Source organism: Micromonospora sp. NPDC001898 (assembly GCF_042891255.1).
GTDB lineage: Bacteria > Actinomycetota > Actinomycetes > Mycobacteriales > Micromonosporaceae > Micromonospora.
This window is the reverse complement of sequence record NZ_JBIATC010000023.1, coordinates 1-55,793: the sequence shown is the minus strand read 5'-3', so window position 1 is coordinate 55,793 and position 55,793 is coordinate 1. Positions and strand designations below refer to the sequence as shown.

Below are 55,793 nucleotides of genomic sequence, written 5' to 3'. Positions count from 1 at the left end.
CCCGGCCGGCGCCGCGACGCGGGCCCGGCGCCGGCCCGCCCGGCCCGGGGCGGTCGCGGCGCGGGCGGTGTGGCGGCCGTTGCTCACCGGTGCCGACGCGGCCTGGGCCCGGTCGCTCGCCCTGGCCCTCCCGCCGGCCGCCCGGGCCGCCGGCGACCTGCCCCCCGGAGACCTGGTCGCCGACGCCCTCGACGCGCTGACCGACGCCGCAGCCCGGGCCGCCCTCACCCGCACCACGCCGACCCGGGGCGGCCGGCCGGCCGGCGCGGTGCCGGCCTGGCTGGCCGCGTTGACGGGGCCGGCCGGGGAGTTCACCGCCGAGCCGGGGGCCCTCGCGGCGTTGCGCGCCGAGCTGGACGACTGGCAGCGGGACGCGGCCGGCGGCGCGGTCCGGGCCAGCTTCCGCCTGGTGGAGCCGGCAGCCGACCCGATCGGTGATGCCTTGACCGACCCGCTCGGCGACGTGCCGGCCGGGGCCCATGACCTGCGGGAGGCGGTGGCCGACCAGGCCGGGACGCTCCCCGACGCCGCCCGCTGGCGGGTCGAGTTCGGGCTCCAGGCCGCCGACGAGCCGAGCCTGATCGTCGACGCCGGGCAGGTCTGGCGGTCCCCGCACACCGTGCCCGCCCTCGCCGGCCGGCTGGACTCCCCGCAGGAGATCCTGCTCGCCGAGCTGGGCCGGGCCAGCCGGCTCTGGCCGGAGCTGGACACCGCGCTGCGGACGGCCACCCCGGAGGCCCTGGAGCTGGACGTCGAGGGCGCGCACCGGTTCCTGCGCGACGGCGCTCCGGTGCTGCACGCCGCCGGCTTCGGGGTGCTGCTGCCGTCCTGGTGGCGGCGGCCCTCGTCCCGGCTGGGGGCCCGGTTGCAGGCCCGCAGCCGCACCGCGCCGGGCACCGTGGTGGCAGCCGACGGCGGGTTCGGCCTGGACGCGCTGGTCGACTACCGGTGGGAGGTGGCCCTCGGCGACGAGCCGCTCACCGCCGAGGAGCTGGCCGCGTTGGCGGAGCTGAAGACGCCGCTGGTCCGGCTGCGGGGGCGCTGGGTGGAGCTGGACCCGGGGCGGCTCGCCGCCGGGCTGCGGATGCTCCGCTCGGCCGGTGAGCTGACCGTGGCCGACCTGCTCCGGCTCGGCCTCGCCGACGCGGACTCCGACGACGCGCTCCCGGTGCTGGAGGTGACCGCCGACGGGGCGCTCGGCGAGCTGCTCTCCGGGCAGGCCGAGCGGCGGCTCACCCCGCTGGACCCGCCGCCGACGTTCACCGGGACGCTCCGGCCGTACCAGCGGCGAGGCCTGGCCTGGCTGGCGTTCCTCCAGTCGCTCGGCCTCGGCGGGGTGCTCGCCGACGACATGGGGCTGGGCAAGACGGTGCAGCTGCTGGCCCTGATCGCCGGGGACCCGCCGACCGCCGGGCCGACCCTGCTGGTCTGCCCGATGTCGCTGGTCGGCAACTGGCAGCGGGAGGCCGCCCGGTTCGCCCCGACGCTGCGCGTACACGTGCACCACGGTGCCGACCGGGCGCGCCGGGAGGGGTTCGCCGCGGTCGTGCACGCGGCGGACCTGGTCCTCACCACCTACTCGGTGGCCACCCGCGACGCGGTCGAGCTGGCCGGGATCGACTGGCACCGGTTGGTGGTGGACGAGGCGCAGGCCATCAAGAACGCCGCCACCCGGCAGGCGGAGGCGGTCCGGTCGCTGCCAGCCCGGCACCGGGTGGCGGTCACCGGCACGCCGGTGGAGAACCGGCTCGCCGACCTGTGGTCCATCATGCAGTTCGCCAACCCCGGCCTGCTCGGCCCGGCCGCCAGCTTCAAGAAGGCGTACGCCGAGCCGATCGAGCGGCACGGCGACGCCGAGGCCGCCGAGCGGCTGCGCCGGATGACCGGCCCCTTCGTGCTGCGCCGACTCAAGACCGACTCGTCGATCATCTCCGATCTGCCCGAGAAGCTGGAGATGGAGGTGCTGTGCAACCTCACCGCCGAACAGGCGTCGCTCTACCGGGCGGTGGTCGATGACATGCTGGCCCGCATCGAGTCCAGCGACGGCATCGAGCGGCGCGGCCTGGTGCTGTCGGCGATGACCCGGCTCAAGCAGGTCTGCAACCACCCCGCCCAGCTCCTGCGTGACGGGTCCGCGCTGGCCGGCCGGTCCGGCAAGCTGGCCCGGCTGGAGGAGATCCTCGACGAGGTGCTCGCGGCGGGGGAGCGGGCCCTGCTGTTCACCCAGTACGCCGAGTTCGGCGGGATGCTGCGTGGGCACCTCTCCGCCCGGTTCGGCCGGGAGGTGCTCTTCCTGCACGGCGGGGTGGGCAAGGCCGACCGGGACGCGATGGTGACCCGGTTCCAGTCCGCCGACGGGCCGCCGCTGTTCGTGCTCAGCCTCAAGGCCGGCGGCACCGGGCTGACCCTCACCGCGGCCAACCACGTGGTCCACGTCGACCGGTGGTGGAACCCCGCCGTCGAGGACCAGGCCACCGACCGGGCGTTCCGGATCGGCCAGCGCCGGAGGGTGCAGGTCCGCAAGTTCGTCTGCGCCGGCACGGTGGAGGAGAAGGTGGCCGCGATGATCGCCGAGAAGCGGAGCCTCGCCGCGTCCGTGGTGGGCTCCGGGGAGCAGTGGGTGACCGAGCTGTCCACCGAGCGGCTGCGCGAGCTGTTCGCGCTGGAGGCCGGGGCGGTGGCCGAGTGACCGGGCCGCCGCCGGACGGGTCGGCGTCGACCGGCCGGTTCGCCGACTACGGCCGGCCGCGCCGGGTGGACGGCGGACTGCGCGCCCGCAGCACCCGGGGCGCGATCGGCCGGTCCTGGTGGTCCCGCCGGTTCCTGGAGGTGCTGGAGTCGTTCGCGTTGGGCACCCGGCTCACCCGGGGCCGGTCGTACGCGCGGGCTGGCCAGGTGCTCAGCCTCGACGTCGCCCCCGGCGTGGTGACCGCGCGGGTGCAGGGCTCCCGGCCCGGGCCGTACCGGGTGCGGATCGCGTTGGAGCCGTTCCCGGCGGCGCTGTGGGACCGGATCGAGGCGGAGCTGGCGGCGCAGGCGTTCTTCAGCGCCCGACTGCTCGCCGGCGACCTCCCCGCCGAGTTGGAGGAGCTGTGCGCCGGCGTCGGGGCGCCGCTGTTCCCCGCCGGGGTCGATGAGCTGGCCCAGCGGTGCGACTGCCCCGACTTCGCCGTCCCGTGCAAGCACCTCGCGGCGGCGTTCTACCTGCTCGCGGAGGCGTTCGACGCGGACCCGTTCGAGCTGCTGCACTGGCGGGGACGGCGTCGGGCGGAGCTGCTGGACCGGCTGCGCGACCTGCGCGCCGCCGCCACGGCTGGCGACCGCGCGGAGCCGGCCGCCGGCGCTGCCGGTGCCACGGCGGGCGATCGGCGCGCTCCGAGGGCAGGCCGGGTGCCCGCGCGATCCACCCCGGACGGCCCCGGTCGGGTGCCCGCTTGGTCCACCCCGGACGGCTCCGGTCGGGTGCCCGCTTGGTCCACCCCGGACGGCCCCGGTCGGGAACCCACGTCGTCCACCCCGGCGGTTGCCGGCGGCGGGCCCGGATCGCCGTCCACGAGGGACGATGGTGGCCGGGTCGCGCCGGCCGTCGGCGCGGCTCGGGCACTCGCCGCGCTGCCCCCGGCACCGCTGGACGAGGCCGTCGACCGGTTCTGGGTGCCTCCGGTGCCGCTGCCGGACCGGCCACCGACCCTGTCGACCGGCCCGGACCTGCTGCTGCGGCAGCTCGGCGCGCCCGCGCCCGCGCTCGGCGGGCCGGGCCTGCTGGAACGGCTGCGCCGGGCGTACCGGGAGTTCGGCCAAGCCCGCCCGGAGGCGGGCCGGGCACCGGCGTCGGGGGCCCGTCCGACGACGCGATGACGGATCCCGGCCGGCGGCGGACCATCCGGCGGGGAGGGTCCGGGCCGCGGTCCACGTCGGACCGGCGGCCGGGCCGGCGTCACAGCCAGCGGCGGCGGAACCGCCACATGAGCCCGGCGTTGGCCAGCAGTACCACCGCGAAGATCGCCCCGGCCAGCCCGCCGGCCAGCACGGTCGCCGCCGGCAGCGAGGCCCACAGCACGATGGTCAACAGCATCAGGTACCGGCCGCGGTGGGCCCGGGCCCGGTGTTCCAGGCGGGCGAAGAACTCCGGATCGCTCTCCCGGAGCTGACGGGTGATCTGTTCGAACCTGCGCTGATCCTCTTTGCTGAGCATGGCGGTGCCTTCCCCTCACGCGTTCAGCGGTTCGGCGGCATACCCGCTGCGGCGGCGGCTCACGCGCTCCTCCTGCTGCTACTTTCGACAGGCCGCCGGGCGGGAGCGGCCGTCGACGTCCCGCCGGTGGTCCGTCCACCGCTGCCGGAGCGCGGTTCCCCGGGTCGTGGCCGCCTGAGCGCAGCCTTGCTCCCGGCTCAAGTTTCCCTGTGCCGTGTGGAACAGCGCACCTCGCGCCGGGACGGTGCGAAACGGCACGTCCGGGCCCGCCCGGTGCGTGTTCGTCCTGCTCCGGACGTCGCCCCCGGCAGCAGTCGAAACGGACCCTCCGCCGATGGTGTTGAGCGCCGCCTCAAATGCCTCCACCGGGCTGGTTCGGCGTGTCTTGAAGGCCCTTCCCCCCGGTCACCTTCCGTGGCAACTCCGCCAGCGGTAACCGCCGCACCCCGCCGCACCCCCGGGCGCAGCCGCGCCGGCGTTCGACGAAAACGGAATTGGCACATGGGGGTCGCCGACGCGTACGCCACGGCGGCGGTGGCGATGGGGTGGCCGGCATCGGCTGGCTCGACCGCCTCCCGGGCCACCTGCACGCGGTCATCACGGACGACGCCCGCTGCCTGCACTCCCTCCCCCGCCTCCGCCTCCTCCCCGACCCCTCTCCCTCTCCCCGACTGACGGACCTGCACCCCGCCGCTCGCCGTGATCATGCACTCGCGGCCCCCGGGATGGGGCTTTCGTCCCGGTGTGACCGGGCCCGAACTGCAAGATCGCGGAGGGCGGGGTGGTCGGGGGTGGGGGCGGGGCGGGGTGGTCAGGGGTGGGGGGTCGGGGGGGGTCAGCCGGCGGGGCGGCGGGTGCCGGCCGGGTGGGCGCCTCCGGGGCGGGGGCGGCCGGGGCGAGAGCCGGCCGGGCGGGTCGGCGGCCAGCGGTGCCCGCGTCGGTGGTGCGGCGGCGGTTCCGCGCCGTCTGGCCGGCGTGCCGCGTCATCCCTGCTGGACATCACACCCCCGCTCGGGGCGCTGTCGCCCCCTCGTCCGGGTCAACGACGTCCCGGGGCGCGGGGACGCTGCCCGGTGCGCGTCGGCTCCCTGACAGGCGCGCCCGCCCGCGTCGGGCCGGTGGCGGACGGTCCACAGCGGCGTCGGCCGCGGCAGGGGTGTGGCGGGACCGGTCGCAACGGCCACGGCGTGTGACTACCTGACGGTGTCCGCCGCGCCGAGGGTGTGGCGGGGCGGGTTCACCAGCCGCGTCGTGGCAGTGGCAGGTGGCCGGGGAGCAACTCGGGGGTGAGCGTCACGCCGGTGGCCCGCAGCGCGTCGACCAGCACGTTCTGCACCAGGTAGGAGTCCGGGAGCTGCCAGCGCGCCTGTTCCGGGGCGACCGCCCAGCGGACCGTGCCCTCCGGCAGCCGGGTCGGTGGCGCCGGGATCCACGAGCCGACGCCGTGCCGGACCACGTGGAAGCAGTGCTCCAGCTCCGGGCGTAGCGGGTCGCCGGGACGGACCAGGAACATCCAACGCCCGGTCGGCGTCACCATCACCGGGCCGCGGACCCCGACGCCGGCCGGATGGTTCCCGACCACGTCGAGCACTTCCCGCCCGAGGTGGGCCGGCACCTCCAGGACGTCGAACGCCCGCCCGGTGGGCAGCAGTACGCCGTACGGGCGGCTGCGCCACCAGGTCGCGACCCGCGCCGCGTCGGTGCTGGCCGCCCGATCCCAGTCCTCCAGGGCGGGATGACAGCCGACGGTGGGACAGCCGGCCCGACCGCACACGAAGCGGCTGCGGGCCAGGCACGCGCCGGGCGTCACCTCCCAGCCGTGGACGGCGTAGCGGACGGCGACCCGGCGCAGCCGGACCCGTTCCAGCGGCGACAGCTGCGCGACCCGCGGCCCGACGTTCCCCCACATGCCTACGAACTCCTCTCGCCCGGACCGGTAGGTGCCAGGTCGCTTGTCGAGCGCCGTCACTGCCGTAACCCGCGTTCGTTGACTTGACGGAACGGCTGATGCAACTTGCACGAAAGCTAAGAGCGCTGACCACACGGCCGACGTACAGGCTGTGCGACCAGCGAAAACTTGAAAACGAACGGACCATCGATCCGTCCGTACGGTCGCCGCCGAGGCCAACCGGCCCGGCCAGGGGAGGAATGGACATGGACGAGTTACCCATAGGTCGGCGGGTGGCGTACTGGCGCGGCCGGCGCAAGATGTCCCAGCAGGTCTTCGCCGACCGGCTCGGCAAGTCCAAGAGCTGGGTGGACAAGGTCGAGCGCGGGGTGCGCCGGCTGGACAAGTTCTCCGTCCTCTACGAGATCGCCTACATTCTCGAGGTCGACGTTCAGTTGCTGCTCGGCAAGGACCCGGAGCGGCGTACCGACGTGCTCAACTGCATCGACCCGGTCGAGGTCCAGGAGATCCGGGCGGCCCTGGAGCGGTACGACTCGATGAGCGCCTACTTCGACGCCGCCCCGTTCCCGCCGCCGCTGACGGACATGCGCAAGGCGGTCAACCACGCCTGGCTGACCTACCAGTACGGCCGCTACGGGATGCTCATCCGGGCGCTGCCGAAGCTGCTGCGCGACGCCCAGGCCGCGGACGCCGGCCACGACGGCGACCAGGCCCGCGATGCCGCCCACCTGCTCGGCCAGGTGTACCAGATCGCCTCCTCGGTGCTGCGCAAGCTCGGCGAGTGCGACCTGGCCTGGCTGGCCGCCGACCGGTCGATGGCGGTCGCCCAGCGGGCCGACGACCAACTCCTCGCCGGGATCGCCACCACCCGGGTCTGCAACGCGATGGTCGCCATGGGGCGGGCCCGTTCCGCGCTGGAGCTCAACGTCAACATCGCCAACCGGCTGGCCCCCGGCGGCGGCAACGACGCCACCCCGGACCGGCTCTCCGTCTACGGGATACTGCTGCTCCAAGGCGCGATGGCCGCTGCCCGGCTCGGCGACTCGGCGACCGTGGACGACCTGATCAACGGCGCCCAGGAGGCGGCCGTCCTGCTCGGCGGCGACCAGAACCACTACTGGACCTCCTTCGGCCCGACGAACGTCGAGCTGCACCGGGCCGCCGCCGCGGTGGAGCTGGGCGACGGGGGGCGGGCGGTGGAGGTGCACCACCAGCGCATCCCCGAGTCGTCCTTCAACGGCCTGCTCCCCGAGCGCCGGGCCCACCATCTGCTCGACATCGCCCGGGGCATGGCCCAGATCGGCGACGTGGCCACCGCCGGGGAGATGCTGCTGCGCGGCGACCGGCTCGCGCCCTCGGAGATCCGCTGCCGCCCCATCGCCCACGAAGTGATGTCGGACGTCCTGCGTCGCACACGGGGTGCGCCGCCTCCGCCGATTGCGGAGTTGGCTGAGCACATGGGAGTGGGAGTATGAGTGCGGCGGGGGTCGGTATGCACGGCCCGCACCGCGGCAGCGAGCGCCAAGGGGTGCTCTACGTCATCGCCTGCGGGTCGCCGCTGGCCGGTCACGTCGGCCGGCTGGTCGAGCTGGCCCAGCAGGACGGCCGGGAGGTCTGCGTTGTCGTCACGCCGGACGGCGGGAAGTTCGTCGACCGGCCGGCGCTGGCCCGGCAGACCGGCCATCCGGTCCGCAGCCGGTACAAGGACCCGGGTGACCCGGACGTGCTGCCGCCGGCCGACGCGATGATCGTCTGCCCGGCCACGGTCAATACGGTCAACAAGTGGGCGGCCGGGATCACCGACACCCTCGCCCTGGGCCTGCTGGTCGAGGCGCAGGGCAAGGGGGTGCCGATCGTGGCGGTGCCGTTCACCAACGCCGCGATGGCCGGGCACCCGGCCTTCCGGGCCAGCCTGGCCCGGCTCGCCGAGTGGGGGGTGGACGTGATCTTCGGCGAGCACGTCGTGCCGCTGCATCCACCCGGTGCAGGCGAGCGCCACCTGCACGCGTTCCCGTGGGGCGCCGGCCTGGCGGCGCTCCGCGACCGGCGCTGCCCGGTCACCCCAGCCGCCTGATCGAGGAGCAGGGCCCCCTTGCCGACGGATTCCGTTGCACCCGGGGGCCCTGTCCACCGCCGCGACCCTGACCTACGGCGCGCGCCGGTAGAGTGGCCCGCCGTGAGCACAACCCCGACACCGCCGACGGTGGCCGACGTGGTGGCGACGCTGCACCGGCACTACCCGCCGGCCTGGGCCGAGGACTGGGACCGGGTCGGGCTGGTGCTCGGCGAGCCGACCGCCGAGGTCCGCCGGGTGGCCTGCGTCGTCGACGTCGTCCCCGAGACCGTCGCCGAGGCCCTCGCCGCCGGGGCGGACATGATCGTCGCCCACCACCCGCTGCTGCTGCGCGGGGTCTCCTCCGTCGCCCCGACGACGTACAAGGGGCGGATCGTCCACCAACTGATCAAAGCCGATGTGGCGCTCCTCGTCGCGCACACCAACGCCGACGTGGCCGATCCCGGCGTCTCCGACGCGCTGGCGGCCCGCTTCGGGCTGACCGGGCTGCGCCCGCTGCACCCCCCGGCCCCGGGCACCCCGGCCGCCGGCGCGGGCCGGGGGATCGGCCGGATCGGCGAGCTGCCCCGGCCGATGAGCCTCGCCGAGCTGACCCGGTACGCCGCCGCCGTGCTGCCCGCCACCGCCTGGGGCGTCCGCGCCGCCGGCGACCCGGCGCGGACGGTGCGTACCCTTGCGGTCAGCGGCGGCTCGGGGGACGCCTTCCTCGGCGCGGCCACCGCGGCCGGCGTCGACGCCTACCTCACCGCCGACCTGCGCCACCACCCCGCCGGCGAGCACCTCGCCGCCGGCGGCCCGGCTCTGCTCGACGCCGCCCACTGGGCGACCGAACGACCCTGGCTGGACGCCCTGGCCGCCCTCCTTCGGGCAGAGCTGGGCGTCGAGACCATGGTGTCCGACCTGGACACCGACCCGTGGACGGTGCACGCCGCCGCGCCCGGCGTCGGCTCGGCACCCGCCGACCCCGCCACCACCGACCCCGCGCCCGGCGGCGCCGCCCCGGTATCCGCCGCCGACCCCGATTCCGACCCCGCCCCCGCCGCGGACGACAAGGAGCCCAGACCGTGAAGGCTGACCCCAAGGTCCAGCGCCGCCTGCTCGACCTCCAGGCGATCGACACCTCCCTCGCCCAGCTCGCCCACCGCCGCCGTTCCCTGCCCGAGCGGGCGGAGCTGGAGGGCCTCGCGCGGGAGCTGTCCGCGCTGGAGGACGAGCGGGTCCGCGCCCAGGTCGCCGTCGACGACCTGGACCGGGACATCGCCCGGCTGGAGAAGGATGTCGAGCAGGTCCGGGCCCGCAAGAGCAAGGACGAGGTGCGGCTCGCCGCCGGCACCGGACCGGCCCGGGAACTGGAGGCGCTCCAGCACGAGCTGGTCTCGCTGAACCGCCGGCAGGGCGACCTGGAGGACGCCGAGCTGGAGCTGATGGAGCAGCGGGAGACCGCGCAGGGGGTGCTCGACGACATCGAGCGGCGGGCGGCCGAGGCGCGGGAGCGGCGGGCCGCGGCCGAGCAGCGTCGCGACGAGGCCCTCGCCGAGATCGCCAAGGAGGAGGAGTTCAAGCGGACCGCCCGCCAGCCCCTCGCCGGCGACCTGCCGGGCGAACTGGTCACCCTCTACGACAAGATCCGCGAGGACAGCGGCCTAGGCGCGGCCCTGCTCACCGGTGCCCGCTGCGGCGGCTGCCGGCTGGACCTCTCCGGCGCCGACATTGCCCGCATCCGCAAGGCCGCCCCGGACGAGGTGGTCCGCTGCGAGGAGTGCCGCCGGATCATGGTCCGCACCAACGAGTCCGGGCTGTAGGCGCGTGGCGGTGCGCGCGGTTGTCATCGAGGCCGACGGCGGGTCCCGGGGCAACCCCGGCCCGGCCGGCTACGGCGCGGTGGTCCGGGACCCGGCCAGCGGCGAGGTGCTGGCCGAGCGGTCCGAGGCGATCGGCACCGCCACCAACAACGTCGCCGAGTACCGCGGGCTGATCGCCGGCCTGGAGGCCGCCGCCGAACTGGGCGCGGCCGAGGTCGACGCCCGGATGGACTCCAAACTGGTGGTCGAGCAGATGTGCGGGCGCTGGCAGATCAAGCACCCGGGGCTGCGTCCGCTCGCCGCGCAGGCGGCGGCCCTGGTCGGCCGGTTCGCCGCGGTGCGCTTCCAGTGGATCCCGCGGGAACGCAACCGGCACGCCGACGCCCTCGCCAACGCGGCGATGGACGCCGCTGCCGGCAAGCCGGCCCGCACCGCCGCGGCGGCGGCGATCGTCGAGCCGCCGCGCGAGGTGGCCGCCCCGGACTCGCCCGGCCGGGCCCGTGCCCGCGAGGCAGCCGCCCGCGCCGCCACCCGGGGGGCCGGCTCCGACCCGGCCACCATCCCCGCGTCCTGGGAACCGCAGCCCAGCGACACCGCCACCCGGCTGATCCTGGTCCGGCACGGCGAGACCGAGTTCACCGAGCAGCGCCGCTACTCCGGCCGGGGCGATGTGCCGCTGTCCGCGCGGGGCCGGGCCCAGGTGCGGGCCACGGCCGCCCGGGTGGCCGCCCTCGCCCCGTCCGTCGCGGCCGTGGTCAGCTCGCCCCTGTCCCGGTGTACGGCGACCGCCGAGGCGATCGCCGGGGCGCTCGGTGACGTCCCGGTACGCACGGCCGGCGACCTGATCGAGTGCGACTTCGGCGCATGGGAGGGGCGCACCTTCGCCGAGGTACGCGCCGGCTGGCCGGGGGAGCTGGACGCCTGGCTCGCCTCCACCCGCGTCGCCCCACCGGACGGCGAGTCGTTCACCGAGGTCGCCGCACGGACGACCCGGATCACGGACGCGCTGATCGAGGCGTACCCCGGGGAGACCGTGGTGGTGGTCTCGCACGTCTCGCCGATCAAGCTGGTGCTGCGCGACGCCCTCAGCGCCGACGACGCGTTCCTGCACCGGCTCTACCTCGACGCGGCCGGCATCTCCGTCCTGGACCGCTGGCCCGACGGCGGCCTGGCGGTCCGCTCGATCAACGACACCGCCCACCTCCCCACCCCCTAACCCCACCCCGCGCACTTTCACGGAAAGAGTGGCCATTTCTCGGCGAATGGCCACTCTTTCTCAGTTTTCGCGCGGGGTTTCCAGGTCGACCTGGGGCCCTTCCGTGTGCCCGCCCGGCCGGGATCAGCGGCGGGTGTGGTTCTCCAGGGCCTCGTTGAGCCGGGCGAGCATGTCGGCGAGGGTGCCCCGGTCCCCGGGCGTCCAGTCGGCGAGGATGTCCCCGTAGAGCCGGGTGCGGGCCGCCCGCACGGCGTCCATCCGGTGCAGCCCGGCCGGGGTGGGAGAGATGACCGTGCCCCGGCCGTCGGTCGGGTCGGGGGACCGGGAGATCAGGGCATCCCGCTGCATCGCCGAGACCTGCCGGGTGACCGTGGAGCCGTCGAGGTTGAGCCGGGCGGCCAGCGCCGATACGTTCTGCGGCCCGGCCACGGCCAGGTGCCGCAGGATCACGTACGCCGCCCGGTCCAGCACCCGGTGCTCGGCGGTGCCGGTGGCCCGTCGGGTCGCCTCACCGAGGCGCATCAGCATCGCCACCTCGGTCTCGATCCGCGCGAGGGCGGTCTCGTCCGGCCCGCTTCCCGTGGGGTGGTCGTCGCTCATGATTGTATGATACAACCGAATTATTTGCATGATGCAGCTATCTGGGGGCGGAGTGGATCGGCGGTCTACCTGGCCTTCGCCCGGGTGATGGCCGCCGGCTCCGGCAAGCCCCCCGGTCGCGGGCTCACCACGGCGCGCCCCGTTCCCCGGGCGGCACCGGGGAGCGGGCTCAGCTTCCCCGGGGGGCGGGCTCAGCGCAGTGCGCGCCAGAGCAGGTACAGGCCGATGCCGGTGCCGAACACCACGATCAGGGTCTTCAGCACCACGGGCGGCAGCCGGCGGACCAGCCGCGCGCCCGCGTACCCGCCGGCCAGGGTCGCCGGGGCGACCACCGCGACGGCGGCCCAGTTGATCGGGCCGAACAGCGCGAAGACCACCAGCGTGGTCAGCCCCACCGTGGCGGACAGCAGGTTCTTGACCGCCGACACCCGGGCCAGCGTCGCGTCCAGCACCAGGGCCAGGCCGGCCACCAGCATCACCCCCAGCGCCGCGCCGAAGTAGCCGCCGTACACCGCGCCGACCGCGACCATGGCCTGCACCGTCACGGTACGACGGCGCGGCGTCAGGTCGGCCGGGTGCCCGACGAGGCGGCGCAGCGGATCCTGGAACGCGAGCACGGCGGTGGCCCCGAGCACCAGGAACGGCACCGTCAGCTCGAACGCCCGTGCCGGGGTGGCCAGCAGCAGCAGGCAGCCGACGATCGCGCCGACGACGGCGGTCGGCAGCAGCAGCCACAGCGACCGCCCGCGCGGCAGGTCCGTCCGGCTGCCCGCCACGCTGGCCACGTAACCGGGGAAGACCGACACGGAGTTGCTCACGTTCGCCGGAATCGGCGGCAGGCCGATCGCGATCAGGGCCGGGAAGGTGATCAGCGAACCGCCCCCGGCCACCGCGTTCACCGTGCCCGCGGCGAGACCGGCGGTGACCAGGAGCGCGGCGTTGGAGAGATCCACGATCCCCGAGGCTAGTCGTACGGCCACCCCGGCCCGCGCCGACCGTCGTGCCGGCGGGCTCCTGACTCACTCTCCGAAGGCGTACGCCGGGCCGGGCATCGTGACGGATCGGCACCCCCTGAGTGAAGGCGGAAGCTCACCGACGGGTGCGCAATAGACGCGGACGCCACGTCGTTAGGATGGGTGAGCGACGGACGAGTCGACCGGGCGGTCGCGTCGACGGGCTCCGGCCCGTCGCCGAGGAACGTCCGGACTCCACAGGGCAGGGTGGTTGTTAACGGCAACCCGGGGCGACCCGCGGGACAGTGCCACAGAAAACAGACCGCCGACCCCAACGGGGACGGTAAGGGTGAAACGGTGGGGTAAGAGCCCACCAGCATCCCGGGTGACCGGGATGGCTCGGTAAACCCCACCCGGAGCAAGGCCAAAATGGGCCATCACCGCAAGGTGACGGCCCAGCGCAGACGCTTGAGGGCTGCCCGCCCGATGTCTGTGGGTAGGCCGCACGAGCCTGCCGGCGACGGTAGGCCTAGATGGATGACCGCCGCTGGCGCGGACCCCGCGAGGGGTACGCGCCGGGCACAGAATCCGGCGTACAGGTCGACTCGTCCGTCGCCCACCAGCTCAGAGCCCTGATCAAGGCTCTGAGCTGGTTCTTTGTCTGGTGCCGTTGGTTGACTTTGGTCATCGTTGGGCGGCATTTGACGGCCCGGTGACGGCCCAGACGGCCCAGAGACGGCCCAGGATTCCTTGACTCCCCAATCAGTTGATCTCATCTGCGGTGGCATCCTGGGGCTCTGTGGCGGCCTGGTCCTCGTTGACGGCGGGAGACATGGGCGAGAGGGCCGGGCACGTCCTGACGGTGGAGTTGCTGCCGCAACCCGGTGACCCGGTGGCAAGCCAGTCCCGGGGTTGGACTGGTGCGGCAGCCGGAAGCCCCAACCACTCGACCAGGCCGACCCGCTGGCTTCCGTCACGGCCTCGCTGGGACTGGTCCTGCCCGTGGTGGGGGGCGGTGTCCCGGCGGCTGTCGGTGGCTCACCGCCCCGGCGCCGTAGGCGGCCGGGGCGGCTTGCCGCCGGCCGGGCTTGCCGCCCCGCACCGCGCGGAGCGCGGTGCCTTGATCCAAAAGAGAGAAATTCGGCAAGTCGATCAATGTGAGCCGACGTGCTCCGCCAGATGCCCACACTCGACTCCGACCTGATGGGTGACATGTTCTGGCTGGCGCGACCCAGGCATCGACGCCAGGGGCTGTCACTCCACTCCAAGGATGAGAGACAGATGCCATCTGTGGGCGAGGCCTTCGAGATCTTGAGGCCTAGAAGACGTCCTGAACACTGGCAACCCTCGCCCCTCCTTGGGGCTCCACACCGTCATTCATGCCGCATACTCCCTGCTCAGCACCCCGAGCGTTGACTACACAAAGATCCTGGCCCTTGCCCTGCACCCGGCCGCCGCTACCTTAAGATGCAAGATTTCGCCAGCGTCAAATAGTTCGTAAAAGGGCCGTATGTATCGGGGTGCAAGAACGGATTGGTGGTAGACACGTAGCGCAACTAGGCCCTAGCGTCCTGTAGGTGCATGAGGAGACCGCGCCGCTGCTTGGCCCCGGTTTGTCCGAGAAGCCGACGGAGGACCGAGGCCACGAGACGGCGAAATGGTACGCGTACCAGTACGCGTGCACGGCTCGGGAGTGCTTCGCGATGCTCACGAAGCCACGCCCATGGGTACTGTGCGAGTGGCATACAGACTACGTCTGTGCTGGCCCAGACGGTGCGCAGCCGCACGTTCTCGTTTCGGTTAAGCATCGAAACCAGGACCAAGGAGCTTGGTCGCTGGCCGACTTGCCGACCAGAGGCGGCTTTAAAGTTCTTTACGAACGTTGGATTGCGAGCGAAAAATCTAACACATGCCTCTGGGTGACAAATAACGGGTTCAAGGTTGGCGAGAATCAAGCGCGGGAGCTATCCAGGATTTTGTCTGCAAAGTCAGATTCTCGCGACGTTGAAGCATTGATGTGGTACGCCAGACACCTGCATTCTGCGATCGGATCTAGCAGCGTTGGCGAGGCTCTTGAATTTCTCTCAGCGTTGACGATGTATAGCACTGGCGGGGATGAGCACAGCATGCGAGCGCTCGTCATCGAAGATACGGTACGCCCCACATTAGCTAGGTTGGGCGTACGCTCCGGATTCGCCAGAGCAGCCTACGACGCGGCTTTCAGCCTTGTGGACGAAGCTGTCCGTGGACTTGACCCTCGTGAGCCGGATATTGATTGGATGGTGGGCAATGACCTTGCTAACCATTCAAAGGGTGTCAGAATGATCACTAAAGCCCGCTTTTTGCGTAGACTTCAGGATAGCGGAATCCCCATAACCAGCGACGCTGTTGATGATCAAAACGCAAGCGGAACAGCGATGTCTCGCAAACTTCGTGCCGGAATGCTTGGGCCGACTGTAGTTTCGGCTGCCCCTCGCCTGCGTCGGCGCTGGTATGAAATTGAGGCCAGCTTCCGTCCTGATGTACCGAGCCCAATTGCCGACGAGGTGGGAAGGGTTCGGGCAGAAATCCTGCACTACGCTTTAACCGCGGAGACACGCACAAGGCGGTCGGAAACTGCATATGGCCCTCAGATGCATTTGGAGCTAAGTCAGTTGATTTCCGCTGCCGACCTAAATCCGAGGATTCCTGTAGGGCTGCCAGAGCTTATGGGCTGCGTCTACCAGTTGACTGATGAATGCCAGATTTGGTGGTCTGACGAGTTCGATCCACAACACGAGGCTCCTTGGACTGCTGAGATTAGGCGCCGGGACCAGCATACGCAGTTATCATTCCCTGTATTTCAAGGCGATAGCTATGCCTGATCTTGAAACGGATTCTGGGATTCACCCTTCGCGTAACTATGGCTTAGATTATCACGCGGCGCGGATTTTGCTCTTAGTGTCGGCGTTTGGTCGCAGTAGGCGCAATGGTGTTGACGGATTGACCAAATTAGCAAAGCTAGACTTCCTTCTCAGGTATCCGGCTATGCTCGAAAGGCTTTCGCTCACTGAAACAAATGAATTTCCTCCTGCGCATCTGCGGGCAAGCGATGATGAGCGACTGGCGGTAGAAAGCCGCATGATTCGGTACAAATATGGACCATGGGATGATAGGTATTACCCTATCCTCGGAATTCTTCTTGGTACTGGTCTCGTGAAAAGCTCAGGGGGAAAGGGAAGGTTGCGGATGTCCGTCACAGGGGACGGAAAACGAGTCGCATCCCAGCTCGCAGCCTTGTCGACCTGGCGACTCACCGCCGAACGTTGTGAATTCATTGCAGCGAATTTCGACACGACCGGAAATCGGCTTAAGGACTTGATCTACGAAAACCTGCCTGATGTAGTTGATCGCCCTCACCGCACCTACATCTGAGTCGGCAAGAGATTGAGGATCGGATAATGGCAGTCCACCTGCAGTTCCATCGCTTAGCCCTTAAGACCGCCCAAGCGACCAGTCGATATGAGTTCAAGTCTGGGCTGAACGTTCTGACTGGAAGCTATAAAACCGGCAAGAGCAGTATGTTGGAGCTCATTAAATTTGCGCTAGGCGCTAAGAATGCCAAGCTGATGACGAAAATCGAAGAAAATCTTCAGAATGTTTCGTTGGACGTGACCATCGGGATGGACCGACTGAACTTTAGTCGCGCAATCGGACAGAACCAGATTACTGTCACTCGCGCGGACGGCTCTACCGATCGATGGACCGCTACGTCGGGTAAAATACCGCGTTCTGGCATTGAGATCCTCAAGCTCCTTAAATTTCCTATCGCACGCCTAAGTAAAAACAGCGAAACAGGTAGCGAGCCTCTAACTTTTTTTGACCTTTTCCGATACGTTTATCTCCCGCAAGATGACGTCAACTCATCGGTTGCCGGGCACGCTGATCCATTTCTGAACAGAAAAAGACGCGCTATCTTTGAGTTGGCTTATGGCCTGTCTGACGAACGTATTCGAGAACTAGAGGTTGATGCTGCAGCTTTGGGTCGGGCGCAAGGAGAGGCGAAGTTGGAGGCGGAAACTGTTCGCCGCTTCCTGTTCAATGTTGGTGCCCCCCACGAGGCTGATTTGGCAGTCGAAGAAGCGGAAGCACGATCCGACCTCGTCGAAGCTGAGAGGCGACTCGAAGAAGCGAAGCGGATGGCCGGCGCAGAAATAAGCGCTGATCAGGAGGGCCTCAGAAAGAGAATCTCGACCCTTAGGACCGCGACGGCAGACGCTGAGGCTGAGCGCACGTTAGCTCAGGTAGCAGTCGACCGAGGTCGCGCCTTGCTCGCGCAGCTTGAGCTTGACGCACTAAGGGCACAACGCGAGGCGGAGGCCCACAATTCAATCTCAGGTCTCGAGTTCGCTGTTTGTCCGCGTTGCCTACAATCCGTGTCGGGTCGTGACCTAGATCCAGGTTTGTGCCTTCTCTGTGTCCAACCGCAGCCCTCTCGCTCTGGATCTAAGCGGCGAAGCGACCACGAAGCATCAGTGAATCGCCTCCTGGCGCAGAAAGAAGAAGCCCGAATCCTACTAAAACAAGATGAGGACTATCTCACGGAGTGGGGGAATCAAGTAAATAGGCTCCGCGAACAGCTTACTGAAGCTGCGGGCGACTTGGAGAGGCAAGCCGACCCTCGGCAGATCTTTCCCAGTATTGACCAAGCAAGCGAAGCTGCGGCTGACCGTGAACGCGCTCGTGCTCGCCTACGTGATATTGAGCGGTTTCGAGATCAGTGGGAACAATATGAAGGGCTTGAGTCTAGAGTGCGCCGCTTTGTCCAGCAATTGGAGGCTAATCGTTCGCAACAGGTATACGAGCGGCGACGGCTTGAGGAGAACAAGTACAGGATTGTCGAGTTGGGCGAGATTTTTGACGAAGAGATTCGAGAGTTGCGGTTCACTGGCTATCAGGAAGCAGGGCTAGACCCTCAAACCTATCTTCCTGTAATCAATGGAGACTCTTTTGATCGCTTAAGTGTCAGCGGAGCCAGCAAGACTCTCGCGAACGACGCCTATTACCTCGCGAATCTGGCATACTCGCTGAGTAGTAGCGAGTACCTCATGCCTGACGTGCTTCTGCTTGACAGCCCTCGTACCAGCCTCGGAAACACTCCGGATGACATAGCTGCCGGACAACGACTATACGAGAGGATGTATCGCCTGTCGCTAGCGTACCCAAGGTGCCAAATTATTGTGGCGGACAACGGGCTCCCTCCACTAGAGCGAGAACTGTCAAAGTCTATGAATCTTATAACTTTGACCTACTCTAAGCCGCTGCTGCAAGATGTCCCCCACCCAGGTCGGGAGGCGGTCATGGAAATGGAGCAAAGTGAGGCGGGGAGGCGGCGGCGATAATTTCCCCTGCTATTCGCGCTTATGCCTTAATCACCTCGATGTGCGCGGGTGGCCGCAGGCGCGATGAGTATACGAATAGTTCTGGCGAAGTATCTGAGCCGGGTCGAAGGTGTCATGTCCTGTTGGCTCGCATCGTTCGTATTCCCGTTCTCTGTACGAATAGGGTCCGTCGTTCAGCGGCGTCTCCCTTGCGGTCGAGTTGGTAGCCGTCGAGCCATACCCAGTGGTCGTAGGTGGGCCAGTCGAGGACACGGATGACGCGGAACATGATGGGGTGGATGAACTGGACGCTTGCGGCTCGGGTGAGGTGGATGACGTCCCCGGCCTTCGGTAGGGTCACAGCCATCGTCCGTTGAGTGCGCGGTATCTGCGCCAGGCCCAGATGCGGGAGCGGGCTGCGACGACCATGGGGCAGAACCCGGTTGATGTGCATTTCCAGCACTTGTTGTGCCGGTGGTAGGCGAGCCAGTAGGCGGCGGACTGGACGAGGAACGGCACCTCTCGGCTGGTCACAGTGGCCTCCGCTCCGGCGAAGAGCGCCACTCGGCACCGAGGGTCGGTGTCGGGTCAATGCTCGTGTGCTGGCTGGTGGGTTCGTTCCAGCCGGGTTGGCGTGCCTGCTGCGGTGGGGGAGCGGCGCCGGCTCGGTCGGGGTAGATGGTGGCGGGGCCGGTCTGGTCGAGCGGGGGCATCGGGGTGGGTAGCCCGAGCCATTTCCTGAGCCGGATGAACATCAGGGCCTCCCTGGTGGGGTCCCCAACCCAGAACCTCAAACGTCTAGAACGTCCAGGACGTACCGTACGACCAAGGCATTTAGGCTGTTTCTAGGTTGGGGGTGTGATTAATCCGCTGTCGCCGACGCCGTTGTATGTGCAGCTCGCCGACCTGCTGACGAAGCGGATCGAGGGCGGCAACCTGGCGTCGGGTCAGACCCTGCCGAGCGAGACGCAGCTTCGGCAGGAGTTCGGTGTCAGTCGGGGCACGGTCCGCGCTGCGGTGGCGCTACTGCGGGAACGGGGGTTGGTCGTGACCATGCCTCAACGCGGTACCTACGTCTCGGCCCAGGATGTGACCGGGGCCGGTTCGTAGCGTCGTCCTGCTTCTACAGCTCGTTGACGGCGAAGGCGGTCACCAGGTCGGCCATGCTGTCGATGACCACGTCTGCGGCGGCCAGTCGTTCGCGTTTTCCGGGCTTGTTGGCGTACCCGATGGCGGCGACCCCGGCGGCGTGGGCGGCTTCGATGTCGCTGGGGGAGTCTCCGACCAGGACGCAGCCGGCCGGGTCGGCACGAAGTTCCCGGATGGCTTCCAAGACTGAGGCCGGGTCGGGCTTCATCCGTTGCGGGTCGGCGGTGGGGCGGCCGATGACCGGGTGTACGTAGCTCGTCAGCCGGCGCACGTTCAGGTAGGTGTGCACCGAGGCGGCGGAGTTGTTGGACACCACCGCTACCCGTCGGCCGGTCTGCTGGGCGGCGACGATGACCTCACGCCCGTACGGGGTGGGCTCGGCGGTGCGTGCCGCAGTGACCTCTTCGCGGGACAGCGCTTCGTCGACCAGGCGGACGACGGCGGGCCGGCCCAGTGTGGCGGTGAACCGTAGGACAGCGAGCGGGTCACGTTCGGCCAGGATGTCCGGCGGCAGGGTGACGGCCTGGTCGACGAGCAGCCGGCGCAGCTCGTGGGCGACGGTCGATGCGGAGTGCTGGGCAAAGACCCTGCACACCGGGCCGTCGAAGTCGAGCAGCACGACGCGGGCGCGGCCGATGACCTCGGTCAGGTTGGTGGGGCTCACGAGGCGTACTCGCGGGAGATGGTGCCCCACATGCTGTCGAACCAGGAGCGGGCCTGCTCGACGTAGAGGGCGTCGTTGGAGTTGTCGTCGTCGCTGGGCGTGAACGGGAACAGGATCGCGTCCTTGCCCATCGCGTCGTAGATCGCCACCGGCTTGCCCTCGATCGAGACGGTGTGCTCAACCACCGGGTAGAAGCCAAAAAACGCTTCCTCTTCGTTGATGATGAACAGCTTGAACAGGGGTGCGGCGCCGTGGACGCGTACCTCTGCGGTGGCGGTCTTGACCAGGCCCAGGTCGGCGAGTTCCTGGACGGCGTCGGTGACGGCGTGGATGGAGCGGTCGGTGATCCGGCGGGCACGGGCGCGGATGGCGGGGTCGTCGGCCTGGTCCTCGGCGCGGCAGGGGATCGCCATCGGCGCGTTCATGTCGGAGATCAGCACCCGCAGCCGGATCGACTCCGGGGTGAGTCGGCCGATGCGGACCTTGTCCAACGTCTCCTGGATCGCGTTGTAGAGCGTCTCCCCGGAGAAGCCGGCGAAGTCGATCGTGACGTTGGGTGCCTCGAAGGCGCGTTCGACGTGGGGGCGTAGTCCGACGGGGCGTTCAGTGTTGGCGCGGACGAAGGTGCCGCTGCCCTGGCGGGTGACGATCAGGCGTTCCTCTTGCAGCTTCCGCAGCGCTGCCTTGATCGTCTCGCGGGCGACGCTGAAGCGTTCGACCAGGTCGTGTTGTGAGGGCAGTTTCTCGCCGGGGGCGAACTTGCCCGTCTTGATCTCAGCCCGGAGTGCGGCGGCGATCTGTTGTGACGGGGTGCGGGGGTCGTCGGGGTCAAGACTCATGCACGCAGAGTACCGCTGACTAGCCAGGCTAGGAAAGCTGCCCAGATTGTGTTGCCATGACTAGCCAAGTTGGTCTACCTTTGATCCACACCGCCTGGCTAGTCAGGATGGTCAGGTGAGATCAGGAGGTTGAGCAATGGCTCTGCGTGGCGGTACGAGGTTCGCCGTGCGTTGTGAGGACGTGTTCCCGGCGGGGTGCGCGTTGGTGCCCGAGTCTCTGGGCGAGGTGGAGGACTACGACGAGAAGACGGGCCGGCGCACCCCGGCGAAGGACAAGCTGACCGGCCAGCGCGTGTGGCAGGTGCGGGTGATGGACCTTGACCCCGAGCTGGGGAAGCGGTCCCGCGAGACGACGGTGAAGATCTCGGCGGACTACCAGCCGGTCCCGCCGACGGGTGCCCCGTTCGAGGGCGTCGAGTTCGACGGCATGACGGTCACGCCGTACGTGGCGAGCAACGGCCGGATGGCGTACTCCCTGCGGGCGATCGCACTGCGTGCCCCGGCGGGCGTGGCCGGCAAGCAAAAGGCGGCTGCGTAACCGCTTTGAGTGTGGGCGGGGCTGTTCGATCTTGGCGGACGGCAGCCCCGCCCTTCTCTGTCTCTTCCCCCTGCTCTGTCGAGAGAGGTAGTGACGTGTCCAAGGGTATGCGTCCGGCTGGCCGTGGCTGGCCTCGGTGTGGTGTGTGTCAGTCCCGATTCGATCCGACCACGGGTGCCGATGGTCGCTGTGACGGCTGCGTCGGGCAGCTCGTCCTTCCGTTCCCTCCGGTCCGGGACGCGTCCGGCCGGTTCGTGTCGCTGCGGGGTGCCAAGTGATCGGGCGGCCTCGCGGCGAAGTGCTGATGACCACGGCCGGGGACCTGATGGTGATCCGGCCCAAGCGTTTCGAGCTGCCGATCTGGGCGGCCGTGCTCGGCCTGGTGTTGCGCTGGTCCTGGCGGGCGCTCTGGTGGTGCCTGCGTCACCCGGTGGCCACGGCCTCGGCGGTTCTGGCGCTCACGCTCTACGTCGAGTTCGGCTGGCCCGGCCTGGTGGTTCCGCTCGTGCTGATGTCGGCGGCCTCGGCGCTGTGGCGTTGGCGGGACGAGTCGTCCTGGTGGGCCTGGCTGGCGGGTCCGCTGCTCGGCTCGTTCCGGCGGGTGTTCGTCTACCGGCGGGTCTGGCGTGAGGCCATGACGCTCTGCGGGCTCGCCGAGACGTACGACCATCGGGGCGTCCTGCCGGAACTGCTGCGGGTCCGCTCGGACCAGGCGCTCGACGTGCTGACGGTCCGCATGGTCCGGGGCCAGACGCCGGAACAGTTCCAGAAGGTCAGTGCCAACCTCGCCTACGCCTTCGGCCGGCGGCACGCCCGGGTCTACTCGGAACGTCTGGGCGACCCGCCGACCCGTACCGGGCGGGGTGCCTGGCTGCTGCGGCTCGTCGACCGGGTGCGGTACCGGGATCGGCCGACGCTGGTCTACCTGGCGCTGGTGCGTACCGATGCGCTGCGGACCGTGGTCCCGCCGTTCCCGGTGCCGGCGGTGCCGGACTTCACCGCGCTGCCGCTGGCTCGGCGTGAGGACCTGCGTACCTGGTCGCTTCACCTGCTCGCCACTCACGTCCTGGTCGGCGGGGCCACCCGTTCCGGTAAGGGCTCGGTGCTCTGGTCGCTCGTCCGGGTCCTCGGCGGCGGGATCGCCTCCGGGCTGGTGCGGCTGTGGGTGATCGACCCCAAGGGCGGAATGGAGTTCGCGCTTGGCAGGCCGATGTTCGCCCGCTTCGCCTGCAAGTCGTTCGAGGCCATGGCGGACCTGCTCGACGAGGCCGTGACCGTCCTGCGCGAGCGTCAGACCCGGCTCGCCGGCACCGTCCGGGTGCACACGCCGACCGAAGCTGACCCCCTGGTCGTGGTCGTCGTCGACGAGATGGCGGCGCTGACGGCGTACCTCCAGGATGTCGACCTGCGGAAGCGCATCGCGGGCTCGCTCGGGCTGCTGCTGTCCCAGGGTGCCGGCGTCGGCGTCCTGGTCGTGGCCGCGCTACAGGACCCGCGCAAGGAAGTGCTGCCGTTCCGGGACCTCTTTCCGACCCGCATCGCGCTCGGGCTGACTGAGGCGTCGCAAGTTGACCTGGTGCTCGGTGAGGGTGCCCGCAACCGGGGTGCCCTGGCCGACCAGATGCCCCGCTGGGCGAAGGGCGTCGGGTACGTCATCCTCGACGGTACCCCCGACCCGATGCGGGTCCGCTTCTCGTACGTCGGCGACGACGACATCCGCGACATGGCGCGGGAGTACCCGGCACCTGTCGATGCAGCGGACATCCTCGCCCAGGTTGGTCGGGAAACCGCCATCGAACCGGTACGCCTTCCGTTGCCGCGCAAGCCGTCCGGGCCGCTGCTGCCCGATGCGCTGCGCAACCTCCTCGACCGGGACGGCGGGGGTGAATCGCGGTGACCATCACCCCGAACGGTCGCCGCTTCTACCGGCTCCGCACTCCCGAACCCGTCACCGCCGTCTCCGTCCGGGTCGACCCCGAACGGCCCGACCCGTACCCGGTCTATTTGGCGGTCGGTGCGGGCCGGCGGCGGATGTCCCTGACCCCCGATGAGGCGTGGGCGCTGTGGCGCTGCCTCTCCGAAGCCGTCGCCGCGCTCGGCACCCCTCCCGACTACATCCGCACCGACATCCGACCGGCCCGGAGGTAACCGTCATGAACCCCCTCACCCGCTTCATCAACCGGCTTCGGCGTCCGCTGCGCATCCGGCTCGTCGGCCCCGCCGACCAGACCGCCGCCGCCCTGCACGGGCTCGCCCACTTCATCCACCGGCGCCGCGACATGGACGGCCGGCGCGTGTGTATCGACCTGACCATCCGCGAGAAGCCGAAGGGGGAGCAGCGATGAGCCAGCGGACCGAATCCGCCGTACGCCTGGTGATCCTGCTCGCGATCGGCACGATGGCCGGCGCGGCTGCCTTCACCCACGTTCACGACCTGTCCGTAGCCCACGGTCAACCGAACTGGATCGGCTGGGCCAACGCCGTTGCCGTCGAACTGATGGCGATCTACCTCGGCCTGGAACTCCGTTCCCGGCGGCGTGCCCGTCGCCCGGTCGGCCTGGTCGCCTCGCTGCTCGTCGCGTTCGCGCTGCTGTCGCTCGCCGCCCAGGTCGCCGAAGCGGAACCCTCGGTGTGGGGATGGACCGTGGCGGCCGTGCCTTCCCTGGCGTTCCTCGCCCTGGTGAAGGTCGTCCTGTCCAACACCCCGGCCACCCCGCCGGCTCACGAACCTGACCAACCCCCGGCCGACCGGTACGAGGTGCCCGAGCAGGCCGCCACCGACCCCGAACCCGAGCGGCCGGCCGACCCCGTGCCGCCGGCTGTCCCGGCTCCTGCGGTCGTCTCCGCCCCGGCGGCCGTGCTGCCCCCGCGTGGCGTCGTCCAGCCCAACCGGCCGCACGTCGTCGGGATCATCCGATGACCGCTGCAACCCTGCCCGGCCTCGAACCCGCCCCGACCCCGGCTGCCGCTCCTCGGCCGGGGTCGCGGGCGGCCCGCATGGCGCTCCCTCGCTCGGTCGACGTGCTCAAGGAGATTGCCGCCGAGTACGGCGTCTGCGTGCGCCCGCTCCCGATGCGCCGCACCGACCTCGACACCGGCCTGACTGAAGTCATCGATCTTCCCTGTGGGGCGACCCGCGAAGACAAGTGCGCCCCGTGCGCCAAGAAGAACCGCCGGCTGCGGCAGGCCCAGATTCGGGAGGGCTGGCACCGCGACGACGAACCGCTACCGCCCCCGGAACCGGCGACGGAGGAACAGAAGGCGCTGATCCTGCTGCGGGGGCACCTTGAGTTCTCCCGTGACGAGGCGTCCCGGGCGTGCCAGTGGGACCAGGTCGCCGACCTCGACGAGGCAATCCAGGAGGTGGAAGAGGCGATTGCCGCCGAAGGGCTCCGGGGACGGGTCGCGCCCCCGCACTCGACCGGCGACGCGGACCAGGACGACGACACCGGCCGGCGCCGCAAGCGGTCGACCAAGCGGCGGCAGGATGCCCCGGAGCTTCCTCGGCGCAAGGTCGAGCGGCGCACTGTCGGCAAGACGTACACCGCCTCGGACGGCTCGACCTACCGGCCGTCGATGTGGCTCACGCTGACGCTCGACTCGTACGGGCCGGTCCGTCCCGACGGCACCCCGGTCAACCCTGACCGGTACGACTACCGGCGTGCGGCCTGGGACGCGGTCCACTTTCCCCGGCTGCTCGATCGGTTCTGGCAGAACCTGCGGCGGTGTGAGGGCTGGAACGTCCAGTACGCCGGCTGCGTCGAGCCGCAACGGCGTCTCGCTCCGCACGCGCACTTCGCCATCCGGGGCACGATTCCCCGCGACACGCTGCGCACCGTGGCGGCGGCGACGTATCACCAGGTGTGGTGGCCGGCGGTCGACGTCCAGCGGTACACCGCCGACCGACCCCCGGTGTGGGACGAGGACGCTTCGGCGTGGGTCGACCCGGACACCCGGTGCCCGTTGACCACCTGGGGCGAAGCGCTCGACGCCATCGACGAGGACCCGGACGCCGAACCGGTACACGTCGCCCGCTTCGGCGCCCAGGTCGACGCGCGCGGCGTCATGCCCGGGACCGCCGACGCGGAACGGACCATCCGGTACGTCACGAAGTACATCACCAAGCACACCGGCGACTGCCACAAGATCACGAGCGGCCGGCAACGGGCACACCTTGACCGGCTGTGGCAGGAACTCCGGGTCACGCCGTGCACTGACCGGTGTGCGAACTGGCTGCTCTACGGCGTCCAGCCGAAGAAGGCGAACGCGAAGCTCAAGCCGGGCCGGTGCAGGGGCAAGGTTCACCAGCGGGACACGCTCGGCATCGGCGGCCGGCGCATCCTCATCTCGCGGGACTGGTCGGGCAAGACGCTCTCCGATCACAAGCACGACGTACGAGCCTGGGTGCGGGCGCTGCTCGGCGTGACGGTCGGCCTTGATGGCGTCGACGACCAGGGCGCCAACGTCGAACCGGTCCGCCACGCCTGGGAGCTGGCCCGACCGGATGACGCCGACGTGCCATCCCTGACACACCGACTCCTCCGCTCGATCGGCGAACGTGCCCGGTGGCGCTCCGAACTCCTCACCGCGAAGGACCGAGCCGCACAGCCACCCGAGAGCGCACCGACGACAGACACAGGCGGCACGACGGGGGAGGGGCTGTAATGGCGAACGAAGGGCTCTGGACGGTTCGGGACGTGTCGGCGTACCTCCGGGTACCGCAGGAGACGCTGTACCGCTGGCGCAAGGTCAAGTACGGTCCGCCGGCGGCTCGGGTCGGTCGACACCTGCGGTACGAGCCGGAAGCGGTCCGGGCGTGGTTCCGTGAGCAGGCAGCAGCGGCCTGATGGCACACGTAGAAGACCGCTGGTACAACGTCGTCCGGCATCCTGGTGGCCGAGCGGAGCGGGTGAAGTCCGAGCGGTTCGGTAAGGGCCTGCGGTACCGCGTCCGCTACATCGGCCCGGACGGCCGGGAACGTAGCCAGTCCTTCCCGGACCGGGCCAAACGAGACGCTGAGGCGTTCCTTGTATCGACCGAGACGGACAAGCTCCGGGGCTCCTACGTCGACCCGGTCGCCGGCCGGCTCACCTTCGGCGAGTACGCCGAGAGCTGGTTACGTACGCGCTCGTTCGACGAGTCGACCCGGGAGAGCGCGGAGTTCCGGGTACGGAAGCACCTGCTGCCGTTCTTCGGCTCTCGGCAACTGGCCTCGATCAAGCCGGGGCACATCCGGGAGTGGGACGCTGGGATGGTCGGCAAGCTGGCTCCGGCGACTCGGGCGGTCGTCTTCGCGCACCTGCGGACAATCCTCGGCGCGGCGGTCGACGACGAACGGATTGCCAAGAATCCGTGTTCGGCAAAGTCGGTCAAGCCTCCGCGACCGGTTCAACGCCGGGTGGTGCCGTGGCGGTACGAACAGGTTTCGGCAATCCGCGGTGGCCTCGCCCAGCGGTACCGCGCGATGGTCGACCTAGGCGCCGGCTGCGGGATGCGACAGGGGGAGATCCTTGGGCTCGGCGTCGACGACATCGACCTTGACGTCGGGTGGGTCCACGTCTCGCGTCAGGTCAAGCTCGTCCGTTCCCGGCTGGTGTTCGGGCTGCCCAAGAATGACCGTGACCGCCGGGTGCCGTTGCCTGACTCCGTCGCCCTGGTGCTGCGGCAGCACATCGACGACTTTGCCCCGGTGTCGCTCACCCTGCCGTGGGAAAACCCGGCCAACGCCGACCGGGTCACGGTGCCGCTGCTGTTCACCACCACCCGGCGCGGTGCGATCAACCGGCGCACCTTCGACGGCAAGAGTTGGCGACCGGCTGTCGTGGCGGCCGGCATCATGCCGACCCGGGCGACCGGCATGCACGCGCTGCGCCACTTCTACGCCTCGTCGCTGCTCGATGCGGGGGAGAGCATCAAGGCCCTGGCGTCGTACCTCGGGCACTCCGACCCGGGCTTCACGCTGCGGGTCTATACCCACCTGATGCCGGCCAGTGAGGAACGTACCCGCCGCGCAATCGATGATCTTTTCCAAGAACCCTCGTCCACAGACTGATCTACGACCTAGTCGAGTAGCGCCGTGCCAGTGGTTTCTCACGTCGCGGATGTCGCTTTCCGCGCGTCAACCGAGGGCACGTATCAGTGCCGGGGCGGCCGGAGCGATCGGTTGCGAAATTCGCTATCCGGTCGTCGGAGCACAGTGGTAGAAAGCCGGGTGCATAAAATTCTCACGTTCTCTGATCATCTGCGGCTGATCAACGAACGGTCGACCGCCTTCCGCGCCGCGGTCGCCGCGGCGCCCCGCCTCGACATGCAGGTTCCGACCCATCCCGAGCGGACGCTGTTCGATCTTGTGCAACACGTGGGCATGGCCCGCCGCAAATCAGCCGCCATCGTCGCCGCAGGGCCGGCAGACGCGCCCCCAGAGAAGTCGGCTTGGGACGACGGCATGGGTGCGCCTCGGGAACGCGAGGCACTGCTGGTCTGGTGGACCGAGTCCATCGAGCAACTGACGAGCGCGCTGCGTGAGGCCGGCCCGGATCGCAGTTGTTGGACGTGGTGGGATGACTCGCCGTCACCGCAAACCTCTGGTGCCTGGGCGCGGCGACAGGTCCCCGAGATCGCGGTGTACACCTACGACGCCCAGCTCACCCTGGGTGCCCCGCAGCCGCTACCAGACGAGGTCGCCCTCGACGGTTTCGACGACTGCCAGTTCACCGTCTGCGCAACCACGGTCGCCTGGCCACACGACCCCGCCATCGTCGATTACCACGCCACCGAGGGCCACTCCTGGCGCCTTCGGCTTTCCCACGACGGGGCACAGGTCGCCCGCTTCACGCCCGCTGCCGGCGAGGATCCCGAAACGGCCGACGCCTCCGCCCGGGGGACGGCAAGCGACCTGGTCCTGTTTTTCTACGGCCGCATACCGCTGGAGTCGCTGAAGTTCGAAGGCGACCGTCGTATCTTCGATCAGCTCGCCGCCTGGGACCCGTCCGTGTGACAACCGACGACATGCGATCTTCGCACCTGCGACGCCTGACGGCCTGGCGACGGCCTACAGCGGCTGTCGCCAGGCTCCGCCCCAGGTCAGCGCGGGTGCGATGTTCATAATCCGGCGTACAGGTCGACTCGTCCGTCGCCCACCAGCTCAGAGCCGTGATCAAGGCTCTGAGCTGTTTCGTGTCCGGGTGTCGGTGACTTCCCGGTGCGAGGCGGTGACGGGGGCATCGTGTTCGAAGCGCGGCGGCGCTCACTCGACGGATTCCTGGAGGGGTGCGACTCCACACGGGCCCACTGCAATTCTGGCAATCCGGATATTGGGGCCACGCGATGCGCTGTCGCGCGGCGCCAGGGCGGGCGTCAGGATGGTGCCCCGCCAGCTTGCAGTTAGTTGCAAAACCCCAGCTCAGAGGCTGCTGACTGTGAATTTTCCGGTCGGGGTGTCAGGTGGGACATTGACTGTTCGTGTTGGGTGGAGAACTCTGCGGCGAAGAAGCCGGGGTGGGTGAGGGGCCGGGGTGCGGATGCGGGGGGCTCGTTCGGGCCGGGGGCCAGGGACACGATCCTGGCGGTCTCGGCGTCTCCTGGTACGGTCGCGAGGTGAACGTCGAGGAGCATTGGTGGAACGGGGAGGCGACGCCGCGGGGACGTCGCGACATCTACATCCGTACTGATGGTCAGCGCTGGGAAGTTCAGGCGCAGATCGGTGGCGCGCAGGGCCGTTCGAAGGTGCTGGAGTGTTCCAGCCGCAGCTCGGCGAGCATCCTCGCTGGGGCTTGGCGCGGGAGCAGCCCGACCTGGCGCGAGCTGCCTCACTGAGTGTCATTTACGTCAAACTGACAGTAGCGGCTGTGGTCGGAGGCCGCACGCGGGGCGGCAGTCCGCAGGCGTGCGGCTGGCCAACTGTGCGGGCACCGGAGCCGGGATCGTTGGCACACCCGAACGGCCGAGGTCGCTATCTGCCGTCTCCGTGAGCCACCGGCAGCGGGCAAACCGGCCCGGGTAGCCCGGGCACAGCCGGATGCGTGAGGGCTATCCCGGCCCAGCAGGTCGGCATGGTGGGTCGGGTGCCGTTGCCGTCCGTGGACGGCGGGCCAGCAGGTCCTCGTGTCCGGTCTCGATGGGGGAGTGGAGGAGCCGAGCCCGTCGCAGAAACCGGATCGGCAGCCGGTATCGGGACTCGTAGTCTCACCAGAATGGGCGACGACGAGCGGGACCTGGTCCGACGAGGTTACGACGTGCTCTCCTACCACTACCGCGCGGACGATGCCGACGACGGCCAGTACGCGCCCTGGCTCGTCGACCTGCACCAGCGCCTGCCGGCCTCGGCGGCGGTCCTCGACCTCGGCTGCGGCTGCGGCGTGCCGGTCGCCCGCTTCCTTGCCCACGCCGGGCACCAGGTCACGGGAGTCGACATCAGCGACGTGCAGGTCGAACGGGCCCGCCGCCTGGTGCCCGCCGCCACCTTCCTGCGCGCGGACGCCACCCAGCTCGACCTGGCACCGGAGTCGTTCGACGCCGTGGTCTGTCTCTACGCCCTCATCCACATGCCCCTGCTCGACCAGCCGCGTCTGGCCGAGCGGATCGCGACGTGGCTACGCCCCGGCGGCTGGCTGCTGGCCACCGTCGGCCACGACGCGTGGACCGGCACCGAGGACGCCTGGCTCGGCGGTCCCGCCGCCATGTGGTGGAGCCAGGCGGACGCTTCCACCTACCGGTCCTGGCTGCGGCGGGCTGGGCTGACGATCACCGCGGAGGAATTCGTCCCCGAGGGCACCAGCGGACACACCCTGTTCTGGGCGCGGCGACCGGTGATCTGATCCGGTGGGCCGGGCGTTCCGCGACCCGGGGCGTCCGCTGCGCGCCCCGCCGGCCTCGGCACGTGACGCGTGATCTCCATCGTGACCTTGGCTGGCGGCAGGGTGGGTGTCGAGTGGTTGTTACGATCTTGCTGTGCCCCACCACCCCACCCCACCAGGCCGAATGCAGTCTGGCCCCTGGCAACCAGTCGACGGGCGAGCCGACCGGCCGGGGCCGGCCGGACACAACCCGTATCCGTACGGATTCCCTCACGCCGGAGCGCCCCCGACCGGTCCCGTTCCGGCGGCGGGCGCCTGGTCGGTCGGCAGGTCGGTCCGGCGGACCATGCTGGTGGTGCTGCTCGGCCCGGCCGTCGTCGGGCTGAGTACCGCCGTCGCGTACGCCACGGTCGGCTGGCCGAAGGCGGTGCCGATCGTCATCGGCCTCGCCCTCTGCGTCGTCTTCGCGTCGGTCGTAGGTGTGCTGCACCGGGCGGCGTGGCTGGCTTTCCTCGCGATGGTTCCCGGCCTGTTCGTCCTCGTGGGGTCGGTGCAGCTCGCCCCCGAGGCGGTGCTGGAGGCGCGCGGCGTCCGTCAGCAGGTGACCATCGTCAACGTCGAGGTCGCCGGTAAGCGACACGCGTTCACCCTCCGGGGCGAGGACGGGCCGCTCGACGAGCCGATGATCTATCGGGGCAGCAACCCGGGCTACCGGACCGGCGACAGCCTGGTCGTGCTCACCGATCCGGACGGGGTGGTCCCGCTCCGGGCCGCCGATCGAGTCGACTCCCATGGGAGGCTGGTGGCGCTGGTCTCCGGTGCAGCGGGCTGGATCGTCATCGCACTGCTCGCTGGCTGGCGCGGGCACGTCCGCCGCCGCAAGGGCCGGTTCGACACCCTGCTCATCTAGCCTGTGCCGGCCACCCACGCCAACCGGTACGCCGGTGAACAGCGATCGCGTCAGCTCTTGCTGATCGCCAGCTCGGCCAACTGGTCGAAGGTGCGTACGAGGACCTCGCGCCGCTGTGCCCGGTACTCCGGGCCGGGCTCCAGGCCGTCGATCGTCTCGTCCCAGACGGCCAGGAACCGGGTCTTCCAGGCGGCGATGGTGGCCGGGTCGGGCAGGATGGCCCCGACGTAGTTCTGCCGCGCGACGAGGTGCAGCAGCTCCAGGTTGCAGGGCACCGCGACGCCCCAGTAGTCGTCCGGCTCGATCCCGGTCGGGTCGCCGGACATCGCCTCGGTGACCTCGGCGATCAGCCGGTTGGTCAGGTCCGTGAGATGGTCGGCCGCCGTGTCGTCGTCGAAGTTCCCGCTGCCCCAGGTTCCCATGCTGTCCGCACCCTCTTCGTTCTCGAATCCGACCGGTATTGAAGCAGGTTGCACCGACGGTTCTCCCGGACGCCGGTTGTCCCGTGCGGCCCGGGCGACTCGCATAGGGTCGTGACGTCGGGGCCCGGCCGTCGTCCCGAACCTTCGGTACGCCGGGGGCGGGCCGGACGACCGGCGGCCGAGCGACGGCGCCTCGGGCAGCGACCGGGCTTGCCGACGAGGTCCGTCCCGAGGAGGATGGCACGATGCCGGACAGCGAACTCGAGGCCGAACTGCTCGACGCCGAGCGCCGGCTTCAGGCCGCCCAACGGGCGGGGGACGTGGCCGCCTTCGACGGGCTGCTCGACGAGCGCCTGATCGCCTTCGGCCCGGACGGGAACAGGTTCACCAAGCAGGACGACCTCAACGCCCACCGTGACCGGACCTCCGTCATCGACGAACTGGTGGAGGAGGAACTGGACCTGATCGTCGAGGGGACGACCGGGGTGACGTTCTTCCTGGGCCGGGTGACGGGGACCTTCGGTGGCGTCCCGGTCACGGCGAGGCTCCGGTACACCAGGACGTGGACGTACGGCGATCGCGGCTGGCGGATCCTGGCGGCCCACATCAGCCCGGCCTGAACGGGCCCGGCCGGCGGGACGGGTCACTCGGTGGCGTCGACCGTCCGGGGCCGGTCGTCCTCGGCCGGGCGCGGCGCGACGATCTGCACGGACACCCCCGCGTTGCCGTTGTGCGTCTCGATCCAGGAGTCCAGCGCCGACCGGCAGGCGAGGTCCACGTGCCGCAGGCCGCGCAGGTCCAGCCGTACGGTCCGGTCGGACGGCAGCCCGTTCAGCGTGGTGAGGATGGTGGGCAGCCGCAGGAACGTCGCGTTCCCGGAGATCGTCACGTTGATCGGCCCAGCCGTGCCGTCCCGCACGGTGACCCGCACGTGGGACGTCTCCCACGCCGTCTTGACGATGGCCAGGCCGAGGCCGACGAGCACGCCGGTGAACATGTCCATGGTGAGGATGGCCGTGGCGGTCACCGCCAGCACCACCACCTCGCCCTGGTGCTGCCCCCGCCACAGCTGCGGCGCTGCCCGCAGCGGCAGTAGCTTCACCCCGGCGTGAACGAGCACGGCCGCGAGCGCGGGCAGCGGGATCAGCCCGAGCAGGCCGGGCGCGGCGGCGGCGAACAGCAACAGCCACACCCCGTGCAGTACCCGGGACGCCTTCGTCCGCGCGCCGGCCCGCACGTTCGCGGAGCTGCGTACGATGACCGCCGTCATCGGCAGCGCGCCCAGCAGGCCGCAGACGGTGTTGCCGGCGCCCTGCGCCACGAGTTCCCTGTCGAAGTCGGTGCGCGGGCCCTGGTGCAGCCGATCGACCGCCGCCGCGCTGAACAGGCTCTCCGCCGAGGCGACCAGGGTGAACGTCGCGATGGTGGCGAGCACGCCGACGTCCGCCAACGTGCCCCAGTGCCCGAGTGAGGGCCGTACCGCCTCGATCAGGCCCTCGACGCTGATCGTGTCCACCGGCAGCCCGAGCACGGCGGTGGCCCCGGCCGTCCCGGCCACGGCGACCAGCGTGCCGGGGACCGTCCCCAGCCGGCCGGGCAGGGCGTCCCAGAGCACCATGACCACGATGGTGGCGACGCCGACGCAGAGCGAGACCTGCGCCGTGGTGGACGTGACGAGGTCGCCCACCAGGCCGGGCAGGCCGGTGAACTTGCCCGGCCCGGTGTGCGGCGTGGCGGCGCCGGCCAGGACGTAGAGCTGCCCGACGATGAGCAGCAGGCCGATGCCGGCGAGCATGCCCTGCACCACGGCCACGGAGATGGCCCGGAACCAGCGGCCGAGCCGCAGCAGCCCGAGGCCGACCTGGAGCAGCCCGGCGACCAGCACGATGGTGCCGAGGCCGGTCAGGCCGTAGCGGTCCACGGCCTCGGCGACCAGCACGGTCAGCCCGGCCGCCGGGCCGCTGACCTGCATGCTGCTGCCGGGCATGAACCCCACGACCAGGCCGCCGACCACGCCGGTGACCAGGCCCAGTTCGGCGGGTACGCCGGAGGCGACGGCGATGCCCACGCAGAGCGGCAACGCGACGAGGAAGACGACGATGGAGGCGGGCAGGTCGGCACGGAGAGTGCGCCAGGGCTGGGCGGGAAACGGCATGGTCCACTCCGGGAGTCGGTGGGCGAGCAACGGAGGCGCGCCACCGTCGGCGTGAGGCCGGGCGCACCGCGGCTTCGGGCGGCGGTGCGGGTCGGTGGGGCGCGCGTGGTCGACGGGGGTGCGGGGGTCGCCCCGGCCGGTCGGGTCTGCGCCGCTGCCGCTCGCCCGCCCGGCAGCGGCTCGGGTAGGCGGTGGGTGGGCGGGTGCGGCCGGGACTCGCGGCGCGCGGCGGTCAGCAGCGCAGGACGCTCGACCGGATCGGGTCGGGGCCCGTGACCGTGCTCAGCGGACGCCCGTCGGCGATGTTGGCCCGGCGCCGTGGCGCGTGGGGTGGCGCGCACGCCTCCTGGCCCACCGGGTCGCGGCGGTCGGTCGTCGGGTTGCTGCGCCCGGAGCGGGTGACCGAGCCGCACGCCTTACCGTCGAAGTCCGCCACCACGGTCCGCTTCGGCGACTGCCCAGCCGGCGCGGCGAGGGTGGTCACGGGGAGGTGTGCTTCGAGCCGTACCGGATCGGCCCGCGAGGCGACGCCGTCCCGGGCCGGCGGATCGGTGCGGTGCGGCGCAGCGCCCGACACCCGGGCGTGGGTCGTGGCGGGTCCGGGGAGCGCCGTGGCGAAGGCGAAGCCGAGATGCAACAGGAGTACGCAGGTGAGCAGCGGGGCGAGGGAGAGAAGTCTGCGCTGCACCGCTCACCCCCAGGCCGTGACGCGTGCCCGCGGGCATTCACCCACGTCATGGGGATCAACCCGCCGTCGGGGGCGTCGGTTACGCCCGTTTCAGCAGGTGAACCGGGGTGCTACGGGGTCGGCGGGTGGACCGGGCTCCCGGGCCGGACCGGGCTCGGCCCAGCACAGACCGCCCCGGTACTCGACCCCGGGCACCGACCGCGCCCGTCCCGGCCTGAGGCCGGACGCGGTGCGGCCCCGGAGCGATCGTGCGCTCCGGGGCCGTACCAGGGGGGTGGGAGGATCAGCTGGTGGGGGAGACGTACAGCAGGCGGTTCGGGGAGCCGGTGCCCGGGCTGGTCACCACGTTCGGGGTGGCGGTGGAGATCAGGTAAGACGCCACCTGGGCCGGGGACCAGGTCGGGTTGTTCTGCAGGACGCGGGCGGCGGCGCCGGCCACGTGCGGCGAGGCCATCGAGGTGCCGCTGATGGTGTTGGTCGCCGTGTTGCTGGTGTACCAGGCGGACAGCACGCCGGTGCCCGGCGCGAAGATGTCCACGCAGGTGCCGTAGTTCGAGTACGACGCGCGGGCGTCGTTGTTCTGCGTCGCGCCGACGGTGATGGCGCTGGCCACGGAGGCCGGCGAGTAGTTGCAGGCGTTGGCGTTGGAGTTACCGGCGGCCACCGCGTAGGTGACGCCGTCGGCGACGGAGTTCGCCACGGCGGTGTTGAGCGACGTGTTGAGGCCGCCGCCGAGGCTCATGTTCGCCACCGCCGGCTGGCCGGCCTGGTGGTTGGAGGTCACCCAGTTGACCCCGGCGATGACGCCGGCGGTGGTGCCGCTGCCGGCGCAGTCGAGCACCCGCACGGCCACCAGCCGGACGTTCTTGGCGACGCCGTAGGTCGAGCCGCCGACGGTGCCGGCGACGTGGGTGCCGTGGCCGTTGCAGTCGGCGGCCGGCAGGGCGTTGTCGACCGCGTCGTAGCCGTCGACGGCCCGCCCGCCGAAGTTGGTGTGGGTGGTCCGGATGCCGGTGTCGACGATGTACGCGGTGACGCCCGACCCGGTGCTGGTGTAGCTGTAGGCGCTGTTCAGCGGCAGGTTGGTCTGGTCGATCCGGTCCAGACCCCACGGCGGGTTGGCCTGGGTGGTCTGGAGGGCGACCTCGTGGTTCTGCTCGACCCAGGCGACCGCCGGGTCGGCGGCCAGCCGCTTGGCGGCGGCCTCGGACAGCCGCGCCTCGAAGCCGTTGAGCGCCTCGCCGTACACCTGGGCGACGTCGCCGCCGTAGCGCTTCGCGAGCTTGTCCGCCGAGCTGGTGACGGCGGCGACCCGGGTGCCGGCCTTGCCGCCGACGGCGGTGTCGTTCAGCACGATGATGTAGCTGGAGGGGACGGCGGTGGCGCCACCGGCGGAGCGGATCTCACCGGTCGTCGGTGCCGCGGTAGCCGGGCCGCCGATCATGGCCGTGGCCATCGCCGATACGGTCAGCACGCCGAGGGCAGCGACCTTGCGGGGGAGCGTCATGTGTCGGTCTCCTCTGTCGTCGACCGCGTCGGAGCTGGTCGTACGCGGTCCGAGATCGTGATGACAGGCTATCGACATATCCACGACTAGCTATATATCAGTAGGGTCATAGCATCGCGCGCAGCTCGTCGAGGACGGCCCGCTGGAAGGCCCGCGCGGTCTGGCCACCCGGCGGCGGGCCGCCGTGCCGGGCGGCGATCGCCCGCTCGACCAGCGCCGCCCCGGGGTGCCCCCGCTCCACCAGCCGCCGTCCGGCCGCGACCTTGGGCAGCCACACCCCGTCGCGGCAGCGCACCAGCGAGCGGCAGGCGCCGAGCACGGCGTCCTCGGCGCCGGCCGCCGGCGCGTCGCCGGGCGGCGTCGGCAGCGCGAGCCACCAGGTCAGCGCGTCCACCAGCAGCCGGCGCAGGTCGGCCGGCGTCAGGTCGGCGAACGTCTCCGCCGCCGGGGGCCCGGCCAGGGCCAGCCCGCCGGAGTGCAGGATGCTGCGGTCCAGCCCGTACCAGAACCGGCCGTCCGCCGCCGGCCGTCCGTCGCCGGACCAGGTCACCCGGAACGGCATCCGGGCGCCGCTGTTCAGCTCGACCTCGAAGCCCGGCTCCGGGGTGCCGGAGCGGGCCACCTCCCGCCGGTAGACGACCAGTTCCAAGCCGCGCGCGGGGCAGGGCAGCGCCTCGTGCCGCAGCCGGGCCACCAGCTCCCGCTTGCGCCCGCCGGTCAGGGCGTGCGCGCAGACCAGCGCCACGTCGATGTCGCTGCGCCCCGCCTGGTACGCGCCGAGGGCGACCGAGCCGGCCGCGTACGCACCCACCAGGTCGGCGCCGAGCACGTCGCGGGTCGCCCCGACCAGGTCAGTCAGGTACCGCCGTACGTCCGGGTCCATGCCGCATTGTGGCGCGCCGGCCCGGGGCGGGTGGCCCCGGGCCGGCACGAGCGGTTGCGGCGTCGGCACGGACGGACCGTGGCGGTGTCCCGCCCGCGTGTCCCGGTCCGGTCAGCGCGGCGGCGGGTGCCCGGGTCACCGCTTCCGGTCGATCAGTTCGGCGGCGGGTGCCCGGGTCACCGCTTCCGGTCGGTCAGTTCGGCGGTGGGGCGCCGGGTCACCGCCGCTGGGAGGCCGGCGTCACGCCGTCGAGCAGGGCGGCGAGCCGCCCGGCCACCGGCGGGGCGTGCAGGTGCAGCCGGGCCACGTTGATGGTGTCGCTCCCGACCACGGCGAGCAGCGCCTGCGCGCTGACCGCGTAGACGCTCAGGTAGCCGAGCGCGTTGCGGACCGTGGACTGTTGAAAGTCGCCCTGGCCCAGCCGCAGGCCGACCTGACGACCCAGGCCGTACGTGGTCGCCGCGAGCGCCGCCAGGTCGCTCGGGTCGACGTCGGTCTGCATGTTGTGGGTGATCATCAGACCGTCCACCCCGCCCAGCACGCAGCCGTGCACCCCGGGGATCTCCAACCGCAGCTCGGCCAGCGCCTGACCGATCTGCGGGTACGGCAGCGTCGGGTTCCCTGCGAGTGACGGCGGGAGCGACCGGGGCGACGGCATCCCCTCGGGCGGCCGGGCGGTGCGGCGGGGGAGAGCCGTCCCGGTGTTGTCCAGTCCGCTCACAACTCCAGGCTCTCCTCGATCGTGCGCAGCTGGTGGCGGGCCATCGCCAGGTTGGCCCGGCTCTTGCTCACCATCAGGTAGAAGAAGAGCCCCTTGCCGGTGCGGCTGGTCACCGGCCGGATCAGGTGGTACTGGCCGCCGAGCGTGATGAGGATGTCCTCGATCTCATCGTCGAGCTTCAGCATCTCGATGGTGCGCATCTTGGCGCGCACCACGTCGGTGTTGCCGGCGGCGGCGACGGTCAGGTCGATCTCCCCGGTGCCGCCGGCCACGCCGAGCGTCATGCCGCTGTTGTAGTCGACGAGCGCCGCCCCGATCGCCCCATCGATACTCATCGCGCTCTTCAGCGCGATGTCAAGATTCGCCACAGTTCTTCTCCCCAGCTATGGCTGGCCGGCGCCACCGTCTCCGTGCCGAGGGTGACCCGGCGGTGACAGGTGGCGCGACGCAGTGAAAATGCTCCGACGAGGCTCGCACACGGGCGGTCCCGGCGCATACGGAGGTCGTCTCATCGACCTGAGCGGCCCAAGCTACCGGTCTCGCCAGTCCCGTAAGTGGGACGCTCCGACGGATGGTTGATCTCGGGTCCAGCTGATATGAAGTACCCCAGGTCAAGCGGTTCCCCCGACGTCACCGGCAGGCCGATCAGCTGAGGGCGGCCCGCCAGCATCCGGTGCCGCCGCCCCGTCGCGGCGAGCGGCCGACCAGCCGGCCGAACTGCCCGCAGGCCAGCCGGAAGGTGAGCCGGTACGTCCGGCGGGCACGGCAGACGCACCCGGTCCGGCGGGTTTCGCGGTTCCGGCCCGGCCGCTGACCAGCACGTCTACTGTGGAAGCCGCTACCGGTTCTGGTTGAACCGGTGGCGGTCGGGCGGTTCGCGGTGCACAGTGATCCCATGAGCGACAGCGGAAGTGGTGGGCACTACTACTGGTGCACCCGACACCACCGGGTCGAGACCGATGCCGACGTCTGCGCGGCGCGGCACGTGCTCGGGCCGTACGCCTCGGCATCCGACGCGGAGAACGCCCTGCAGCAGGTGCGGGAGCGTAACGACGCGTGGGACGCCGCGGACGCCCGTTGGGCCGGGGAGGACAGATAAGCGGCGCGGGACCGCCCGCGTCGAGGAACTCCGTGCCCCGTGAGGAGGCACGCGAGCGCAAGTCCCCAAGGAGGGAACCCAGATGGCCGAAGCACAGAAGGCCACCACCCGCCCGGCCGCCAAACGTACGCCCGCGAAGAAGACCGCCACGGCCGGGCGGGCCGCAGGCGGGACCAGTGCCACGGCCGCGCGCCCCTCGGGGACGGCCGGCGCGGCGGCCCGGGGGTCGACCGTGACCAAGGCGTCCCCCAACGCGTCCGGCGCCGGGGCGGGCCGGGTGCCGGCGAAGACGGCGGTCGCGAGGAAGGCCGCCACGACGAAGATCGTCACACGTAAGGCCCCGGCCTCGAAGACCGCCGCGAAGAAGGCCCCGGCCACCAGGACCACGGTGAAGAAGGCCCCGGCCGCCCGGAGCACGGCGAAGAAGACGACCGCCGCCGCGGGCACGGCGGCGAAGCGGACCACCACAGCCGCAGGCGCCGCGACGAAGGCCGCGGCGAGGAAGACCGCGGCGGCGAAGGCCACCGCGACGACGAAGGCCACCGCGAAGAAGGCGCCGGCGGCGAAGAAGACGGGCACGGCGGCGAAGAAGACGACCACCGCGGCCAGGAAGGCCCCGGCGAAGAAGACCACCGCCGCGACGAAGACCGCCTCGACCCGGCCCACCGGGGGCGCCCGCAAGGCCGCCGCGAAGAAGGCCCCGGCGAAGAAGGCCACCGCCACCTCGTCGAGCACCACCCGCAAGGCGGCGGCGAAGAAGGCCCCGGCGAAGAAGACCACGGCGAAGAAGGCGGCGCCCCGGACGGCGGCGGCCCGCGCGAGCGCGCCGCGCGGTACCCGGGCGACGGCCCGCAAGGCCACCGGCTGAGCATCGCCGCCCGCCGCTGACCGTCCGTCGCCGGCCCGCCACCCGCACCGGTACGCGGCCCGGGCGGCGGGTCCGCGAGGGTGCCGGGGAGCGGATCACCCGTGTCAGGATTGACCCCGTGGTGATCCGACGCGTACTGGCACCCCGCATCGACTTCGGCGCGCTGCGCCGCGAGCTGGGCTTGCCCGAGCAGTTCCCGCCCGTGGCGCAGCGCGAGGCCGAGGCGGCGGCAGCCGCGCCGCCCCGCGCCGCCGCCGACCGCACCGACATCCCGTTCGTCACCGTCGACCCGGCGACCTCGCGGGACCTCGACCAGGCGATGCACCTCGCCCGCCGTCCCGGCGGTGGCTTCCGGGTCCGGTACGCGATCGCGGACGTCGCCGCGCACGTGCGCCCCGGCGGCGCGCTGGAGGAGGAGACCTGGCGGCGGGGGCAGACCGTGTACCTGCCCGACGGCAACGTGCCCCTGCACCCGCACACCCTGAGCGAGGGCGCGGCCAGCCTGCTGCCGGGCCAGGACCGGGCGGCCGTGGTGTGGACCGTCGACCTCGACCCCGACGGCGGCACGGTCGCCGTCACGCTGGAACGCGCCCTGGTGCGCAGCCGCGCCAAGCTGGACTACGCGGGCGTCCAGGCCGACGCCGACGCCGGGCGGCTGCCCGAGCCGATCGCCCTGCTGCCCGAGATCGGCGCCCTGCTCACCACGCGCGGACTGCGCCGGGGCGCGGTGAACCTGCCGCTGCCGGAGCAGGACGTCGAGGCGGACGGCGACGGCTGGCGGCTGGTGCTGCGCGGGCCGGTGCCGATGGAGGACCACAACGCCCAGATCTCCCTGCTCACCGGGATGGCCGCCGCCGACCTCATGCTGGCCGGCGGGATCGGGCTGCTGCGCACCATGCCGGCGCCGAAGCCGGAGGCTGTGGCCCGGCTGCGCACCGCAGCCGCCGCGCTCGGCGTCGACTGGCCGGCCGGTGTGGGCGTGGGCGAGGTGCTCGCCGGGCTGGACGCCTCGAAGCCCCGGGCGGCGGCGTTCGTCGACCAGGCGGCCGAGCTGATGCGCGGCGCCGCGTACACGGCGTTCGACGGCGCGCCGCCCGACCGGCCGGAGCACGGCGGGGTCGCCGCCGCGTACGCCCACGTCACCGCGCCGCTGCGCCGGCTGGCCGACCGGTACGCCACCGAGGTGTGCCTGGCCCTGCACGAGGGACGGGCGGTGCCCGACTGGGCCCGGGCCGCGCTGCCGAAGCTGCCGGAGGCGATGGCCGCGACCGACCGGACCGCCGGTGCGGCCACCCGGGGCGCGGTCGAGCTGGCCGAGGCGGTGCTGCTGGAGCACCGGATAGGTGAGACGTTCGACGCGGCGGTGCTCGACGTGGACACCCCGCCGAACGGCCAGTCGAAGCCGGGCCGTCAGCCCGGCGGCACGGTGGCCCTGGACTCCCCGCCGGTGCGGGCCCGCTGCACGGGCGAGCTGCCGCTGGGGGGGCGGGTCCGGGTCCGGCTGGTCACCGCCGACCCGGTCGCCCGGAAGGTCCTGTTCGCGCTGGCCTGAGCGCGCCACCGGCCCGGAGATCGACAAGCGCTACGGTCGCACGCCGGCGCCCGAGCCGGTAGCCGGAGATGCCGAAGTCGAACATCCCCCGGTTGTGGACGCGGTGGCCGTGCGGTGGGCACCCGCCGGGGCACCCACCGCAACCCCGCGTACCGGTCAGAAGGTGTGCTCGGCGGCGGGGAACTCGCCGCCGCGGACCTCGTCGGCGAACCGGCGGGTGGCGTCGGTCAGCGCGCCGGCCAGGTCGGCGTAGCGCTTCACGAAGCGCGGGGCCCTCCCGGTACGCAGCCCGGCCATGTCCTGCCAGACCAGCACCTGCGCGTCGGTGTCCGGGCCGGCCCCGATGCCGACGGTCGGGATCGGCAGCTCCGCGGTGATCCGTCCGGCCACCTCGCCCGGCACCATCTCCAGCACCACCGCGAACGCGCCCGCCTCGGTCACCGCCCGCGCGTCGGCGAGCACGTCGTCGGCCGCGTCGCCCCGCCCCTGCACCCGGTACCCGCCGAGGGTGTGCTCGCGCTGCGGGGTGAAGCCGATGTGCGCCATCACCGGGATGCCGGCGTCGACGATCGCGGCGATCTGCGCCGCGCAGCGCCGGCCGCCCTCCAGCTTCACCGCGTGACAGCCGCCCTCCTTCATGAACCGCACCGCGGTGCGCAGCGCCTGCGTCGGCCCCTCCTCGTACGAGCCGAACGGCAGGTCGCCGACGATCAGCGCCTGCCGGGTGGCCCGCACCACCGCGCGGACCAGCGGCAGCAGCTCGTCGACGGTCACCGGCAGCGTCGTCTCGTAGCCGAAGACGTTGTTCGCCGCCGAGTCGCCGACCAGCAGCGCCGGGATGCCGGCGGCGTCGAAGATCGACGCCGTGTACTGGTCGTACGAGGTCAGCATCGACCACCGCTCGCCGCGCTCCTTGGCGGCGAGCAGGTCGCGGGTGCGGACCCGCCGGGTGGCCGGGCCGCCGTACAGCGCCGTCACCTCGGTCGGGGTGGACTCCACCATGACTGTCTCCTTCCTCGAGGCCGCCTTCGCGGTCCCCGGGTTCCGCCGCGATCGTCGCACCGGGCGGGCGGTGGCGGGAGGAGACAGTGCAGGATCTCACTCCCCGGCGGCGGCGTGGGCCGGCCGCCGGGCGTACCCCCGCCGGATCAGCCGTCCTCGCGCCAGCGGTTGGTGATCGGCAGCCGGCGGTCCCGCCCGAACGCCTTCATGGAGATCTTCGTGCCGGGCGCCGACTGCCGGCGCTTGTACTCGGCGGTGTCCACCATCCGCAGCACCCGGTCGACGACCGCCGGGTCGTGGCCGGACTCGACGAGCCCGGCCCGGCCGAGGTCGCCGTCGACGTACCCGATCAGGATCGGGTCGAGCACGTCGTAGTCGGGCAGCGTGTCGCTGTCGAGCTGGCCGGGGCTCAGCTCGGCGCTCGGCGGCTTGCCGATCGAGTTCTCCGGGATCGGCGGCGTCTCGCCCCGGCGGGCGGCGTCCGCGTTGCGCCACTTCGCGAGCCGCCAGACCAGCGTCTTCCACACGTCCTTGATCGGGTTGAACCCGCCGACCGAGTCGCCGTACAGGGTGGAGTAGCCGACCGCCAGCTCGCTCTTGTTGCCGGTGGTGAGGACGAGGTGGCCCTCCTGGTTCGACAGTGCCATCAGCAGCACCCCGCGCACCCGGGCCTGGAGGTTCTCCACCGCCACCCCGGACAGCGACAGGTTCGCCAGGTAGGTGTCCACCATCGGTTGGATCGGCTGCACCCGGTAGTCCAGCCCGGTGCGCTTGGCCAGGTCCTCCGCGTCGGAGCGGGAGTGTTCCGAGGAGTGCTGGCTGGGCATCGACACCCCGACCACCCGGTCCGGGCCGAGCGCGTCGACCGAGAGGGCCGCCACCACCGCGGAGTCGATGCCGCCGGAGAGCCCGAGCACCACCGACGGGAACCGGTTCTTGTCGACGTAGTCGCGCAGGCCCAGCACCAGCGCCTGCCACACCTCGGCCTCGTCGGCCGCCGGCTGGATGATCCCGCCGACCGCCGCCTCGCCCGGGGCCGGCGGCAGCAGGTCGCTGACCGTGGCGCGCACGATCCGCATCCCGCCTTCCAGCTCCCCGGCGTCGCCGACCGGCTCCGGTGCCGCCGGCAGCTCGACGTCGTGCAGCAGCAGGTGCTCGACGAACTGCGGGGCGCGGGTCAGCAGCGTCCCGTCCGCGCCCACGATCATCGAGTCGCCCTCGAAGACCAGCTCGTCCTGCCCGCCGACCATGTTGACGTACGCCACGGTGGCGCCCGCCTCGGCGGCCCGGCGGCGCACCAGCGGCAGCCGGACGTCGTCCTTGTTCAGCTCGTACGGCGAGCCGTTGATGGTGACCACCAGGCCGACCCCGGCCTGCCGGGCCACCGCGAACGGGCCACCGGCCTGCCACAGGTCCTCGCAGATGGTCAGCGCCACGTCCACCCCGCCGACCCGCACCACGGTCAGCATGTCGCCCGGTACGAAGTAGCGGTCCTCGTCGAACACGCCGTAGTTGGGCAGGTGGTGCTTGAAGTAGGTGGCCACCACCTCGCCACGGTGCAGCACGGCGGCGGCGTTGCGGGCACCGTGGCCCGGCTTGGCGTCGGCGCTGACCTGCGGCGGGCCGTCCGCGTCCAGGTAGCCGACCACCACCGGCAGCTCCCCGAGGCCGTCGGCGGCCAGGTCGGCGGCGAGGCGGCGCAGCGCGGTCTGGGACGCGGCGACGAAGGACCGACGGAAGACCAGGTCCTCGACCGGGTACCCGGTCAGCGTCATCTCCGGGAACAGGACGAGCTGGGCGCCCGCGTCGGCGGCCCGCCGGGTCCACCGGCGGACCAGGCCGGCATTGTCGTCGAGGTCGCCGACGCTCGGATTGACCTGGGACAGGGCGAGACGCAGGGTGGGCATGCCCTCATCTTGCCTCAGCCGGACGGGCCCGACACGGCGGGCGGCGGCTACCGGCCCGGGCGTCCTGGGGCCCGGCCGTAGGCCCGTGGGAACAGGTCCGCCGGCCCGCCCGCCAGGTGGCGGGACACGACAGGACGCGGCCCGGAAAGGTCGCGTAACGTCTGCGTAAAGGACCCGGTGGAGACTGGGCGGTAAGCCCGGCCGGTGATGGGCAACAGTGTCGCGAGGGGTGGAAGTGGACCGTCAGCAGGAGTTCGTCCTCCGTACGCTGGAAGAGCGGGACATCCGGTTCGTCCGGCTGTGGTTCACCGACGTGCTGGGCACCCTCAAGAGCGTCTCGGTCGCGCCCGCCGAACTGGAGGCGGCCTTCGAGGAGGGCATCGGGTTCGACGGCTCGGCGATCGAGGGCTTCGCCCGGGTCTTCGAGTCCGACATGGTGGCCATGCCCGACCCGACCACCTTCCAGGTGTTCCCCTTCGAGGGCGGGGCGAGCGGCGAGAGCGCCAGGATGTTCTGCGACATCCTGCTCCCCGACGGCGGCCCGTCCTGGGCCGACCCCCGGCACGTGCTGCGCCGGATGCTGTCCAAGGCCGCCGAGAAGGGCTTCACCTTCTACACGCACCCCGAGATCGAGTTCTTCCTGCTGGAGAACGGCCCGCAGGACGGCTCGGTGCCCGTCCCGGTCGACACGGGCGGCTACTTCGAGCACACCACCCACGCGGTGGCCCGGGACTTCCGCCGCCAGGGCGTGCTGGCCCTGGAGCGGATCGGCATCTCCGTGGAGTACAGCCACCACGAGGTCGCCCCCGGCCAGCAGGAGATCGACCTGCGCTACGCCGACGCGTTGACCACCGCCGACAACATCATGACCTTCCGGCACGTGGTCAAGGAGGTCGCGCTCTCCACCGGCGTGCAGGCCAGCTTCATGCCGAAGCCGTTCACCGACCAGCCCGGCAGCGGCATGCACACCCACCTGTCGCTGTTCGAGGGGGAGCGCAACGCGTTCCACGACAGCGCCGACCCGATGAAGCTGTCGAAGGTGGCGAAGTCGTTCATCGCCGGGCTGCTCACGCACGCCCGGGAGTACACGGCCGTCACCAACCAGTGGGTCAACTCGTACAAGCGGCTGTTCCCGCAGGCGCTGCCGGACCGGATCACGGAGAGCCCCGCGTACGTCTGCTGGGGCCACCTGAACCGGTCCGCGCTGGTCCGCGTCCCGGCGTACGGCAAGCCGAACTCGGCCCGGGTGGAGGTCCGCTCGCTGGACTCGGCGACGAACCCCTACCTGGCCTTCGCGGTGCTCCTCGGCGCCGGCCTCAAGGGCATCGAGGAGGGCTACGAGTTGCCCCCGGGCGCCGAGGACGACGTCTGGTCGCTGAGCAGCGCCGAGCGCCGCGCCATGGGGTACGAGGCGCTGCCGGAGAACCTGTCCGAGGCGATCGACGTGATGGCCGGCTCCGAGCTGGTCGCCGAGGTGCTCGGCGAGCACGTCTTCGACTTCTTCCTGCGCAACAAGCGGGCCGAGTGGGAGCAGTACCGCCGCGAGGTCACCCCCTACGAGCGGCAGCGCTACCTGTCGCTGTAGGGCCTACCGCCAGCGCGGGCTGCCGGGGGTTGCGGCGGGCCGCTATCGTCTCGATCACCGCGCCGGCACCCCCGCCGGGCGGTAGGTGGTCGGGAGGCAGTCGGTGCTGGAGGACCTGCTCAGCGGAGCCTGGCAGAGCGTCGTGTTCGGGGTCGTCGGGGTGGGTCTGATGGCGGCCGGCTTCGGCCTGGTCGACCTGCTCACCCCGGGGAAGCTGCGCGAGCTGATCTGGGTGCGGCGCAACACCAACGCCGGGTTGCTGCTCGCCGCGAACCAGCTCGGCATCGCCGGGATCGTGTTCACCGCGATCCTCACCAGCTACAGCGACTTCGCCAAGGGGCTTGCCTCCACGGTGATCTTCGGGCTGATCGGTCTGCTGGTCATGGCGCTGGCCTTCTTCGTGCTGGACCTGCTAACCCCGGGCCGGCTCGGCGAGGTCATCTGCTCCGACGAGCCGCACCCGGCGGCCTGGGTCAGCGCCGCCACCCACTTCGGGGCCGCGCTGATCGTCTGCGCCTGCATCGCCTGACGCGGCCCGGCCCTCGCCCCGCCCCGCCTGACCCGGCCTCGTCGCACCCGGCGGCTAACCTACGGGCGTGAACCGCACGGACCGCCTCTACGCCCTGGTCGAGGAGCTGCGCGCGGTGTCGCCCCGGCCGCGCAGCGCCCGCTGGCTCGCCCACCGCTTCGAGGTCAGCTCGCGCACCATCGAGCGCGACATCGGCGCGTTGCAGCAGGCCGGGGTGCCGATCTGGGCGGAGACCGGCCGCACCGGCGGCTACGTGGTCGACCGCGCGCACACCCTGCCGCCGGTCAACCTCACCGCCGCCGAGGCGGTGGCGATGGCCGTGGCGCTGCACCGCCTCGGCGGCGGCCCGTTCATCGAGGCGGGGGCCGCGGCCCTGCGCAAGCTGCTCGCGGTGATGCCGCCCGCCGACGCCGCCGAGGCCCGCCGGCTCGCCGGCCGGGTGCACCTCATCGGCGGTGGGCCCGCCGCGCCCGTCCCGGCCGCCGTCGCCGGCGCGGTCACCGCACGCCGGGTGCTGCGCCTCGGGTACGCCGACCGGGCCGGGGCCGTCACCGAGCGGGTCGTGGAGCCGCTGGGCTTCCTCGGCAACCCCTGGCACTGGTACCTGCTGGCCTGGTGCCGGCTGCGCGACGGCCTGCGCGCGTTCCGGGTGGACCGGATCGGCTCGGTGACCGCGCTGCCGGAGCCGGTCACCCGGGAGCTGCGCCCCGGCGAGCTGGACATCCCACAGCACATCGTCCGCCAGCTCACCCTGGCCTGAGCCCGCGATGGCCCGGGTTCGGACCCGCGACCGCCGGGCGGCGGGGGATCGGCGGCGGGCGGGGCACCGCTGGACGGGCGGGTCGATCCCGGCTGACCGCCGGGAAACACCGACAGGACGGTGTCGCGGGACGGGTCGAGGCTGATCTCCGACGGCGCCGGTCGACCGGCCGGCGCGGCGCACGGGAGGCAGACATGACCACGACCAACGCGATCACCTGGTTCGAGATCGGCACCGACCGGCCCGAGGAGGCGGAGCGCTTCTACGGGGAGTTGTTCGGCTGGGCGTTCGAGGAGCAGGGGGCGCCGGGCCGGTCGTACCGGGTGACCGACGGTCGGGACGGGGGGATCGGCGGGGCGATCCGCGCCTCCGACGGCAGCACGCCGAACTACGCGATCTTCTACGCCCAGGTCGCCGACGTGGCGGACGCCTGCCGGCGGGCCGGGGCGGCCGGCGGGAAGGTGCTGGTGCCGCCGCGCGGCGCGCCGAGCGGGCTGACCTTCGCCCACCTGGCCGACCCGGCGGGGAACCACTTCGGGGTGTTCACGCCGCCGGCCCCGTGAGCGGCGTCAGGACGCCGGTCCTCGGCCAGGCTGCTGATGTTGGCCGGCTACGACGCCGGAGGCAACGACCGTTTCTCTCGGCTCACCCCTGATGGGGGCTGACTCCCGCGACGGTCAGGCCGAGGAGCCGGTTCGCCTCGGTGGCGGGGTCCGGGTGGTGTTCCGTGGCCAGGGCGATGCCGGTGATCAGCGTGAGCAGGTCGGTGACGGTCACGCCCGGTGCCACCGCGCCATCCCGCACGGCGCGGCGTACCAGCGGGTCGCCGGCCTCGGTGAGCTGCGCCGAGGCGCAGTGCTCGTGGGCCACGCCGGGGTCGGTCGCTCTGTCGCGGGTCAGCGCGATGGCCAGTCCTCGGATGGTGGAGGCGTACGCGGTGACGGCGCTCAGCCACTCCAGCAGCGCGGCCCGGGCGTCGGCCGCGTCGGCCAGATCGCGGGCGTGGGCGCTCAGGGCCTCGATCCGTTCGCGGAAGACCGCTTCCAGCAGTGCGTGGCGGTTGGGGAAGTGCCGGCGCACGGTGGCCGATCCGACTCCCGCGACGCGAGCGATCTGCTCCAGGGACGCGTCGGCGCCGTGCGCGGCGATCTCCTCCTCGGCCACGGCGAGCAGGAGCGCGTAGTTGCGCCGGGCGTCCACTCGCTGGGCGGGCATGGCGTCACCTCGGGATTGCTAAGTGGCGGGGTCCGTCGTATCGTACCAAGCATTAAGCGGCGGCCCCCGCCGTTTAATGCTCGCACTCCAGGAGGAGCCTCATGCCCACCGATCCCGCACCAGTCCTGGTCGTCGGTGCCACCGGACAGCAGGGTGGTGCCACCACCCGCGCCCTGCTCGCGGCGGGCGTTCCCGTCCGGGCGCTGGTCCGCAACCCCGCGACAGGCCGGGCGAAGACGGTGGAGGCGCTCGGCGCCGAACTACGCACCGGCGATCTCCGCCACCGTGACTCGGTGATCGGGGCCGCGCAGGGAGCCCGAGCCGTCTTCTCCCTCCAGATGCCCCAGATGAAGGGAGACGCCTTCGACTACGACGGCGAGCTGACCCAGGCCGTCAACCTGATCGACGGCGCGCTGGCCGCGGGCGTGCCGCAGTTCGTGCACTCGTCCGTCTCCGGTGCCGGGCGGCAGACCGAGGCCCCCGGCTGGGCCGAAGGCCGCTGGGCGCCCCTGGAGCCCTACTACACCGTCAAGGTCGGCATCCAGGACCGGGTACGCGAGGCGGGCTTCACCCACTGGTCGCTCATCAAGCCGGGCTTCTTCATGGAGAACTTCCTGCCCTCCACGGCATACCTGCTTCCCCGCGGTGTCGAGGGCGGCCTGGCGACTGTTCTGAAGCCCCAGACCCGGCTCTCCCTCGTCGCGGTCGACGACATCGGCAAGGCGGTCGCCGCAGCCATTGCCGCACCCGATCGGTTCAACGGGGTCGAGCTCGAACTGGCGAGCGACTACCTGACGCTGACGGAGATCGCCGAGATCCTCTCCCGCGCTCTGGGCACCGAGCTGACCGCGCCCGACATGACCGAGGAGGAGGCGATCGCCGCAGGAATGCCGGAGTGGGCGGGCATCTCGCACGAACTCATGAACGTGGCCGGGCAACCCGCCCGCCCGGAATACGCGCGGGCCCTCGGTGTGCCGCTCACGACCTTCGAGGAATGGGCGCACGAACACCTACGGGCCGCAGCCTGACTCTGCCCGGAACCAGTCGCGCTGTCCGAGCCGGCAGGGGCGGGATCCCTGAATGTCGGGATCCCGCCCCTGCCCGCGCACCGGTGCGCGGCCCCACCCCGGCAGGGACGGGGCCGCGCGGGCGTCACTTGCCCTCGGACTCGTCCGTGGCCTGGTCGCCCTTGGCCTCGGAGTCGCCCTTGGCCTGGTCGCCCTTGCCCTGGCCGCCCTTGCCCTGGTCGCCGTGGCCGTGGCCCCGGTCGCCCCCGCCGGGGAACACGCCCGCCTCGGCGGCCTTGGTGATGGCGTCGGCCTGCTCCTGGGTGAGCTTGCCGTCCTTGACGGCCTGGTCCAGCCGCTCCTTCAGCGCGGCCTGCCGGTCGGCGGCGTCGGGACGCTCACCCCGCTCCGGCCGGTCGTTCTTCTGCTGCTCGCGCACCTTGTCCAGGGCCGCGGTCACCTTGTCGGTGGAGACCCCCAGCTCCTTGGCGAGCGCCTCGGCGAACTCGGACTGCCGGTCGGCCCGCTGCTGCTGCCGGTCGGTGCCCTCGCTGCTGCTCGCGCTCGGGGTCGAGGTCGAGCTGTCTTCGGCGAACGCGACGGCCGGTGCCGCGATCCCCACGGTGAGTACGCCTGCCGCCGCGAGGCCGGCCAGCAACTGCTTCTTGGAAATCGTGCGGGACATTCGTTCTCCATTTCGTTGCTCGGGTGCGATGACATCACCGACAGTGACGGGGTGAGCTGGGTAAGGGCCGTGACGACCCTGTCAGCGAGCTGATAATCGGGTTTCGAGTCGGGGACAAACCGGTTGCCACGGGACGGTCCGGGATACAGGGTGGGGACCGGTCGAGCAGAGGAGCGGGCACCCGTGACCACCCCCACCATTCGAGAGACCGTCCTGCCGGACCCGGGCTGCGGGCCGTACGGGATCACCGTCGGGCCGGACGGCGCGCTGTGGCTGACCCTGGCCCGCACCGGCGGGATCGCCCGGGTGACCGCCGACGGCGCGGTGCGAACCCACCCCGGCGACCCGGCGAGTCGCCCGCTGGTCATCGCGGCCGGCCCGGACGGCGCGCTCTGGTTCACCCGCTCCGGGGACGACCGGATCGGCCGGATCACCACCGACGGGGCGGCGACGTCGGTCGCGCTGCCGGCCGGCGCCGCGCCCTGCGGCATCGCCGCCGGCCCCGACGGGGCCCTCTGGTACGCGGGGATGAGCAACGACACCATCGGTCGGGTCGGCACCGACGGGACGGTCACCGGGTACCCGCTGCCCGTCAGCGGCGGGTACCCGTCGATGATCACGGCGGGGCCGGACGACGCCCTGTGGTTCACCCTCAACCAGGCGAACGCCGTCGGCCGGATCGCGCTGGACGGCGCGGTGCGCCTGCACCCGCTGCCCACCGACGCCGCCGGGCCGGTCGGCATCACGCTGGGCGCCGACGGGGCCCTCTGGTTCGTCGAGATCGCCGCCGGTCAGCTCGGCCGGATCACCCCGGACGGCCGGATCGAGGAGTACCCGCTGCCGGACCGGGCCGCCCGGCCGCACGCGATCGTCGCGGACCCGGCCGGCGGCTGCTGGTTCACCGAGTGGGCGGCCAACCGCATCGGCCACGTCACCCCCGACGGCCGGGTCGACGCGTACGACCTGCCCACCCCGGACTCGGAGCCCCACGGTCTCGCGGCCCTGCCCGACGGCACGGTCCATGCCGCCCTGGAACGCGGCGCGGTCGCCCACCTGACCCCCTGAGGGGTCAGCGGACGGCCGGCGCGACCGTGAGGGTGCCGGCGTCGGCGTCGAGGGTGGCCGGGACGCCCACGCCGACCGTGAGCTGGCCCTGGCCGTGGCCGATCGGGAGGCCGCCGAGGACCGGGACGCCGAGGTCGCCGAGGCGCTCGGTCAGCACGTCGGCGACGCTGGTGTCCCACTCGTCCGCGCAGCCGGTGAACTGCCCGACGGCCACCCCGGCCAGGCCGTCCAGGGTGCCGGCCCGGCGCAGCTGGGTCAGCATCCGGTCCACCTTGTACGGGGGTTCCTGCACGTCCTCGACCAGCAGCACCGCCCCGGTCAGGTCCGGCATGTCGGGGGTGCCCAGCGTGGCGACGAGCAGGCAGAGGTTGCCGCCCAGCAGCGTCCCGGTGGCGCGGCCGGGAACCCGTACGCCGAACGTCTCCTCCCCGGCGACGGCGGCGACGGTGACCGGCTCGGTGGTCATCAGCGCGGCGTGCAGCGACTCGGCCGAGCGCAGCGGGGTGCGTTCGTCCAGCCAGGCCGCCCCGGGGCCGTGCACGCCGGCCAGCCGGGCGCCGCGCCAGAGGGCGAGCTGCAACGCGGTGATGTCGGAGAAGCCCGCGACCACCTTCGGATCCCGGCGCACCGCCGCCATGTCGACGGCGTCCACCACCCGCTGCGCGCCGTAGCCGCCCCGGGTGCAGATCACCCCGCGCACCGACGGGTCGGCGAACGCCGTGTTCAGGTCGGCGGCGCGCAGCTCGTCCGACCCGGCCAGGTACCCCTGGCGGGCGTACGCGTTCGGCGCGAGCACCGGGCGCAGACCCCAGCCGGTGAGCAGCTCGATGCCCCGGGCCACCCGCTCGGGCCGGATCGGCCCGGACGGGGACACCAGCATCACCGTGTCCCCGGGGCGCAGGACCGGTGGGCGCAGGACGGCGTCGTCGGTGAGCACAGCCGCAGAGCCTAGCCGCCGGCCGGGGACCCTGGCCGGTTCGCCGGCGCCCGGCCGCTGCCGTCTCGGGGAGCACCGCGCCGAGGCGTTCCGGGCCGCGGCCGGCGTACCCGATAGCCTCGACGGTGTGGCAACCGCGCTGGTGATCGAGAACGACCCGACCGACGACGTCCGCCGCCTGGGCGACTGGCTGGTGGAAGGAGGCCTGGAGCTGCGGGTGCTGCGCCCGCACGCCGGGGACGAGCTGCCCGCCGACCTCGACGGGTACGTGGCCCTGGTGGTGCTGGGCGGTGCGGAGCTGCCGTACCTGCCCGACGGCAGCCCCGGGGCGCCCTGGTTCCCGAAGCTGGAGGGGCTGCTGCGCAAGGCGGTCCGGCACCGGGTGCCGACCCTCGGCATCTGCCTCGGCGCGCAACTGCTGGCCACGTCGCACGCCGGCCTGGTGGAGCGGAGCACGTCCGGGCCCGAGGTCGGCCCCACCGTGGTCGGCCGGCGGGACGCCGCCGAGACCGACCCGCTGTTCCGGTACGTGCCGCTGATCCCCGACGTGTTCCAGTGGCACGCCGACGAGATCACCGAGCTGCCGCACGGGGCGACCCTGCTGGCCGCCTCCACCCGCTACCCGCACCAGGCGTTCCGGCTCGGTGACCGGGCCTGGGGGCTCCAGTTCCACATCGAGCCAGACACCGCGATGATCGCCGACTGGGCCACCGACTCCGCCCTGCTCGACCAGCTGGGCTACGACCCGGAACTGGTGGTGGCCGCCTGCGACCGGGTGATGGCCGACATCGAGGAGGTGTGGCAGCCGTTCGCCATCCGGTTCGCCGCCCTCGCCCTCGGTGAGCTGGGCGACGACAGCTTCCGGCGCGACCTTCCGCTGCTCGGGCACTGACCCGTGATCAGCAGACCGGCCCGGGGCCGGCTGGCCCGCTACGGTTTCGGCACCGCCGACGGCGACGGCGGTTCCCGGGCCGCCGACCTGCTCGGCCCGGCCGGGCTCGGCCTGTGGCGGCCGGAGGAACAGGAGCCGGTCGACGAGCGGGCCACCGAGCTGCTGGCCGCGCTGTCCCGGGCCGCTGACCCGGACCTGGCCCTGCGCCAGCTGCACCGCCTCGCCGAGGCCGAGAGCCGCGCGGCCGGCAGCGCCGGCGGCGGGCCGACGGGTGCGCGCCGGGCCACCGGAGCAGGCGGCGGGCCGACGGACCCCGCGCGCCGGGTCACCGGCGACGCCGGCAAGCCCGCCGACTCGGCGCTGCTGGACGCCCTGCACGTCGACCCGGGGCTGCGCCGGCGGCTCATCGCCGTGCTCGGCGCGTCGTCGGCGCTCGGCGACCACCTGGTGGCCAACGCCAACCAGTGGCCGGTGCTCGCCACCGACCCGGACGGGCTCGCCCCCGCCGCCGAGGGCCGGCTGGACCTGGTGGCCGCGGCCCGGGTCACCGCGTCCACCCAGCCGATCGCGGTGCTGCGCCAGGCGTACCGGCTGGCCCTGCTGCGGATCGCGGCGGCCGACCTGACCGGCGGGCGCGCCCTGGAACAGACCATGGCCGCGCTCTCCGCGCTGGCCGACGCCACCCTCGGCGCGGCCTACGACATCGCGGTGGGCGAGCTGCCCGAGGGCACGCCACGGCCCCGCCTCGGCGTGGTGGCGATGGGCAAGTGCGGCGGCGGCGAGCTGAACTACGTCTCCGACGTCGACGTGATCTTCCTCTGCGCCGAGGACGACGAGCTGCCGGCGGCCACCACGATCGCCACCCGGCTGATCCACATCTGCGGCCTGGTCGCCTGGCCGGTCGACGCCGCGCTGCGCCCCGAGGGCAACCGGGGCCCGCTGGTCCGCACCCTGGCCAGCCACCTGGCGTACTACCGGCGCTGGGCGCGCACCTGGGAGTTCCAGGCGCTGCTGAAGGCCCGCCCGGCGGCCGGCGACCTGGCGCTGTCCCAGGAGTGGATCGACCAGCTCGCCCCGCTGGTCTGGCGGGCCGCCGAGCGGCCGGAGGCCGTCGAGGACGTCCGCTCGATGCGCCGCAGGATCATCGACAACATCCCGCCGAAGGAGCTGGACCGCGAGATCAAGCGCGGGCCGGGCGGGCTGCGCGACATCGAGTTCGCCGTCCAGCTGCTGCAACTGGTGCACGGCCGGGGCGACGAGGCGCTGCGGGCGCCCGGCACCATCCCCGCCCTGCGCGCCCTGGTGGCCGGCGGCTACGTCGGCCGGGCCGACGGCGAGGCGCTGCTGCGCGGGTACCGCTTCCTGCGCGGCGTCGAGCACCGCCTCCAGCTCCAGGGACTGCGCCGCACCCACACCGTGCCGGCCGACCCGGCCGGGCTGCGCTGGCTCGCCGCCGCCCTCGGCTACGCGGCTACCCCGGGCCGCAGCGCCGTCGAGGAGTTCCGCGCCGAGTGGGTCACCCACGCCACCGAGGTACGCCGGCTGCACGCCAAGCTGCTGTACCGGCCGCTGCTGGAGTCGGTGGCCCGGGTCCCCGCCGACGGGCTGCGGCTCACCCCGGAGGCGGCCCGGCACCGGCTGGAGATCCTCGGCTTCGCCGACCCGGCCGGGGCGCTGCGCCACCTCCAGGCCCTCACCGGCGGGGTGAGTCGCACCGCCGCCATCCAGCGCACCCTGCTGCCGGTGCTGCTCAGCGAGTTCGCCGACGCGCCCGAGCCGGACCGGGGGCTGCTCAACTACCGGAAGGTCTCCGACAAACTGGGCGGCACCCCCTGGTACCTGCGGCTGCTGCGCGACTCCGGCCCGGTGGCCCGCCGGCTGGCCCGGGTGCTCTCCTCCTCCCGGTACGCGGCCGACCTGCTGGCCCGGGAGCCGGAGGCGCTGCGGCTGCTGGCCGAGGAGAACGAGCTGACCCCGCGCCCCCGCGACGTGCTCTGCGAGGGCTTCTCCGCCGCCGCGGCCCGGCACGCCGACCCGGTCGAGGCGACCCGGGCGGTCCGCGCGCTGCGCCGCCGGGAACTGGTCCGGATCGCCTGCGCCGACGTGCTCAGCCGCGCCGGGTCGCTCGCCCCCACCCCGACCCGCCCCGACCCGACCGGGCGGGCCGCGCTCGGCCTCGCCGACATCACCACCGTCGGCACCGCGCTGGCCGGCGTCACCGACGCCACCCTCGCCGCCGCGCTGCGCGCCGCCCGGGCCGCCCGGCCGGCCCCGCCCGGGCTGCGGTTCGCGGTGATCGGCGTGGGCCGGCTCGGCGGGTACGAGTCCAACTACCTCTCCGACGCCGACGTGCTGTTCGTCTACGACCAGCCGTCCGGGGCCGAGGAGGGCACGGCCAGCGCCGCCGCCCACGCCATCGCCGAGGAACTGCGCCGGCTGCTGTCCGCCCCGGCCCCCGACCCGCCGCTCGGGGTGGACGCCGACCTGCGCCCGGAGGGCCGGCAGGGCCCGCTGGTACGCAGCCTCGCCGCGTACGCCCAGTACTACGCCCGCTGGTCGAAGGTGTGGGAGGCGCAGGCGCTGCTGCGCGCCCGGTTCGTCTGCGGTGACGCCGACCTGGGCGCCGAGTTCGAGACGATGGCCGACCCGGTGCGCTACCCGGCCGACGGGCTGACCCGGGAACAGATCGTCGAGATCCGCCGGATCAAGGCCCGGGTGGAGACCGAACGGCTGCCCCGGGGCGCCGATCCGGCCACCCACACGAAGCTGGGCCGGGGCGGCCTCGCCGACGTCGAGTGGGCGGTGCAGCTCCTCCAGCTCCGGCACGCCGGTCGGCTGCCGGCGCTGCGCGGCACGCGTACCCTCGACGCGCTCGCGGCGGCGGCCGAAGCCGGCCTGGTCGCCCCGGAGGACGCCGGCGAGATGGCGGCCGGCTGGACCCTGGCCGCGCAGGTCCGCAACGCGCTGATGCTGGTCCGCGGTCGGGACGGGGACCAGTTGCCCCGGCACGGTGTGGAGTTGGCCGGGGTGGTCCGGCTGCTCGGCCGGGACGATCCGGGCGAGTTCCTCGACGAGTACCTGCGCACCGGCCGTCGTTCCCGTATGGCGATGGAACGCGTCCTCGACGCCGGGGCCTGAGCCCCGGCGCCGAGGACGGTTGTCACCCGTCGATCCGAATGCGACTCGAGGTGGATATCGAAATCGACGGACTGTTCAATGAGCCCTTTTCATCGTGGGTTTCGGCTGGTGTGGATGTGATGTAGGACGAGGATGGCCTGGACGATCGCGGTGGCGCGTCGAGGGCAGCAGC

The 55,793-nt window shown here is 71.9% G+C and carries 54 protein-coding genes, 1 other RNA gene and 1 pseudogene (1 of these 56 running past the window's edge); 36 read left to right on the top strand and 20 right to left on the bottom strand.

All coding sequences use genetic code 11. The features are described from left to right. Together ACFYZF_RS27895 and ACFYZF_RS27890 are read left to right on the top strand one after the other, a co-directional pair. Positions 1–2,689 (top strand): annotated as a pseudogene (locus ACFYZF_RS27895) (DEAD/DEAH box helicase) (its annotated part extends 350 nt beyond the left edge of the window); the annotation flags it as partial. Further along, positions 2,686–3,858, top strand: a complete 1,173-nt coding sequence (locus ACFYZF_RS27890; protein WP_387025707.1) for an SWIM zinc finger family protein — start codon at positions 2,686–2,688, stop codon at positions 3,856–3,858. The pseudogene ACFYZF_RS27895 and the gene ACFYZF_RS27890, both read left to right, overlap by 4 nt. A 79-nt stretch (positions 3,859–3,937) precedes the next feature. Here the strand turns inward: ACFYZF_RS27890 and ACFYZF_RS27885 are convergent, their stop codons facing one another. Continuing rightward, complete coding sequence (locus tag ACFYZF_RS27885; RefSeq protein WP_387025705.1) at positions 3,938–4,195, bottom strand: DUF3040 domain-containing protein; 258 nt, start codon at positions 4,193–4,195, stop codon at positions 3,938–3,940. Between the two features lie 1,237 nt (positions 4,196–5,432). Continuing rightward, entirely contained in the window at positions 5,433–6,104 is a 672-nt protein-coding gene (locus ACFYZF_RS27880; protein WP_387025703.1) for a bifunctional DNA primase/polymerase, read from the bottom strand. Positions 6,105–6,349: 245 nt separating this feature from the next. Here ACFYZF_RS27880 and ACFYZF_RS27875 point away from each other — a divergent pair, with 245 nt between their 5' ends. From ACFYZF_RS27875 to ACFYZF_RS27855, 5 genes are all read left to right on the top strand, one after another. Then, positions 6,350–7,579, top strand: a complete 1,230-nt coding sequence (locus ACFYZF_RS27875) for a helix-turn-helix domain-containing protein (protein WP_387025701.1) — start codon at positions 6,350–6,352, stop codon at positions 7,577–7,579. A 17-nt stretch (positions 7,580–7,596) separates the two neighbouring features. Continuing rightward, positions 7,597–8,178, top strand: coding sequence for a flavoprotein (locus ACFYZF_RS27870; RefSeq protein ID WP_387025731.1), 582 nt, complete (start codon positions 7,597–7,599; stop codon positions 8,176–8,178). A 102-nt stretch (positions 8,179–8,280) separates the two neighbouring features. Beyond that, on the top strand, positions 8,281–9,246 hold the full coding sequence (locus ACFYZF_RS27865) for a Nif3-like dinuclear metal center hexameric protein (protein ID WP_387025699.1): 966 nt from the start codon (positions 8,281–8,283) through the stop codon (positions 9,244–9,246). Continuing rightward, positions 9,243–9,980 carry a zinc ribbon domain-containing protein gene (locus ACFYZF_RS27860; RefSeq protein ID WP_387025697.1) on the top strand — a complete coding sequence of 246 codons (738 nt, stop codon included), beginning with the start codon at positions 9,243–9,245 and terminating at the stop codon, positions 9,978–9,980. The genes ACFYZF_RS27865 and ACFYZF_RS27860 overlap by 4 nt, the downstream gene beginning before the upstream one ends. 4 nt (positions 9,981–9,984) lie before the next feature. Next, positions 9,985–11,196: a bifunctional RNase H/acid phosphatase gene (locus ACFYZF_RS27855; RefSeq protein ID WP_387025695.1), complete on the top strand. Its 1,212-nt coding sequence runs from the start codon at positions 9,985–9,987 to the stop codon at positions 11,194–11,196. Between the two features lie 123 nt (positions 11,197–11,319). Here ACFYZF_RS27855 and ACFYZF_RS27850 read toward each other — a convergent pair whose 3' ends face one another. Together ACFYZF_RS27850 and ACFYZF_RS27845 are read right to left on the bottom strand one after the other, a co-directional pair. Continuing rightward, positions 11,320–11,796 carry a MarR family winged helix-turn-helix transcriptional regulator gene (locus tag ACFYZF_RS27850; protein ID WP_387025693.1) on the bottom strand — a complete coding sequence of 159 codons (477 nt, stop codon included), beginning with the start codon at positions 11,794–11,796 and terminating at the stop codon, positions 11,320–11,322. A gap of 191 nt (positions 11,797–11,987) precedes the next feature. Beyond that, the gene (locus tag ACFYZF_RS27845) at positions 11,988–12,749 is read right to left on the bottom strand and encodes a sulfite exporter TauE/SafE family protein (RefSeq protein ID WP_387025691.1); all 762 of its coding nucleotides are present in this window, start codon (positions 12,747–12,749) and stop codon (positions 11,988–11,990) included. Positions 12,750–12,944: 195 nt separating this feature from the next. On the opposite strand from ACFYZF_RS27845, the gene rnpB reads away from it, so the two are divergent. The 4 genes from rnpB (at position 12,945) to ACFYZF_RS27825 (ending at position 18,130) form a co-directional block, all read left to right on the top strand. Beyond that, an RNA gene (gene rnpB, locus ACFYZF_RS27840) (RNase P RNA component class A) lies at positions 12,945–13,361 on the top strand. 965 nt (positions 13,362–14,326) lie between these two features. Beyond that, positions 14,327–15,613 (top strand): hypothetical protein, encoded by a 1,287-nt coding sequence (locus ACFYZF_RS27835; RefSeq protein WP_387025690.1) that lies wholly within the window; start codon positions 14,327–14,329, stop codon positions 15,611–15,613. Further along, the gene (locus ACFYZF_RS27830; protein ID WP_387025688.1) at positions 15,606–16,163 is read left to right on the top strand and encodes a hypothetical protein; all 558 of its coding nucleotides are present in this window, start codon (positions 15,606–15,608) and stop codon (positions 16,161–16,163) included. Before ACFYZF_RS27835 ends, ACFYZF_RS27830 begins: the two co-directional genes overlap by 8 nt. A gap of 26 nt (positions 16,164–16,189) precedes the next feature. Then, positions 16,190–18,130: an AAA family ATPase gene (locus ACFYZF_RS27825; protein WP_387025686.1), complete on the top strand. Its 1,941-nt coding sequence runs from the start codon at positions 16,190–16,192 to the stop codon at positions 18,128–18,130. A 112-nt stretch (positions 18,131–18,242) separates the two neighbouring features. On the opposite strand, the gene ACFYZF_RS27820 is transcribed toward ACFYZF_RS27825, so the two are convergent. Then, positions 18,243–18,476, bottom strand: a complete 234-nt coding sequence (locus tag ACFYZF_RS27820) for a hypothetical protein (RefSeq protein WP_387025684.1) — start codon at positions 18,474–18,476, stop codon at positions 18,243–18,245. After that, positions 18,467–18,643 carry a hypothetical protein gene (locus tag ACFYZF_RS27815; protein WP_387025682.1) on the bottom strand — a complete coding sequence of 59 codons (177 nt, stop codon included), beginning with the start codon at positions 18,641–18,643 and terminating at the stop codon, positions 18,467–18,469. The genes ACFYZF_RS27820 and ACFYZF_RS27815 overlap by 10 nt, the downstream gene beginning before the upstream one ends. A gap of 324 nt (positions 18,644–18,967) precedes the next feature. Between ACFYZF_RS27815 and ACFYZF_RS27810 the strand changes: the two genes are divergently transcribed. After that, the gene (locus tag ACFYZF_RS27810; protein ID WP_387025680.1) at positions 18,968–19,219 is read left to right on the top strand and encodes a GntR family transcriptional regulator; all 252 of its coding nucleotides are present in this window, start codon (positions 18,968–18,970) and stop codon (positions 19,217–19,219) included. A 13-nt stretch (positions 19,220–19,232) separates the two neighbouring features. Here ACFYZF_RS27810 and ACFYZF_RS27805 read toward each other — a convergent pair whose 3' ends face one another. Both ACFYZF_RS27805 and ACFYZF_RS27800 read right to left on the bottom strand, forming a co-directional pair. After that, positions 19,233–19,922, bottom strand: coding sequence for an HAD family hydrolase (locus ACFYZF_RS27805; RefSeq protein WP_387025678.1), 690 nt, complete (start codon positions 19,920–19,922; stop codon positions 19,233–19,235). After that, positions 19,919–20,761 carry a GntR family transcriptional regulator gene (locus ACFYZF_RS27800; RefSeq protein ID WP_387025676.1) on the bottom strand — a complete coding sequence of 281 codons (843 nt, stop codon included), beginning with the start codon at positions 20,759–20,761 and terminating at the stop codon, positions 19,919–19,921. The genes ACFYZF_RS27805 and ACFYZF_RS27800 overlap by 4 nt, the downstream gene beginning before the upstream one ends. A gap of 136 nt (positions 20,762–20,897) precedes the next feature. Between ACFYZF_RS27800 and ACFYZF_RS27795 the strand changes: the two genes are divergently transcribed. The 12 genes from ACFYZF_RS27795 to ACFYZF_RS27740 all read left to right on the top strand — a co-directional run bounded on the left by ACFYZF_RS27795 (position 20,898) and on the right by ACFYZF_RS27740 (position 31,004). Continuing rightward, positions 20,898–21,299 carry a transcriptional regulator gene (locus ACFYZF_RS27795; RefSeq protein ID WP_387025674.1) on the top strand — a complete coding sequence of 134 codons (402 nt, stop codon included), beginning with the start codon at positions 20,898–20,900 and terminating at the stop codon, positions 21,297–21,299. A gap of 304 nt (positions 21,300–21,603) precedes the next feature. Further along, positions 21,604–23,196: an FtsK/SpoIIIE domain-containing protein gene (locus tag ACFYZF_RS27790; RefSeq protein WP_387025672.1), complete on the top strand. Its 1,593-nt coding sequence runs from the start codon at positions 21,604–21,606 to the stop codon at positions 23,194–23,196. Continuing rightward, positions 23,193–23,447, top strand: coding sequence for a hypothetical protein (locus ACFYZF_RS27785; protein WP_387025670.1), 255 nt, complete (start codon positions 23,193–23,195; stop codon positions 23,445–23,447). The genes ACFYZF_RS27790 and ACFYZF_RS27785 overlap by 4 nt, the downstream gene beginning before the upstream one ends. Before the next feature lie 5 nt (positions 23,448–23,452). Then, complete coding sequence (locus ACFYZF_RS27780) at positions 23,453–23,644, top strand: hypothetical protein (RefSeq protein WP_387025668.1); 192 nt, start codon at positions 23,453–23,455, stop codon at positions 23,642–23,644. Then, on the top strand, positions 23,641–24,219 hold the full coding sequence (locus ACFYZF_RS27775; RefSeq protein ID WP_387025666.1) for a DUF2637 domain-containing protein: 579 nt from the start codon (positions 23,641–23,643) through the stop codon (positions 24,217–24,219). The genes ACFYZF_RS27780 and ACFYZF_RS27775 overlap by 4 nt, the downstream gene beginning before the upstream one ends. Beyond that, positions 24,216–25,964: a replication initiator gene (locus tag ACFYZF_RS27770; protein ID WP_387025664.1), complete on the top strand. Its 1,749-nt coding sequence runs from the start codon at positions 24,216–24,218 to the stop codon at positions 25,962–25,964. Before ACFYZF_RS27775 ends, ACFYZF_RS27770 begins: the two co-directional genes overlap by 4 nt. Continuing rightward, positions 25,964–26,146 (top strand): helix-turn-helix domain-containing protein, encoded by a 183-nt coding sequence (locus ACFYZF_RS27765; RefSeq protein WP_018732821.1) that lies wholly within the window; start codon positions 25,964–25,966, stop codon positions 26,144–26,146. The genes ACFYZF_RS27770 and ACFYZF_RS27765 overlap by 1 nt, the downstream gene beginning before the upstream one ends. Further along, on the top strand, positions 26,146–27,351 hold the full coding sequence (locus tag ACFYZF_RS27760) for a tyrosine-type recombinase/integrase (protein WP_387025661.1): 1,206 nt from the start codon (positions 26,146–26,148) through the stop codon (positions 27,349–27,351). Before ACFYZF_RS27765 ends, ACFYZF_RS27760 begins: the two co-directional genes overlap by 1 nt. Before the next feature lie 159 nt (positions 27,352–27,510). After that, positions 27,511–28,296, top strand: coding sequence for a maleylpyruvate isomerase family mycothiol-dependent enzyme (locus ACFYZF_RS27755; protein ID WP_387025659.1), 786 nt, complete (start codon positions 27,511–27,513; stop codon positions 28,294–28,296). Between the two features lie 599 nt (positions 28,297–28,895). Then, positions 28,896–29,114: a hypothetical protein gene (locus ACFYZF_RS27750; RefSeq protein ID WP_350882678.1), complete on the top strand. Its 219-nt coding sequence runs from the start codon at positions 28,896–28,898 to the stop codon at positions 29,112–29,114. A 377-nt stretch (positions 29,115–29,491) separates the two neighbouring features. Then, the gene (locus ACFYZF_RS27745) at positions 29,492–30,115 is read left to right on the top strand and encodes a class I SAM-dependent methyltransferase (RefSeq protein WP_387025658.1); all 624 of its coding nucleotides are present in this window, start codon (positions 29,492–29,494) and stop codon (positions 30,113–30,115) included. A 325-nt stretch (positions 30,116–30,440) separates the two neighbouring features. Next, positions 30,441–31,004: a hypothetical protein gene (locus tag ACFYZF_RS27740; protein ID WP_387025656.1), complete on the top strand. Its 564-nt coding sequence runs from the start codon at positions 30,441–30,443 to the stop codon at positions 31,002–31,004. Between the two features lie 50 nt (positions 31,005–31,054). Here ACFYZF_RS27740 and ACFYZF_RS27735 read toward each other — a convergent pair whose 3' ends face one another. Further along, entirely contained in the window at positions 31,055–31,426 is a 372-nt protein-coding gene (locus tag ACFYZF_RS27735) for a DUF4259 domain-containing protein (RefSeq protein ID WP_387025655.1), read from the bottom strand. A gap of 245 nt (positions 31,427–31,671) precedes the next feature. Here ACFYZF_RS27735 and ACFYZF_RS27730 point away from each other — a divergent pair, with 245 nt between their 5' ends. Next, positions 31,672–32,046, top strand: a complete 375-nt coding sequence (locus tag ACFYZF_RS27730) for a nuclear transport factor 2 family protein (RefSeq protein ID WP_387025653.1) — start codon at positions 31,672–31,674, stop codon at positions 32,044–32,046. A 23-nt stretch (positions 32,047–32,069) separates the two neighbouring features. Here ACFYZF_RS27730 and ACFYZF_RS27725 read toward each other — a convergent pair whose 3' ends face one another. From ACFYZF_RS27725 to ACFYZF_RS27700, 6 genes are all read right to left on the bottom strand, one after another. Continuing rightward, complete coding sequence (locus tag ACFYZF_RS27725; RefSeq protein ID WP_387025651.1) at positions 32,070–33,581, bottom strand: SulP family inorganic anion transporter; 1,512 nt, start codon at positions 33,579–33,581, stop codon at positions 32,070–32,072. A 232-nt stretch (positions 33,582–33,813) separates the two neighbouring features. Further along, positions 33,814–34,269, bottom strand: a complete 456-nt coding sequence (locus ACFYZF_RS27720) for a hypothetical protein (protein WP_387025649.1) — start codon at positions 34,267–34,269, stop codon at positions 33,814–33,816. 283 nt (positions 34,270–34,552) lie between these two features. Beyond that, on the bottom strand, positions 34,553–35,776 hold the full coding sequence (locus tag ACFYZF_RS27715) for a S8 family peptidase (RefSeq protein ID WP_387025647.1): 1,224 nt from the start codon (positions 35,774–35,776) through the stop codon (positions 34,553–34,555). Positions 35,777–35,882: 106 nt separating this feature from the next. Beyond that, positions 35,883–36,728: a nucleotidyltransferase domain-containing protein gene (locus ACFYZF_RS27710; protein WP_387025645.1), complete on the bottom strand. Its 846-nt coding sequence runs from the start codon at positions 36,726–36,728 to the stop codon at positions 35,883–35,885. 148 nt (positions 36,729–36,876) lie between these two features. Further along, positions 36,877–37,380: a roadblock/LC7 domain-containing protein gene (locus ACFYZF_RS27705; protein ID WP_387025644.1), complete on the bottom strand. Its 504-nt coding sequence runs from the start codon at positions 37,378–37,380 to the stop codon at positions 36,877–36,879. Continuing rightward, a complete protein-coding gene (locus ACFYZF_RS27700) occupies positions 37,377–37,748 on the bottom strand; it encodes a hypothetical protein (RefSeq protein ID WP_387025642.1) in 372 nt (123 codons plus the stop codon). The genes ACFYZF_RS27705 and ACFYZF_RS27700 overlap by 4 nt, the downstream gene beginning before the upstream one ends. A 527-nt stretch (positions 37,749–38,275) precedes the next feature. On the opposite strand from ACFYZF_RS27700, the gene ACFYZF_RS27695 reads away from it, so the two are divergent. The 3 genes from ACFYZF_RS27695 (at position 38,276) to ACFYZF_RS27685 (ending at position 40,899) form a co-directional block, all read left to right on the top strand. After that, positions 38,276–38,479 (top strand): hypothetical protein, encoded by a 204-nt coding sequence (locus ACFYZF_RS27695; protein WP_387025640.1) that lies wholly within the window; start codon positions 38,276–38,278, stop codon positions 38,477–38,479. An 82-nt stretch (positions 38,480–38,561) separates the two neighbouring features. Then, entirely contained in the window at positions 38,562–39,347 is a 786-nt protein-coding gene (locus ACFYZF_RS27690) for a histone (protein ID WP_387025638.1), read from the top strand. 118 nt (positions 39,348–39,465) lie between these two features. After that, the gene (locus tag ACFYZF_RS27685) at positions 39,466–40,899 is read left to right on the top strand and encodes an RNB domain-containing ribonuclease (RefSeq protein WP_387025636.1); all 1,434 of its coding nucleotides are present in this window, start codon (positions 39,466–39,468) and stop codon (positions 40,897–40,899) included. Positions 40,900–41,055: 156 nt separating this feature from the next. On the opposite strand, the gene panB is transcribed toward ACFYZF_RS27685, so the two are convergent. Both panB and ACFYZF_RS27675 read right to left on the bottom strand, forming a co-directional pair. Further along, positions 41,056–41,901: a 3-methyl-2-oxobutanoate hydroxymethyltransferase gene (gene panB, locus ACFYZF_RS27680; protein ID WP_387025634.1), complete on the bottom strand. Its 846-nt coding sequence runs from the start codon at positions 41,899–41,901 to the stop codon at positions 41,056–41,058. Between the two features lie 146 nt (positions 41,902–42,047). Then, positions 42,048–43,808, bottom strand: coding sequence for an NAD+ synthase (locus tag ACFYZF_RS27675; protein WP_387025632.1), 1,761 nt, complete (start codon positions 43,806–43,808; stop codon positions 42,048–42,050). Between the two features lie 235 nt (positions 43,809–44,043). On the opposite strand from ACFYZF_RS27675, the gene glnA reads away from it, so the two are divergent. The 4 genes from glnA to ACFYZF_RS27655 all read left to right on the top strand — a co-directional run bounded on the left by glnA (position 44,044) and on the right by ACFYZF_RS27655 (position 47,245). Next, the gene (gene glnA / locus ACFYZF_RS27670) at positions 44,044–45,393 is read left to right on the top strand and encodes a type I glutamate--ammonia ligase (RefSeq protein ID WP_387025630.1); all 1,350 of its coding nucleotides are present in this window, start codon (positions 44,044–44,046) and stop codon (positions 45,391–45,393) included. Between the two features lie 103 nt (positions 45,394–45,496). Further along, positions 45,497–45,922: a DUF350 domain-containing protein gene (locus tag ACFYZF_RS27665; RefSeq protein ID WP_387025627.1), complete on the top strand. Its 426-nt coding sequence runs from the start codon at positions 45,497–45,499 to the stop codon at positions 45,920–45,922. A gap of 67 nt (positions 45,923–45,989) precedes the next feature. Beyond that, complete coding sequence (locus ACFYZF_RS27660) at positions 45,990–46,682, top strand: helix-turn-helix transcriptional regulator (protein WP_387025625.1); 693 nt, start codon at positions 45,990–45,992, stop codon at positions 46,680–46,682. A gap of 194 nt (positions 46,683–46,876) precedes the next feature. Further along, entirely contained in the window at positions 46,877–47,245 is a 369-nt protein-coding gene (locus ACFYZF_RS27655; RefSeq protein ID WP_387025623.1) for a VOC family protein, read from the top strand. An 82-nt stretch (positions 47,246–47,327) separates the two neighbouring features. Here ACFYZF_RS27655 and ACFYZF_RS27650 read toward each other — a convergent pair whose 3' ends face one another. Next, a complete protein-coding gene (locus tag ACFYZF_RS27650) occupies positions 47,328–47,897 on the bottom strand; it encodes a TetR/AcrR family transcriptional regulator (protein WP_387025622.1) in 570 nt (189 codons plus the stop codon). 101 nt (positions 47,898–47,998) lie between these two features. Here ACFYZF_RS27650 and ACFYZF_RS27645 point away from each other — a divergent pair, with 101 nt between their 5' ends. Continuing rightward, positions 47,999–48,925 carry an NmrA family NAD(P)-binding protein gene (locus ACFYZF_RS27645; protein ID WP_387025620.1) on the top strand — a complete coding sequence of 309 codons (927 nt, stop codon included), beginning with the start codon at positions 47,999–48,001 and terminating at the stop codon, positions 48,923–48,925. A gap of 124 nt (positions 48,926–49,049) precedes the next feature. On the opposite strand, the gene ACFYZF_RS27640 is transcribed toward ACFYZF_RS27645, so the two are convergent. Further along, positions 49,050–49,589, bottom strand: coding sequence for a hypothetical protein (locus tag ACFYZF_RS27640; RefSeq protein ID WP_387025619.1), 540 nt, complete (start codon positions 49,587–49,589; stop codon positions 49,050–49,052). Between the two features lie 183 nt (positions 49,590–49,772). On the opposite strand from ACFYZF_RS27640, the gene ACFYZF_RS27635 reads away from it, so the two are divergent. Beyond that, complete coding sequence (locus ACFYZF_RS27635) at positions 49,773–50,654, top strand: virginiamycin B lyase (RefSeq protein WP_387025617.1); 882 nt, start codon at positions 49,773–49,775, stop codon at positions 50,652–50,654. 4 nt (positions 50,655–50,658) lie between these two features. On the opposite strand, the gene ACFYZF_RS27630 is transcribed toward ACFYZF_RS27635, so the two are convergent. Beyond that, entirely contained in the window at positions 50,659–51,534 is an 876-nt protein-coding gene (locus tag ACFYZF_RS27630) for an LD-carboxypeptidase (RefSeq protein WP_387025729.1), read from the bottom strand. Positions 51,535–51,718: 184 nt separating this feature from the next. On the opposite strand from ACFYZF_RS27630, the gene ACFYZF_RS27625 reads away from it, so the two are divergent. After that, entirely contained in the window at positions 51,719–52,483 is a 765-nt protein-coding gene (locus tag ACFYZF_RS27625; RefSeq protein WP_387025615.1) for a type 1 glutamine amidotransferase, read from the top strand. A 6-nt stretch (positions 52,484–52,489) separates the two neighbouring features. Beyond that, complete coding sequence (locus ACFYZF_RS27620; RefSeq protein WP_387025728.1) at positions 52,490–55,621, top strand: bifunctional [glutamine synthetase] adenylyltransferase/[glutamine synthetase]-adenylyl-L-tyrosine phosphorylase; 3,132 nt, start codon at positions 52,490–52,492, stop codon at positions 55,619–55,621. Positions 55,622–55,793 lie beyond the last annotated feature (172 nt).

Coding starts and splice junctions, on each gene's coding strand:
- ACFYZF_RS27745 (WP_387025658.1), top strand. CDS start 29,492: ATGGGCGACGACGAGCGGGACCTGGTCCGACGAGGTTACGACGTGCTC.
- ACFYZF_RS27730 (WP_387025653.1), top strand. CDS start 31,672: ATGCCGGACAGCGAACTCGAGGCCGAACTGCTCGACGCCGAGCGCCGG.
- ACFYZF_RS27850 (WP_387025693.1), bottom strand. CDS start 11,796: ATGAGCGACGACCACCCCACGGGAAGCGGGCCGGACGAGACCGCCCTC.
- ACFYZF_RS27765 (WP_018732821.1), top strand. CDS start 25,964: ATGGCGAACGAAGGGCTCTGGACGGTTCGGGACGTGTCGGCGTACCTC.
- ACFYZF_RS27885 (WP_387025705.1), bottom strand. CDS start 4,195: ATGCTCAGCAAAGAGGATCAGCGCAGGTTCGAACAGATCACCCGTCAG.
- ACFYZF_RS27645 (WP_387025620.1), top strand. CDS start 47,999: ATGCCCACCGATCCCGCACCAGTCCTGGTCGTCGGTGCCACCGGACAG.
- ACFYZF_RS27770 (WP_387025664.1), top strand. CDS start 24,216: ATGACCGCTGCAACCCTGCCCGGCCTCGAACCCGCCCCGACCCCGGCT.
- ACFYZF_RS27650 (WP_387025622.1), bottom strand. CDS start 47,897: ATGCCCGCCCAGCGAGTGGACGCCCGGCGCAACTACGCGCTCCTGCTC.
- ACFYZF_RS27880 (WP_387025703.1), bottom strand. CDS start 6,104: ATGTGGGGGAACGTCGGGCCGCGGGTCGCGCAGCTGTCGCCGCTGGAA.
- ACFYZF_RS27690 (WP_387025638.1), top strand. CDS start 38,562: ATGGCCGAAGCACAGAAGGCCACCACCCGCCCGGCCGCCAAACGTACG.
- ACFYZF_RS27715 (WP_387025647.1), bottom strand. CDS start 35,776: ATGACGCTCCCCCGCAAGGTCGCTGCCCTCGGCGTGCTGACCGTATCG.
- ACFYZF_RS27820 (WP_387025684.1), bottom strand. CDS start 18,476: ATGGCTGTGACCCTACCGAAGGCCGGGGACGTCATCCACCTCACCCGA.
- ACFYZF_RS27800 (WP_387025676.1), bottom strand. CDS start 20,761: ATGAGTCTTGACCCCGACGACCCCCGCACCCCGTCACAACAGATCGCC.
- ACFYZF_RS27870 (WP_387025731.1), top strand. CDS start 7,597: ATGCACGGCCCGCACCGCGGCAGCGAGCGCCAAGGGGTGCTCTACGTC.
- ACFYZF_RS27640 (WP_387025619.1), bottom strand. CDS start 49,589: ATGTCCCGCACGATTTCCAAGAAGCAGTTGCTGGCCGGCCTCGCGGCG.
- ACFYZF_RS27775 (WP_387025666.1), top strand. CDS start 23,641: ATGAGCCAGCGGACCGAATCCGCCGTACGCCTGGTGATCCTGCTCGCG.
- ACFYZF_RS27655 (WP_387025623.1), top strand. CDS start 46,877: ATGACCACGACCAACGCGATCACCTGGTTCGAGATCGGCACCGACCGG.
- ACFYZF_RS27725 (WP_387025651.1), bottom strand. CDS start 33,581: ATGCCGTTTCCCGCCCAGCCCTGGCGCACTCTCCGTGCCGACCTGCCC.
- ACFYZF_RS27740 (WP_387025656.1), top strand. CDS start 30,441: ATGCTGGTGGTGCTGCTCGGCCCGGCCGTCGTCGGGCTGAGTACCGCC.
- ACFYZF_RS27675 (WP_387025632.1), bottom strand. CDS start 43,808: ATGCCCACCCTGCGTCTCGCCCTGTCCCAGGTCAATCCGAGCGTCGGC.
- ACFYZF_RS27630 (WP_387025729.1), bottom strand. CDS start 51,534: ATGCTGGTGTCCCCGTCCGGGCCGATCCGGCCCGAGCGGGTGGCCCGG.
- ACFYZF_RS27875 (WP_387025701.1), top strand. CDS start 6,350: ATGGACGAGTTACCCATAGGTCGGCGGGTGGCGTACTGGCGCGGCCGG.
- ACFYZF_RS27790 (WP_387025672.1), top strand. CDS start 21,604: ATGACCACGGCCGGGGACCTGATGGTGATCCGGCCCAAGCGTTTCGAG.
- ACFYZF_RS27825 (WP_387025686.1), top strand. CDS start 16,190: ATGGCAGTCCACCTGCAGTTCCATCGCTTAGCCCTTAAGACCGCCCAA.
- panB (WP_387025634.1), bottom strand. CDS start 41,901: ATGGTGGAGTCCACCCCGACCGAGGTGACGGCGCTGTACGGCGGCCCG.
- ACFYZF_RS27795 (WP_387025674.1), top strand. CDS start 20,898: ATGGCTCTGCGTGGCGGTACGAGGTTCGCCGTGCGTTGTGAGGACGTG.
- ACFYZF_RS27830 (WP_387025688.1), top strand. CDS start 15,606: ATGCCTGATCTTGAAACGGATTCTGGGATTCACCCTTCGCGTAACTAT.
- ACFYZF_RS27780 (WP_387025668.1), top strand. CDS start 23,453: ATGAACCCCCTCACCCGCTTCATCAACCGGCTTCGGCGTCCGCTGCGC.
- ACFYZF_RS27695 (WP_387025640.1), top strand. CDS start 38,276: ATGAGCGACAGCGGAAGTGGTGGGCACTACTACTGGTGCACCCGACAC.
- ACFYZF_RS27735 (WP_387025655.1), bottom strand. CDS start 31,426: ATGGGAACCTGGGGCAGCGGGAACTTCGACGACGACACGGCGGCCGAC.
- ACFYZF_RS27760 (WP_387025661.1), top strand. CDS start 26,146: ATGGCACACGTAGAAGACCGCTGGTACAACGTCGTCCGGCATCCTGGT.